General features: G+C 64.9%; 51 protein-coding genes, 4 pseudogenes and 2 other annotated features (1 of these 57 only partly in view). Of the genes and pseudogenes, 39 read left to right on the top strand and 16 right to left on the bottom strand.

Translation table 11 applies throughout. The features are described from left to right. The 5 genes and pseudogenes from ACZ1JS_RS19375 to mqo all read left to right on the top strand — a co-directional run. Positions 1-1,194 carry the 3' portion of a hypothetical protein gene (locus ACZ1JS_RS19375; protein WP_465168949.1) on the top strand. Its footprint begins 42 nt before the window's first position, so only the last 1,194 of its 1,236 coding nucleotides appear in the window; the start codon falls outside the window, past its left edge; the stop codon is at positions 1,192-1,194. A 32-nt stretch (positions 1,195-1,226) separates the two neighbouring features. Continuing rightward, positions 1,227-1,598 (top strand): hypothetical protein, encoded by a 372-nt coding sequence (locus ACZ1JS_RS19370; protein ID WP_465168948.1) that lies wholly within the window; start codon positions 1,227-1,229, stop codon positions 1,596-1,598. 136 nt (positions 1,599-1,734) lie between these two features. Beyond that, positions 1,735-2,679, top strand: a complete 945-nt coding sequence (locus ACZ1JS_RS19365; RefSeq protein WP_465168947.1) for a replication initiator protein A — start codon at positions 1,735-1,737, stop codon at positions 2,677-2,679. Positions 2,680-3,094: 415 nt separating this feature from the next. Continuing rightward, positions 3,095-3,916 carry a helix-turn-helix domain-containing protein gene (locus ACZ1JS_RS19360; RefSeq protein WP_465168946.1) on the top strand — a complete coding sequence of 274 codons (822 nt, stop codon included), beginning with the start codon at positions 3,095-3,097 and terminating at the stop codon, positions 3,914-3,916. A gap of 266 nt (positions 3,917-4,182) precedes the next feature. Next, a pseudogene (gene mqo / locus ACZ1JS_RS19355) lies at positions 4,183-5,736 on the top strand (malate dehydrogenase (quinone)); the annotation flags it as partial. Between the two features lie 64 nt (positions 5,737-5,800). On the opposite strand, the gene ACZ1JS_RS19350 reads toward mqo, so the two are convergent. Together ACZ1JS_RS19350 and ACZ1JS_RS19345 are read right to left on the bottom strand one after the other, a co-directional pair. Continuing rightward, a complete protein-coding gene (locus ACZ1JS_RS19350; protein ID WP_465168945.1) occupies positions 5,801-6,331 on the bottom strand; it encodes a P-loop nucleotide/nucleoside kinase family protein in 531 nt (176 codons plus the stop codon). 45 nt (positions 6,332-6,376) lie between these two features. After that, positions 6,377-7,003 carry a recombinase family protein gene (locus ACZ1JS_RS19345; RefSeq protein ID WP_465168944.1) on the bottom strand — a complete coding sequence of 209 codons (627 nt, stop codon included), beginning with the start codon at positions 7,001-7,003 and terminating at the stop codon, positions 6,377-6,379. Positions 7,004-7,132: 129 nt separating this feature from the next. Here ACZ1JS_RS19345 and ACZ1JS_RS19340 point away from each other — a divergent pair. Both ACZ1JS_RS19340 and ACZ1JS_RS19335 read left to right on the top strand, forming a co-directional pair. Continuing rightward, positions 7,133-7,849, top strand: a pseudogene (locus tag ACZ1JS_RS19340) (DUF4158 domain-containing protein); the annotation flags it as partial. A gap of 56 nt (positions 7,850-7,905) precedes the next feature. Then, positions 7,906-8,037: a hypothetical protein gene (locus ACZ1JS_RS19335; protein ID WP_465168943.1), complete on the top strand. Its 132-nt coding sequence runs from the start codon at positions 7,906-7,908 to the stop codon at positions 8,035-8,037. 37 nt (positions 8,038-8,074) lie between these two features. Here ACZ1JS_RS19335 and ACZ1JS_RS19330 read toward each other — a convergent pair whose 3' ends face one another. Further along, entirely contained in the window at positions 8,075-9,562 is a 1,488-nt protein-coding gene (locus tag ACZ1JS_RS19330) for a SulP family inorganic anion transporter (protein WP_465168942.1), read from the bottom strand. A 62-nt stretch (positions 9,563-9,624) separates the two neighbouring features. Beyond that, positions 9,625-9,680, bottom strand: a sequence feature (sul1 is cis-regulatory element that is thought to sense ions involved in sulfur or methionine metabolism; They are found in Alphaproteobacteria). Between the two features lie 143 nt (positions 9,681-9,823). Here ACZ1JS_RS19330 and ACZ1JS_RS19325 point away from each other — a divergent pair. From ACZ1JS_RS19325 to ACZ1JS_RS19300, 6 genes are all read left to right on the top strand, one after another. Then, positions 9,824-10,096: a helix-turn-helix transcriptional regulator gene (locus ACZ1JS_RS19325; RefSeq protein WP_082458207.1), complete on the top strand. Its 273-nt coding sequence runs from the start codon at positions 9,824-9,826 to the stop codon at positions 10,094-10,096. Further along, positions 10,093-10,728 (top strand): hypothetical protein, encoded by a 636-nt coding sequence (locus ACZ1JS_RS19320; RefSeq protein WP_465168941.1) that lies wholly within the window; start codon positions 10,093-10,095, stop codon positions 10,726-10,728. The genes ACZ1JS_RS19325 and ACZ1JS_RS19320 overlap by 4 nt, the downstream gene beginning before the upstream one ends. A gap of 90 nt (positions 10,729-10,818) precedes the next feature. Then, positions 10,819-11,340, top strand: coding sequence for a hypothetical protein (locus ACZ1JS_RS19315; RefSeq protein WP_465168940.1), 522 nt, complete (start codon positions 10,819-10,821; stop codon positions 11,338-11,340). A gap of 206 nt (positions 11,341-11,546) precedes the next feature. Then, positions 11,547-12,299, top strand: coding sequence for a hypothetical protein (locus ACZ1JS_RS19310; RefSeq protein WP_465168939.1), 753 nt, complete (start codon positions 11,547-11,549; stop codon positions 12,297-12,299). A 71-nt stretch (positions 12,300-12,370) separates the two neighbouring features. Continuing rightward, a complete protein-coding gene (locus ACZ1JS_RS19305) occupies positions 12,371-13,063 on the top strand; it encodes a hypothetical protein (protein ID WP_465168938.1) in 693 nt (230 codons plus the stop codon). Further along, a complete protein-coding gene (locus tag ACZ1JS_RS19300; protein WP_465168937.1) occupies positions 13,048-13,221 on the top strand; it encodes a hypothetical protein in 174 nt (57 codons plus the stop codon). Before ACZ1JS_RS19305 ends, ACZ1JS_RS19300 begins: the two co-directional genes overlap by 16 nt. A gap of 13 nt (positions 13,222-13,234) precedes the next feature. Here ACZ1JS_RS19300 and ACZ1JS_RS19295 read toward each other — a convergent pair whose 3' ends face one another. Then, positions 13,235-13,486, bottom strand: a complete 252-nt coding sequence (locus ACZ1JS_RS19295; protein WP_465168936.1) for a SpoIIAA family protein — start codon at positions 13,484-13,486, stop codon at positions 13,235-13,237. Between the two features lie 510 nt (positions 13,487-13,996). On the opposite strand from ACZ1JS_RS19295, the gene ACZ1JS_RS19290 reads away from it, so the two are divergent. The 6 genes from ACZ1JS_RS19290 (at position 13,997) to ACZ1JS_RS19265 (ending at position 19,132) form a co-directional block, all read left to right on the top strand. Continuing rightward, entirely contained in the window at positions 13,997-15,790 is a 1,794-nt protein-coding gene (locus ACZ1JS_RS19290; protein WP_465168935.1) for an ABC transporter ATP-binding protein, read from the top strand. A gap of 106 nt (positions 15,791-15,896) precedes the next feature. Beyond that, entirely contained in the window at positions 15,897-16,106 is a 210-nt protein-coding gene (locus ACZ1JS_RS19285; protein ID WP_465168934.1) for a hypothetical protein, read from the top strand. 124 nt (positions 16,107-16,230) lie between these two features. Next, positions 16,231-17,949, top strand: coding sequence for a ubiquinone-dependent pyruvate dehydrogenase (gene poxB / locus ACZ1JS_RS19280; protein WP_465168933.1), 1,719 nt, complete (start codon positions 16,231-16,233; stop codon positions 17,947-17,949). Next, positions 17,949-18,428, top strand: a complete 480-nt coding sequence (locus tag ACZ1JS_RS19275) for an FUSC family protein (RefSeq protein WP_465168932.1) — start codon at positions 17,949-17,951, stop codon at positions 18,426-18,428. The genes poxB and ACZ1JS_RS19275 overlap by 1 nt, the downstream gene beginning before the upstream one ends. 102 nt (positions 18,429-18,530) lie before the next feature. Then, the gene (locus tag ACZ1JS_RS19270) at positions 18,531-18,770 is read left to right on the top strand and encodes a hypothetical protein (protein ID WP_465168931.1); all 240 of its coding nucleotides are present in this window, start codon (positions 18,531-18,533) and stop codon (positions 18,768-18,770) included. Further along, positions 18,767-19,132, top strand: coding sequence for a hypothetical protein (locus tag ACZ1JS_RS19265; protein WP_465168930.1), 366 nt, complete (start codon positions 18,767-18,769; stop codon positions 19,130-19,132). Before ACZ1JS_RS19270 ends, ACZ1JS_RS19265 begins: the two co-directional genes overlap by 4 nt. Positions 19,133-19,165: 33 nt before the next feature. Here ACZ1JS_RS19265 and ACZ1JS_RS19260 read toward each other — a convergent pair whose 3' ends face one another. Continuing rightward, positions 19,166-19,318 carry a hypothetical protein gene (locus ACZ1JS_RS19260; RefSeq protein ID WP_440491986.1) on the bottom strand — a complete coding sequence of 51 codons (153 nt, stop codon included), beginning with the start codon at positions 19,316-19,318 and terminating at the stop codon, positions 19,166-19,168. A gap of 365 nt (positions 19,319-19,683) precedes the next feature. On the opposite strand from ACZ1JS_RS19260, the gene parA reads away from it, so the two are divergent. From parA to ACZ1JS_RS19245, 3 genes are all read left to right on the top strand, one after another. Continuing rightward, on the top strand, positions 19,684-20,337 hold the full coding sequence (parA, locus tag ACZ1JS_RS19255) for a ParA family partition ATPase (protein WP_465168929.1): 654 nt from the start codon (positions 19,684-19,686) through the stop codon (positions 20,335-20,337). Then, the gene (locus ACZ1JS_RS19250; RefSeq protein WP_465168928.1) at positions 20,334-20,615 is read left to right on the top strand and encodes a ribbon-helix-helix domain-containing protein; all 282 of its coding nucleotides are present in this window, start codon (positions 20,334-20,336) and stop codon (positions 20,613-20,615) included. Before parA ends, ACZ1JS_RS19250 begins: the two co-directional genes overlap by 4 nt. Before the next feature lie 87 nt (positions 20,616-20,702). Continuing rightward, entirely contained in the window at positions 20,703-20,879 is a 177-nt protein-coding gene (locus ACZ1JS_RS19245) for a hypothetical protein (RefSeq protein WP_465168927.1), read from the top strand. Between the two features lie 30 nt (positions 20,880-20,909). On the opposite strand, the gene ACZ1JS_RS19240 is transcribed toward ACZ1JS_RS19245, so the two are convergent. From ACZ1JS_RS19240 to ACZ1JS_RS19225, 4 genes are all read right to left on the bottom strand, one after another. Further along, positions 20,910-21,401, bottom strand: coding sequence for a GFA family protein (locus ACZ1JS_RS19240; RefSeq protein WP_465168926.1), 492 nt, complete (start codon positions 21,399-21,401; stop codon positions 20,910-20,912). A 116-nt stretch (positions 21,402-21,517) separates the two neighbouring features. Further along, on the bottom strand, positions 21,518-22,105 hold the full coding sequence (locus tag ACZ1JS_RS19235; RefSeq protein ID WP_465168925.1) for a class I SAM-dependent methyltransferase: 588 nt from the start codon (positions 22,103-22,105) through the stop codon (positions 21,518-21,520). Further along, a complete protein-coding gene (locus tag ACZ1JS_RS19230; RefSeq protein ID WP_465168924.1) occupies positions 22,102-23,247 on the bottom strand; it encodes a sensor histidine kinase in 1,146 nt (381 codons plus the stop codon). Before ACZ1JS_RS19230 ends, ACZ1JS_RS19235 begins: the two co-directional genes overlap by 4 nt. Positions 23,248-23,427: 180 nt before the next feature. After that, positions 23,428-24,612: a sigma-54-dependent transcriptional regulator gene (locus ACZ1JS_RS19225; protein WP_465168923.1), complete on the bottom strand. Its 1,185-nt coding sequence runs from the start codon at positions 24,610-24,612 to the stop codon at positions 23,428-23,430. A gap of 144 nt (positions 24,613-24,756) precedes the next feature. On the opposite strand from ACZ1JS_RS19225, the gene ACZ1JS_RS19220 reads away from it, so the two are divergent. From ACZ1JS_RS19220 to ACZ1JS_RS19205, 4 genes are all read left to right on the top strand, one after another. Beyond that, positions 24,757-26,064: an efflux RND transporter periplasmic adaptor subunit gene (locus tag ACZ1JS_RS19220; protein ID WP_465168922.1), complete on the top strand. Its 1,308-nt coding sequence runs from the start codon at positions 24,757-24,759 to the stop codon at positions 26,062-26,064. A 10-nt stretch (positions 26,065-26,074) separates the two neighbouring features. Continuing rightward, positions 26,075-26,752: an ABC transporter ATP-binding protein gene (locus ACZ1JS_RS19215; protein ID WP_465168921.1), complete on the top strand. Its 678-nt coding sequence runs from the start codon at positions 26,075-26,077 to the stop codon at positions 26,750-26,752. A gap of 161 nt (positions 26,753-26,913) precedes the next feature. After that, on the top strand, positions 26,914-27,666 hold the full coding sequence (locus ACZ1JS_RS19210; RefSeq protein WP_465168920.1) for a GIN domain-containing protein: 753 nt from the start codon (positions 26,914-26,916) through the stop codon (positions 27,664-27,666). 22 nt (positions 27,667-27,688) lie between these two features. Next, a complete protein-coding gene (locus tag ACZ1JS_RS19205) occupies positions 27,689-30,118 on the top strand; it encodes an ABC transporter permease (RefSeq protein ID WP_465168919.1) in 2,430 nt (809 codons plus the stop codon). 43 nt (positions 30,119-30,161) lie between these two features. Here ACZ1JS_RS19205 and ACZ1JS_RS19200 read toward each other — a convergent pair whose 3' ends face one another. After that, complete coding sequence (locus tag ACZ1JS_RS19200; RefSeq protein WP_465168918.1) at positions 30,162-36,698, bottom strand: autotransporter outer membrane beta-barrel domain-containing protein; 6,537 nt, start codon at positions 36,696-36,698, stop codon at positions 30,162-30,164. A gap of 58 nt (positions 36,699-36,756) precedes the next feature. Here ACZ1JS_RS19200 and ACZ1JS_RS19195 point away from each other — a divergent pair, with 58 nt between their 5' ends. Next, positions 36,757-37,020: a hypothetical protein gene (locus tag ACZ1JS_RS19195; RefSeq protein ID WP_440491998.1), complete on the top strand. Its 264-nt coding sequence runs from the start codon at positions 36,757-36,759 to the stop codon at positions 37,018-37,020. A 279-nt stretch (positions 37,021-37,299) separates the two neighbouring features. On the opposite strand, the gene ACZ1JS_RS19190 is transcribed toward ACZ1JS_RS19195, so the two are convergent. After that, positions 37,300-37,983, bottom strand: a complete 684-nt coding sequence (locus ACZ1JS_RS19190; RefSeq protein WP_465168917.1) for an anti-sigma factor — start codon at positions 37,981-37,983, stop codon at positions 37,300-37,302. Continuing rightward, a complete protein-coding gene (locus ACZ1JS_RS19185; RefSeq protein WP_465168916.1) occupies positions 37,976-38,536 on the bottom strand; it encodes a sigma-70 family RNA polymerase sigma factor in 561 nt (186 codons plus the stop codon). Before ACZ1JS_RS19185 ends, ACZ1JS_RS19190 begins: the two co-directional genes overlap by 8 nt. Positions 38,537-39,138: 602 nt before the next feature. Here ACZ1JS_RS19185 and ACZ1JS_RS19180 point away from each other — a divergent pair. From ACZ1JS_RS19180 to ACZ1JS_RS19145, 8 genes and pseudogenes are all read left to right on the top strand, one after another. After that, positions 39,139-40,369: pseudogene (locus tag ACZ1JS_RS19180) on the top strand (IS3 family transposase). Next, positions 39,423-39,539: a sequence feature (AL1L pseudoknot), on the top strand. It overlaps the preceding pseudogene by 117 nt. Positions 40,370-40,661: 292 nt before the next feature. Next, on the top strand, positions 40,662-40,850 hold the full coding sequence (locus tag ACZ1JS_RS19175) for a hypothetical protein (RefSeq protein WP_465168915.1): 189 nt from the start codon (positions 40,662-40,664) through the stop codon (positions 40,848-40,850). A 340-nt stretch (positions 40,851-41,190) separates the two neighbouring features. Further along, positions 41,191-41,541, top strand: a complete 351-nt coding sequence (locus tag ACZ1JS_RS19170) for a hypothetical protein (protein ID WP_465168914.1) — start codon at positions 41,191-41,193, stop codon at positions 41,539-41,541. Then, a complete protein-coding gene (locus ACZ1JS_RS19165; RefSeq protein WP_465168913.1) occupies positions 41,538-42,395 on the top strand; it encodes a hypothetical protein in 858 nt (285 codons plus the stop codon). The genes ACZ1JS_RS19170 and ACZ1JS_RS19165 overlap by 4 nt, the downstream gene beginning before the upstream one ends. Continuing rightward, positions 42,392-45,433, top strand: coding sequence for a MobF family relaxase (gene mobF / locus ACZ1JS_RS19160; RefSeq protein ID WP_465168912.1), 3,042 nt, complete (start codon positions 42,392-42,394; stop codon positions 45,431-45,433). Before ACZ1JS_RS19165 ends, mobF begins: the two co-directional genes overlap by 4 nt. A 111-nt stretch (positions 45,434-45,544) precedes the next feature. Beyond that, entirely contained in the window at positions 45,545-45,820 is a 276-nt protein-coding gene (locus ACZ1JS_RS19155; RefSeq protein ID WP_465168911.1) for a DUF3253 domain-containing protein, read from the top strand. A 133-nt stretch (positions 45,821-45,953) separates the two neighbouring features. Next, the gene (locus tag ACZ1JS_RS19150; RefSeq protein ID WP_465168910.1) at positions 45,954-48,026 is read left to right on the top strand and encodes a TonB-dependent siderophore receptor; all 2,073 of its coding nucleotides are present in this window, start codon (positions 45,954-45,956) and stop codon (positions 48,024-48,026) included. A gap of 60 nt (positions 48,027-48,086) precedes the next feature. Further along, positions 48,087-48,491, top strand: a complete 405-nt coding sequence (locus tag ACZ1JS_RS19145) for a Dabb family protein (RefSeq protein WP_465168909.1) — start codon at positions 48,087-48,089, stop codon at positions 48,489-48,491. Between the two features lie 42 nt (positions 48,492-48,533). Here ACZ1JS_RS19145 and ACZ1JS_RS19140 read toward each other — a convergent pair whose 3' ends face one another. Both ACZ1JS_RS19140 and ACZ1JS_RS19135 read right to left on the bottom strand, forming a co-directional pair. Continuing rightward, positions 48,534-48,923, bottom strand: a complete 390-nt coding sequence (locus ACZ1JS_RS19140) for a type II toxin-antitoxin system VapC family toxin (RefSeq protein ID WP_465168908.1) — start codon at positions 48,921-48,923, stop codon at positions 48,534-48,536. Beyond that, a complete protein-coding gene (locus tag ACZ1JS_RS19135; protein WP_056455846.1) occupies positions 48,920-49,162 on the bottom strand; it encodes an AbrB/MazE/SpoVT family DNA-binding domain-containing protein in 243 nt (80 codons plus the stop codon). Before ACZ1JS_RS19135 ends, ACZ1JS_RS19140 begins: the two co-directional genes overlap by 4 nt. Positions 49,163-49,404: 242 nt before the next feature. Between ACZ1JS_RS19135 and ACZ1JS_RS19130 the strand changes: the two genes are divergently transcribed. From ACZ1JS_RS19130 to ACZ1JS_RS19115, 4 genes are all read left to right on the top strand, one after another. Continuing rightward, positions 49,405-50,004 carry a recombinase family protein gene (locus tag ACZ1JS_RS19130; RefSeq protein WP_465168907.1) on the top strand — a complete coding sequence of 200 codons (600 nt, stop codon included), beginning with the start codon at positions 49,405-49,407 and terminating at the stop codon, positions 50,002-50,004. A 264-nt stretch (positions 50,005-50,268) separates the two neighbouring features. Beyond that, entirely contained in the window at positions 50,269-52,068 is a 1,800-nt protein-coding gene (locus ACZ1JS_RS19125) for a TadE/TadG family type IV pilus assembly protein (RefSeq protein ID WP_440492261.1), read from the top strand. 65 nt (positions 52,069-52,133) lie between these two features. Beyond that, positions 52,134-52,640, top strand: a complete 507-nt coding sequence (locus ACZ1JS_RS19120) for a TadE/TadG family type IV pilus assembly protein (protein ID WP_465168906.1) — start codon at positions 52,134-52,136, stop codon at positions 52,638-52,640. Then, positions 52,637-53,287 (top strand): pilus assembly protein, encoded by a 651-nt coding sequence (locus ACZ1JS_RS19115; RefSeq protein ID WP_465168905.1) that lies wholly within the window; start codon positions 52,637-52,639, stop codon positions 53,285-53,287. The genes ACZ1JS_RS19120 and ACZ1JS_RS19115 overlap by 4 nt, the downstream gene beginning before the upstream one ends. On the opposite strand, the gene ACZ1JS_RS19110 is transcribed toward ACZ1JS_RS19115, so the two are convergent. Both ACZ1JS_RS19110 and ACZ1JS_RS19105 read right to left on the bottom strand, forming a co-directional pair. Then, positions 53,284-54,524, bottom strand: a protein-coding gene (locus ACZ1JS_RS19110; RefSeq protein WP_465168988.1) for an IS3 family transposase whose coding sequence is annotated in 2 segments (ribosomal slippage) — positions 53,284-54,170 and positions 54,170-54,524 — 1,242 coding nt in all. Because the reading frame shifts where the segments join, the coding sequence is not laid out codon by codon here. The two genes, ACZ1JS_RS19115 and ACZ1JS_RS19110, sit on opposite strands and share 4 nt — an antisense overlap. Positions 54,525-55,650: 1,126 nt before the next feature. Next, a pseudogene (locus ACZ1JS_RS19105) lies at positions 55,651-56,417 on the bottom strand (IS5 family transposase). Positions 56,418-56,435: the final 18 nt, after the last annotated feature.

The following is a 56,435-nucleotide window of genomic DNA, read 5'->3' as shown; positions in this document are numbered from 1 at the left end:
GAATGGGGGGTGCGTGGCGCGCTAGCGGTTGCGGCGGCGGGGCTTGGCACTGTTTCGGTCACCCATTCGCTGGCCTATATGATCCGCGGCAGCGCGCCGGCGCGGGCCCATGCGCTGGCGCCGTGGGACGGGCGGATCACGGCGTTGCTGTCCGAGCAACTGTCCGGACCCGACGCCGCGCCGGCGGATCGCAGGCGCGCCGACGACTTGGCGCGGCTCGCGCTGCGGCAGGACCCGACGGCAGTGCCAGCGGTCGCGACGCTGGGGATCAATGCACAGGTGCGCGGCGACACCGCGGCCGCGCGGCGCATTTTTGCGTATTCGGAAAAGCTGTCGCGGCGCGACCTGCGCACCCGGTTATGGGCGATCGAGGATGCGGTCGGGCGCGGCGATATCCCGGGGGCGTTGCGCAACTATGATATCGCGCTGCGCACGTCGCGCATCGCCCCCGACTTGCTGTTCCCGGTGCTGGCATCGGCGATCAGCGATAGCGACATCCGGCGGGCGCTGATCGCGACGCTGGTGCAGCGACCCGCATGGAGCGAACAATTTCTGGGCTTCGTCGCCGGAACCGGTCCCGACGCCCAGGCGACCGCCAGCCTGTTCGAAGCGCTGCCAAGCCGCGGCATCGCGCTGCCGGTCGGAGCTGCCCCGGCGCTGGTCGGTCGCCTGCTGGCCGAGAATCACGTCGACGACGCATGGCGCTTCTATGCGGCGCTGACCCCCGATGCCGACCGACGGGTCGCGCGCGATCCGGACTTTACCGCCAATCTGCAATCGCCGACGCCGTTCGACTGGATTCCGATCACCGATAGCGGGGTGTCGGCAACGCTCCAGCGCGGCGAGCGCGGCGGAATTTTCGATTTCGCGGTGCCGTCCAACCTGGGCGGTCCGATCCTGCGCCAAACGCAGCTGCTGCCGCCCGGCGAATATGCGATCGAGGGACGCAGCATCGGGATCGAACAGGCCGGCAATGCCCTGCCCTATTGGACGCTGACCTGTCCAGACGGACGCGAACTGGGCCGGGTGGTGGTGCCTAATTCGACGCAGGCGAACGGCCGCTTTGCCGGGCGGCTGACCGTGCCGGCGGGGTGCCCGGTCCAGCAGCTGGCGCTGGTCGCGCGACCGTCCGAACAATTGTCGGGCCTAACCGGTCAGATCGACGATATCCGGCTGCGGCCGGCGGCACGCTGAACCGGCCTATGCGACGCAGGGCGGATCGGGCTATGAACGACGCGATGCGGATCGCTTCCCTGCTGCTGGCCTTGTGCCTGTCCACGCCTGTCATGGCGCAAGATCGCTATCCGGACGACGCGCAGGATCAGGTCGCGCCGGTCCAGCAACCTCTGCCGGAAACCCGTCAGGGCGAGACCGCGCGGTCGGCGGCCGGCCAGACCGGGCGGCGCCAGACGCGCGAGGACGTCGCCGTCGAGGCCGGGATCGAGCCGATGGGACGTATCAACGGCCGGATACAGAACCGGGTCCAGTCGCGCATCCGCAACCGCATTGACCGCTATTACGACCCGCAGGCCAATGCGACCTCGCCCTTTGCCGTTGCCGGCGATCAGGCGCGTACCGCCGGGCGTCCGCGCCGGTGATCCCGGTCGGGCGGGCGACGTGCCGTCCGACCATTTTCTACTCGAAAGCACGAATGGCCGCGATCACCGCCAGTGTCGGCGTTCAGGTAGGGCCAGTTTCCCGTCGCATCTTCGTGCTTTCGAGTAGAATAGGCCCATGACCCGCAAGCCCCCCGCCCCGCGTACGCCCGCCAAGCCGCCTGCCCGTCCGCAAGGAGATCTGTTCCGGCTCGACAGTCCGCTGACCGCCGAAATCCGGGGTGAGCGGTCGTTGATGGCGTTTCCGTTCTTCGCGCTCGCCAAGAATGCGTGGATGAAGCCGCTGACCTATCAGGCAAATGCGGTGTCGATCGAAGTACGACCGTCGGCCAGCGGCGTCGCCACAATCTATGACAAGGAAATCGTCCTGTATATCGCCAGCCTAATGCTGGCGAAGATCGAGATCGGCGAGACGGTGACGCAGGATTTCGTCTTTACCGCGCACGATCTGTTCACGGTGACCGGGGCCAATCATTCGGCGCGGTCGTACGGGCGACTGTCGGAGGCGCTGGAGCGACTACAGGGTACGCAGATCAAGACCAATATCGAGGCAGGCGGCGAAGGCGAGGAAGGCTTCTTCTCGTGGTTGTCCGAGGCCAAGCTGCACTACTCGCGCACCCGCGGCGGCGAGCGGCGGCTGAAGGCGGTCAAGGTGCGCCTGTGCGACTGGCTGTTCCGCGCGATCCTGCTCGACCGACACGTGCTCGATTATGCTGCCGCCTATTTCCAACTCGGGCCGATCGAGCGGCGCATCTACGAGGTGGCCCGCTCGAGCGGTGAGGAGCGGTTGGAAACCGACCTCGCCACCTTTCGCCTGCAAATCGGCTATCAAAACCCGCTTGCCAATTTTCGCAATGCTTTGAAGCAGATAGCGGCAGCGGACAGCATTCCCGACTATCGGTTGGAGCTGATCGAGCAGGAAGCGCCCGAGGGCGGGACGCCCAGGCGGGGGCGGCGGGCGACGCCGGTGCAGGTGGTGCTGACCCGGCGCGCGCGTGCGCTCGGCAGCGATGCGGCGGGTGATTCGGACGATACCGAATCGGCGGACGGCAACGCCGCCTAATTCCTATTCGAAAGCACGAATAGGACGGGGTATTTCCTACCCGAAAGCACGAACGTATCGGCATATTGCTATTCGAAAGCACGAATGGCGCGCGGCAATTTGCGCCGAATCGAACGTAATTCCCGCTTTCCTACCCGAAAGCACGAACCGGGAACGCTTCCGATGTTGGATTTGATCTGCAAAGGTCCCCGAAACCGGCAGCAGGGCCGGCGGAACAGGGAATTGGCCGTGACCACATAAAGGAAAGCCCGGCACGAAGGCCGGGCGTCCCAGGGTTTTGGAGCGACGTCGCCAAACGTCGAACCGGCTTTGACAGGCTCTCCAAATACTCTTGATCGCTTGTCGGTTCAAGGACGCGCGTTTCGCGCCACGCCCCTTTTTTGCATGTTTGTCACGGCCCCGGACAAAGGGGACGATGATGGCGCTCATCCTGGCGCAGGCGATCGCGCGCATGGCCGATCCGGACCATGGCACACGACCACGCAGTGGCGGCGTGCACCGCACCGGTGCGCCCGTCCGGCGCGGCAGCGTCGAGGCGGGGACTGTCGAGGAGAGCTTCTTCGCGGTGCCGGCCAAGGGCGAGACCGACCGGCTGCTGCGCATGGCGCGCGCCGCGCTCGATGCAGGCCGCGCCCGGCGCCGCGCGGCACGCGCTGAGGGGCGCGCGCTGACTGCGGCCGAGACGGTGCTGTGCCGCCTGACCGCAGGGGCGGTGCGGGTGTTCGAGGAGATCTGCACCCTCGCCCGGCTGAACGGCGGGCGGGTGTTCCCGACCTATGACCATCTGGCCAAGGCGACCGCGCTCGGCCGGGCGACGGTCGCGCGCGCGCTGGCGGCGCTGGAGGCGGCGGGGTTCCTCGTCCGCCAGCGGCGCTTCTGCCGCAACCAGGGCGCGGGGCCGCGCTATCGCCAGACCTCCAACATCTATCGCGCGCTGCTGCCGGGCGCCCTGCTGCGCTTCCTGCCGCGCCGCTTCCGCCCCGCGCCGCTGCCCGACGACATGGCGGCACATCAGGTGCAGGCGGCGGCCGAGCTGGCGGCGATGCGTGCGACGCTCAGTTGCAGGGAACTGGCCGAGGTGACGCTGGGCGGTGCGCTCGGCCGGGTACTCGCCTCGCTCGGTGCGGCGATCGATCGCGCCGCATGCGAGTCTCATTGTGATCCGCAACCGCTCCTAAAGTCATTTAACCAGCCGACAGATGTCATCGGCCTTGCCGGCCGACGGCGTCCGGCCTGACGGCCTAGCAGCACGGCAATGTCGAAAACCCAATCAAACACCACCGAATATGGAAACCAAAGGACGCACCGGCTACGCCGGCGCGATGCTCTCCGGCGAGAGCAGGCGGAACCGTGGGTGGCCCAATGTTACATACTATTGCGTGGGACCGGCGGATTTGCGTCGCACCGAGCGATCGTATAACGCGTTCAACAAGAGGATTTTCCGGCGCGGTTCGTACCGAACACGGGCGTTTCCGCGCGCTCATCTTCCAACGGATCCGTTCCATGCAAGCATCCTCCGCCCCGGCGCCGCGCCGGCCCCGCTGGCGCAAGACCAAGATCGCGCTCGGCATTCTCGTCGTGCTGCTGCTCGCCGCGATCGCCTTCCTGTTCCGGCCGATGGCCTCGCCCGCCGGCCCCGCGCCGGACGATGACCGCCCGCTCGACATGGTGGTGATCGGCGGCGGGGTGATGAGCGTGACGCTCGCCACCTATCTCCAGGAGCTCGAACCCGATTGGCGGGTGGCGATGTTCGAACGGCTCGGCAATGTCGCCGAGGAAAGCTCGAACGGGTGGAACAATGCCGGCACCGGCCATTCGGGCTTTGCCGAGCTGAACTATACCCCCGAAAACCCCGATGGCAGCATCGACACGACCAAGGCGGTAGCGATCGCCGAACAGTTCGAGGTCGCCCGCCAATTCTGGGCGCATGAGGTGAAGACCGGGCGTCTCGGCGCGCCGAACGGCTTCATCAACCCGACGCCGCATATGAGCTTCGTATGGGGCGACGCCAATATCGACTATCTGCGCAAGCGGCAGGCGGCGCTGGTCAAGAACCCGCTCTTCTATGGCATGGAATATACCCAGGACCCGGCGAAAATCCGTGGCTGGGCGCCGCTGGTGATGGAAGGCCGTGACCCGAACCAGAAGGTCGCCGCGACCTATATGCCGATCGGCACCGACGTGAACTGGGGCGTCATCACCCGCCAACTGGCCGCGGCACTGACCAAGAACCCCAATTTCGACCTCGAACTGCGCCATGAGGTTCGCGGGCTCAACCGCGGGGCCGACGGCATCTGGAATGTGACGGTGCGCGATCTCGCCACCAACAAGGACCGCACCGTCCGCGCGCGTTTCGTGTTCATCGGCGCGGGCGGCGCGTCGCTGAAGCTGCTCCAGATGTCGGGCATCCCCGAGGCGAAGGATTATGGCGGCTTCCCCGTCGGCGGCCAGTTCCTCGCCTTCGAAACGCCGGCGCTGACCGCGCGCCACGACGTCAAGGTCTATGGCAAGGCGGAGGCCGGATCGCCGCCGATGTCGGTGCCGCACCTCGACGCGCGCAAACTGGACGGGAAATCGGTGATCCTGTTCGGCCCGTTCGCACTGCAAAGCACCAAGTTCCTGAAGAACGGATCGTGGCGCGACCTGTTCAACAGCGTCTACAAGGACAATGTCGGACCGATGATGGCGGTCGGCGCCGAAAATGCCGAACTGGTCGAATATCTGGTCAAACAGGCGATGCTGACCGACAAGGATCGCCAGGCCGAGCTGGTCAAATATTTCCCGAACGCCAAGCAGGGCGACTGGAAGCTCATCACCGCCGGACAGCGGGTGCAGGTCATCAAGCGTGACCCGAAAAAGGGCCCGGTGCTGCAGTTCGGGACCGAGATCGTGACCGACCAGCAGGGGACGATCGCCGCGCTGCTCGGCGCGTCGCCGGGTGCCTCGACTTCGCCGGCGATCATGCTCGAGGTGCTGAAAAAGGCGTTCCCGCAACGGCTTGCCAGCATCTGGACGCCCAAGATCGAGGCGATGATCCCGGGGACCGGTGAGAGTGTGTTCGAAAACGTACGCTAAGCCGAGCTTGTGGAGTTTCGCTGCGGGGTATTGAGCAGTCTGCTGCCTATTGCGACGGCGAGCGGATTACGGCCACCATTTCCAGCTGCGTTTCAATCGTCGAAACGGCAGCTGAAATACTGAGAATTGCCGTGTCTACTATGAGGCGGGGTTCTACCCACGGCACGTAATCGTGCGAGACGACTGACGACCATGTGGGAAGTGTGAAGCCATGAATGTCTGGCGCACGCCCCTCGACCCGACGCCTATGTTCGTTTTCATCGCTACATATAACTTCCACTTCAATGAGATGTGATCCTTCAATAGCGCGAACCACATCTCGCCAGCCTTGCCGGCTTTCCGGGACGGGGTTGACGCTATCGGCGACAACCAAGTTCCCGAGCTTCAGGTTTGACGATGCTATAGCAAAGGCGACCACGTAACCCGCGGCGCCGATATCGTGGTCAAATCCCGAATGTTGCCTCAGCGCGTGCTCGATCTCGTCAACACGAACATAAGCTGCTGATAGTTTGGCAGATAATGCCTTTCCAATGGTCGTCTTGCCAGTGCCAGGCAGGCCACTGAGAACAATGAGCATAAAGTCTCCGCTGCCGACCTAGGACGGCTTATGAACAGAATGGATTTACCGGGCACGTTGGGCGAGTAGCTTCTCGCCATCCGGCCTGATCTCGCCCTTGGGTGTGACGTGTCGGTAGAGGGTCTGACGGGTGACACCCAGTTCGGCACACAGCTCCGCGACTTTCGTCTCCGGTTTGCCCATCGCGGCCTGGGCAAGACGCAGCTTGGCGGGGGTCATCTTGAACGGGCGACCGCCATGCCGACCGCGTGCACGCGCGGACGCCAGGCCGGCGCGGGTGCGCTCGACGATCAGCTCGCGCTCGAACTCGGCAAGGCCGGCAAAGATCGCAAAGATCAGCCGACCGTTGGCGGTGGTGGTGTCAATCGACGCGCCTTCGCCCGCCAGCACCTTGAGGCCGATGCCGCGTTTCGTCAGGTCGCCGACCGTGTTGACGAGGTGGCGCAGATCGCGACCGAGCCGGTCGAGCTTCCATATGACCAACGTGTCGTTGCGGCGTAGCGCCTTCAGGCAAGCATCGAGACCCGGCCGCTTGTCGAGCCGGCCCGATGCGGCATCCTCATAGATATGCTCGGGATCGACGCCCGCCGCGACCAGTGCATCGCGCTGGAGGTCATGGACTTGGCTGCCATCCGCCTTGGACACCCGCGCGTAACCGATTTGCGTTGTCACATATACGTCCGTCTGCGTGACGGAGCGGTATTGCCCGTCGATTGATCGCCATAATGTCACATAACCCGTATTGTGGTCTACGCTCCGTGAACAGGGTCGCTTCCCTGTTGCGTGACGAACAGGAAGCCGATGCCGTCCAGGACCATATTGTCGCCCGCGCAGCGCAGTGCGATCTTCGATCCGCCTGCCGACCGGGCGACGATTGAACGACTCTATACGCTCGGCCCCGATGACCTCGGACAGGTGTCGCGGCGCCGGCGCGGACCGAACCGGCTCGGCTATGCGGTGCAGCTCTGCTACCTGCGCCATCCGGGGCGTGCGCTGCTGCCGGGTGAGGCGGTGCCTGCCGCCATGCTGTCGCTGCTCGCCGACCAGATCGGTTGCCGAACCGACGACTTCGCCGACTATTCTGCTCGCGCGACGACGCTGCGCGAGCATCGCGCGGAGATCGAAGCGTATCTCGGTCTGCGCGCCTTCGACCGAACCGACGTGCGATCGATGCTGGCGCTGGGATCGGAGATCGCCACTTCGACCGATCGGGGCGAGGCGATTGTCGCAGGTATGGTCGATCGCCTACGGCTCGACCGGATCGTGCTGCCTGCGGCATCGACGCTGGAACGTCTCGCCCTCATCGTGCGGGCGCAGGCACGCAAGGCCGCGCATACCGGACTGATCCGCGACTGCTCGGCCGATCAGGAAGCGGCGCTCGAACGCCTGATCGCATCCGACGACAATGGCCGGACCCGCCTTGGTTGGATACGCGAATGGCCGGAAGCCCCATCGGCCGCAAACCTGAAGGGGATCATCGAACGGCTCGACACGGTGCGCGGCATCGGGATCACATCCCGTCCTATGGCCGCATGCTCAACGACGATCCGGCCTTCACCAACCAGATTCGGCGGATGACCAGCGCGACGCTGAACCTGCCCTTCGTCGAGGTGCCGGCGGGTGTCCGTCCGGGTGCCGCCGCCGCCCCGGCCCCGGTCGCGACCCCGCCGGCGCGCAGCCTGAACCGCGAGCAGCAGGCGATGTGAGCGACGCGCAGGGGGAGTATTCTCCCCCCTGCGCGCATCAATGCGGCACGACGCCTAGCTCGACCCCGGTCTTGTCGTGCAGCGCGAAGCGGTCGACCAGATCGGCGCTGGCGCGGTTATAGCCGGCCACCGTCACCTCGGCGCCGTTCTGGCGCAGCCGGGCGACGATCTTGTCGAGCGCGTCGACGCCCGAAATATCCCAGAAATGCGCCGCCGATACGTCGATCGTCACCGGCACCGCCCCCTCCACGGCAAAGGCGCGGCGGAAGCGGTCGACCGAGGCGAAGAAAATCTGTCCGCTCACCCGGTAGGTGACGCCGGCTTCGCCCACGACCCGCTCGACCGCGAACATCCGCTGGACCTTGCCGGCGAAGAACACCCCCGACAGCAACACCCCGGCGAGCACGCCCAGCGACAGGTCGCGCGTCGCGACGACGACCGCGACCGTGACCAGCATCACGATCGACGAGGTCGGCGGATGGCGCCGGAGATTGGCGATCGAATTCCAGCTGAACGTGCCGATCGACACCATGATCATCACCGCGACCAGCGCCGGCATCGGTACCCGCCCGACCCATGGTCCCAGAACGGCGAGCAGGAACAACAGGAACGCCCCGGCGACGAAGGTCGACAGCCGCCCGCGACCCCCTGAGGTCACGTTGATGACCGACTGCCCGATCATCGCGCAACCGCCCATCCCGCCGAACAAAGCGGCGACGATGTTGGCACCGCCCTGGCCCGCACATTCCTGCCGCTTATCGCTGTCGCTATCGGTCATGTCATCGACGATCTGCGCGGTGAGCAGCGATTCGAGCAGCCCGACCGCCGCCATGGTGAGGGCATAGGGCAGGATGATCCGCAGCGTATCGAGCGTCAGCGGCACCTGCGGCCATGCGAAGCTCGGCAACCCTTCAGGCAGCTTCCCCATGTCGCCGACGGTATGGACCGGCAGGTTCAGCGCGATGCTGATAACGCTCAGCACCAATATCGCGACCAGCGGCGACGGCACCGCCTGCGTCACCCGCGGCAACAGGTAGATGATGGCAAGGCCCCCCGCGATCAGCGCATAGCTGTGCCACGTCACCCCGGTCAGCTGCGGCAGCTGCGCCAGGAAGATCAGGATGGCGAGCGCGTTGACGAAGCCGGTGATGACCGACCGCGACACGAACTGCATCACCCGGTCGAGCCGCAGCAGCCCGGCGGCGATCTGGATCAGCCCCATCAGGATAGTGGCCGCGAAGAGATATTCGACGCCATGGTCGCGGACCAGCGGCCCGACCAGCACCGCGACCGCTGCGGTCGCCGCCGAGATCATCCCCGGCCGCCCGCCGATACAGGCGATGGTGATCGCGATCGCGACCGAAGCATAGAGGCCGATGCGCGGGTCGACCCCGGCGATGATCGAAAAGCCGATCGCCTCGGGGATCAGCGCCAGCGCGACGACGATGCCGGCGAGAATGTCGCGGCGGATCTGCGCCGCTCCGCCAAACCATTGGCGGCGATAGGAAATGGAATCGAAAGTCATGGAAAATCCACATCAAGCCACATGGCGCCACCGTCGGGCGCAGGCGTTCAGGTCATGTGCGATGTTGTCCGGCGGATCGGCGGCCGGAATAGCCACCCGGAATTGCACCGGGTCCTTGCGAATGAGGCGCCCATAGCGGCGATCGGCGATGTGGGGCAAGGGGTGACGGCACGCCGGACCCGCCGATCCCGGCCGGTTGACTATTAAATCTACATATGTTGTTCTTCGTCCATGGTACGGAACCGGCAACCCTCGAAACAGATGCGGCGCGTGCTGGCGGCGCTGGCGCAGCAGCGCGGCGAAGGGCGGCATGGCTATGACCTGCTGAAGGAAACCGGCCTGTCGTCGGGCACGCTCTATCCGTTGCTGATGCGCATGACCGACCAGCATCTGGTCGAGGCGCAGTGGTGCGCGCCGGCCCAGCCCGGACGCCCGCCGCGCCATGTCTATCGCCTGACCGCAAGCGGTTTCGCGCTGGCGATGGAGCTGGCCGATACGGATGACGCGCCATCGGGCACGGAGGCGATGGCATGACGACCTTCCTGGCCCGCGCGATGCTGGCGCTGGCGGCGGCGACGATGGGCGAACAGCGCGAAGTCTGGGCGCGGGCGATGGCCGGCGAAGTCGCGGCCGCGGCGGCGGAGGGCAAGGCGCTGTCCTTCGCCTTTGGCTGCCTGATCGCGGCATGGCGGACGGCGCTGACCAGCAGCCATGGCCGCTTCCTGCTCACCAGCTATGTGGTCGCGATCGGCATCCTGCTGCCGATGGCCGCGCTCCAGATCGCGTGCGTCGGCTTCGGCCTGTCCTATCTCTATCCCGGCGATCACGGCCTTGCCGGCGCGCTGCTCGACGGCATGGCGACCAAATGGCTGTGGCCCTTCTACCAGTCGGCGGGGCCGGTGCTGGCGCTGCTGCAACTGGCGATCGGCATCGGCCATGTCCGGCTCGCCTGGGTGATGCTGGAGCGCGACTGGACGCGGGCGCTGCGCTGGTCGGCACGGACGCTGGCGGCGTCGACCACGCTGATCGTGTTCATGGGCGCGCTGTTCCTGAATGTCCGCCAGTCGCTCATCATGGGCGCGGTCGTCGGCGTCGAGCTGGCGATCCTGCTGATCGTGTCGAGCTGGCACGCCGACCTGTCGCGCGAGGTCGAGCGGACCGCCTGAAGCTTTCGAAGGCCGCTCGCCCACCACCCTGCGCCGTCCGCGTGGGGGACGGACGGTCGCGCCCTGTCGCTACCCCGAAGGAGACGCCGCATGTCGTATCACCGCCGAACGATCCTGTTGCCGCTCGCGCTGCTGGCCGCCGGCCCCGGTAGCGCCATCGCCCGGCCTGCCCCTGTCCCCGCATCCGCCCCCATCGCCGCCCGATCGCCGTTCCTCGGCCGCTGGGAACTCGATCTGACGCGGATGCCCGCCACCTATGGCACCCCGCCCAGGCGCGTCGTCTATATGTTCGAGGATATCGGCGGGGGGCGGTCGCGGCTGACCGTCGACATCACCGCGCAGGACGACAGCGTCCGCCACATGACCACCGCCTATCGCCCCGACGGCCGCGCCGCGCGCAGCGAGGGCGAGACGAGCGAGGCCGACAGCGCCGCCTTCCTGCTGCCCGCGCCGAACGTGCTGGTGATGAACCTCGCGCGCAACCGGATGCCGGCATCGGTCCGGGTCTATACCATCGCCCCCGACGGCCGCGAAATGACCGAATCGGCCGCCGATGTCGACGACAAGGGCGATCCCTTCGTCCGTAAATTCCATTTCCGGCGGGTGGGATAGCCACGCGCAATTGCGCCCGGTCCTTTGCGAAATTCGTGCTGACAGCAGCCGCAAGGGCGGACAGGGTCAACGGCGTACCGAAACGGGACGCGGTCGTGACGCTCTCATTTTGGGTATGCACTTTGTTGCGACCGGTATCGGTCGCGGCCTACGCCCCCCTCACGAACATCGTATTCGATATCGATTGACAGGGGGCTTACATGGTAATGAGCAAGGACACGTTGATTAAGTCGGCATATCAAATCGATGTCGTCGCCAATAATCGGAACGACACCCATTATGCCGATGGCGACGGCTTCAAGCTCAACGCCGCGTTCGTGATCGCCGATGGCGATGTCGGTGACGATACGTTCCTGTTTTTCGAACATGACGACAGCATCATCACCGGCAAGAAGATTTTCGACGGCAACAATGATGGCTTTGTCGGCTTCGGAAAGAACGGCCTGCTCGATATCGATCGGGTCAACAGCAAGAAGGCCGGCAACGACCAGCTGTCGTTGAGCAATGGTAACGAGAAGATCACCGAGCTGCGCTATCTGGGCGAAATGAACGGGCAATATGCCTATGCCGACGCCGAGACGTTCCACGATTTCAGTAAACTTTTTTCCAGCAAGACCGAAAGCAAGATCGGGGCGGACACGTTCGACGGCGGCACGATCCTGTACGACAACCAACTCGGCCTGAACCTGGGCGACGATACGATCCTGTCGGCCAAGGACCTGAAGATCGTCACCACGGTGGCGTTGCGTGACGAAAATGGCGACGGTTTTGTCGACAGCCATTTCGGCATGGTGGACGGCAAATTCTTTTCGGTAATGGCCATCACCGGCGACGGCAGAACCGCCGACGATTGCGGATCGATCAGGATCATGGACGGCGGCACGCTGCATCTCGACCAAACCGTGATAGACCTGGTGACCGGCCAGACCTTCTACGTCTATGTCCCCAGTCTGAACTGATCGGCATCGTCGGTGGAATTGGCGGGCGTTGGCGGATATCTGCCAACGCCCGCCAGGCATGAAGAAAGCGGATGGAGCGGATCGGTTCGGCCTTTCCCGTGCGCCACGCGACACGGGTCATCAACGCATTCCAGCTGCGCGCCCAGTCGGCGGCGTTCGTCGCCGCCGGGCGCGATTTTCATCGCTCGGCGGTGCTGATGCTGATGCTGCGCGCGGCGTTGAAGGGCGATAGCCGCAAATTCAGCCTGCAGGCGATGTCGGCATCGCTGCATCGTCCGCGCGAAACCGTGCGCCGCGCCGGCCGTGCGCTGATCGCCGCCGGTTTCTGCGAGGCGGACGGCAACAGCTTCTATCTGGTGCCCGGGTTCGACACGCTGCCGGCGATAACCCGGCTGTCGGACACGCTGGCCGCGATTTTCGACGCGCTGATCGCCGGGTTCGAGGTGAGCGGCATCCATCCGCCGGCCGGCAGCGCCGACCGCCCTCCACGCGAACGGGTCGCGGCCGCGCTCGACATCTATCTGTCGGTGTTCGAATTGAGCGAGGTGCAGCCCGCCGCGCTGATGACGTTGTACCTGATCGGCGCAGTCACCGTGCTGAATGCCGCGCGGTTGACCGACGATCCCGTGCTGGGTGCCGATATGGCGGGGCGGACGACGTGCCGCCCGACGATCTGCGCTGCCCAGCGACGCTGCGCGAGGTCGAGGCGCTGGACGGCTTCCCCTATCCGACGCTGTGGCGCCATGCGGTGCTCGCCGAACTGATCGGCGTGCTGGAAAAGACGCCCGACGGCTATCTGCTGGCGCGCAAATATCTGACCTATTCGGCGCTGTCGCGCGAACCGCTGGAAAAGGTCCGCTATATCCGGCGGGTGCTCCACGACCTTGCCGCCGGCCGCTATGCCCGGACAGGTGCGGAATAGGCGCGAAGCCCCGTCAGCCTTGCTCCAACCATGCGCGGGCGTCCTCGACCTTTTCGAAAACCTCCGTCTCGGCGGGCAGCGTCAGGCGTTTCTTCTGCATCCGCAGCAGCGCGACCCCGCCGGCAAAGGCGATCCGGTCGGCGGGTGCGAGGATGCCGGCCAGGTCGGACTGGACATAGGAAAACGCCTCCTGCGGCTGAACGAGTGTCCCCGACAGGTCGACCAGCACGCGTCCTTTGCCGTGGATCCGGCGACTTTTCGTCAACCGTTGCCCGAGATCGGAAAAATGCCGCCGGCATGCGTCGCGGTTCCACAGTCCTTCCGGTCGATCGACAAGGATCTTTTCGATATTCACCGTCAACCACGCCTCTTGGGAAGGTCTTTCGTTCCGGGATAATGGCCGAACGTCCGTGCGTATTCAACGCAGATCACAATGCCCATGGCGTGCATTGCGCCAATATTGTGAAAAACTATCTGAAATATTGATATTACAATATAAATAAAGAATCGGTTGGAAACGTGCCGGATTTGGCAGGGATCGATACGTGCAACCTTCGTCACCTTTCGCAGCGTTACCCGCCGCCTACCAATTCCCCGTCCGATCGGTTATGGAATCGGCGTCCAGCACGCACGACAGGGAGGGCGACATGACCAATTGCACCATGCCCGCCCACGGCGATCTTCGGGTCGGTGGCATCCACCACTGACGCCCACGGTCTCCGACCGACCTGCCCCTGCTGATTACAAGGACCGCGCATCTGCCGCGGAAACTGCCATGACCGACGACGATACCGAGGATCTGTTTCCGCGCGCCTCCGTGCTGCGCGCGGTGCTTACCTTTACCTTTCGCCACTGGGCGCGCACGCCGTGGCTGGCGGTCGCGTGCGCGGCGGTGATGCTGCTGGCGACGCTGACCGAGGTGTTCGTGCCGCTCTATGCCGGGCGGATGATCGACGCGGTCGGCAGCGGCGCGTCGGCGGCGGCATGGCGCGCCTTCGCGGCCATCACCCTGCTCGGCGGAGCGATGGTCGTGCTGCGCCATCTGGGCTGGTGGACGATCACCCCGCTGACGCTGGGTATGATGCGCGACGTGACGCAGGAAGCGTTCGCCCGCGTCCAGCGGCTGTCGACCGACTGGCACGCCAATGCCTTTTCGGGGTCGACGGTCAGGCGGATCACGCGCGGCATGTGGGCGCTCGATACGCTGAACGACGTGTTGCTGCTGTCGCTGCTCCCCTCGCTGACGGTGCTGGTCGGCACGGTCGCGCTGCTGGCGCTGCACTGGCCGTTGCTGGGGCTGGTAATGGGGATCGGCGCGGTCGGTTATATCGCGCTGACCGTGTGGCTGGCGACGCGGGTGCTGGCGCCGATCGCGCGGCTGTCGAACCAGTGGGATACCCGGATGGGCGGGGTGCTGGCCGATGCGATCGGCACCAATGCGGTGGTGAAGGCGTTCGGCGGCGAGGCGCGCGAAGAGGCGTTGCTGGCCAGGACCGTCGCCAAATGGCGGCGGCGGACGCTGCGCACCTGGCTGGCCTTTACCTGGGCGGGATCGGGACAGCTGGCGCTGCTCTGGCTGATCCGCATCGCCGCGACCGGCACCGCGCTATGGCTCTGGGCGCAGGGTCGGGCGAGTGCCGGGGACATGGCCTATGTCGTCACCAGCTATCTGGTATTGAACGGCTATCTGCGCGACATCGGCCAATATGTGCACCAGCTGCAGCGCGCGGTGAACGAAATGGAGGAGCTGGTCGCGCTCCACGACGAACCGCTGGGCGTCGCCGACCGAGCCGATGCGCGGCCGATCGCGATTCAGGGCGGCGCGATCGCGTTTCGCGACGTGACCTTCCGCTATGCCGGGCAGGACCGGCCGCTGTACGAGCGGCTGTCGGTGACGATCGCGGCGGGGCAGCGCGTCGGGCTGGTCGGACCGTCGGGATCGGGCAAGACCAGCTTCGTGAAGCTCATCCAGCGGCTCTACGACGTCGATGCCGGGCGGGTGACGATCGACGGGCAGGACGTGGCGCAGGCGACGCAGGCGTCGCTCCGCCGACAGGTCGCGATCGTGCCGCAGGAACCGGTGCTGTTCCACCGCACGCTGGCCGAGAATATCGGCTATGGCCGGCCCGATGCGACCCAGGCGCAGATCGAACAGGCGGCGCGGCTCGCTAACGCGCACGACTTCATCATGGCCCTGCCCAAGGGCTATCGCACGCTGGTCGGCGAACGTGGCGTCAAGCTGTCGGGTGGCGAGCGTCAACGGGTGGCGATCGCGCGGGCGTTCCTGGCGGATGCGCCGATCCTGATCCTCGACGAAGCGACTTCCAGCCTCGATTCCGAAAGCGAGGCGGCGATCCAGCAGGCGATGGAGCGGTTGATGATCGGCCGCACCGCGATCGTCATCGCCCACCGCCTGTCGACCGTCCGCGCGCTCGACCGCATCCTGGTGTTCGCCGGCGGGCGGATCGTCGAGGACGGCACCCACGACGCGCTGCTCGCGGCGGAGGAGGGCCAGTATCGGCGGCTGTTCGAGCGACAGGCGGGGACGGCGGTGGCGGAGATCGCCTGATCGCCCAAGATCGAAAGGTACGCTTCAGACCGAACGGGATGGCAGGGACCCAAAGCCGGCAATGCCTGTTTTCAGGGGGATTTTCGCTAGTATCGGGATGAACCCTATGACGAAGCGCAACGGATATCTGACCGCCGGTGCCTTTGGTGCTGCCGTACTCGGGACCATGATGGCCCTTGGCTATGTCGAGGACAGGATCGATACGCGATCGGCGGACAGGGCGGCGATCGGCAATTCGCTGTCCGAACGCCAGATGCTGGAGCGGCGTCGCGGGCGGGTGGCCGAGGTCGCGATCGCCGGCACGACCGTGCAATAGGATGATGGCGGCATCGTAGGCTGCCGTCCTCCAGAAATCCGGCTTGCCGTCATTGCAACCACGCTCACGAAGCCAAACCGCCCGCCCCTCGTTTCGCCCTCGACCATTATTCGAGGGAAACACCATGAAGATCGCCGATCTCATCACCGACACGCTGATCGCGGCGGGTGTCGAGCGGATCTGGGGCGTGACGGGCGACAGCCTGAACGCGATCAACGACAGCCTGCGCCGGTCGGGCGCGATCGAATGGATGCATGTCCGCCACGAGGAGGTCGCGGCCTTTTCCGCCGGGGCCGAGGCGGCCGCGACCGGAAAACTGGCGGTGTGTGCGGGCAGCTGCGGGCCGGGCAATCTCCACCTCATCAACGGGCTGTTCGATTGCCAGCGCAACCGCGTGCCCGTCCTCGCCATCGCCGCGCATATTCCGTCGAGCGAGATCGGGCTGAACTATTTCCAGGAGACGCACCCAACCGAGCTGTTCCGCGAATGCAGCCATTTCTGCGAGATGGTGCAGACCCCCGAACAAATGCCCGAACTGCTCCACCGCGCGCTGCGCACCGCGATCGGCAAGCAGGGCGTCGCGGTGCTGGTGATCCCCGGCGACGTCGCGCTCAAGGACGCGCCGGACAATGCCCGTGCCGACTTCGCGACCCCCCTGCCCCCGCGCGTCGTGCCACAGGTGCAGGAAATCGCCCGGCTCGCCGAACTGCTCAACGGGTCGGAGGCGGTGACCTTGCTCTGCGGGGCGGGTGTTGCCGGCGCGCATAACGAAGTCGTGGCGCTGGCGGCGGCGCTGAACGCCCCGATCGTCCATGCCTATCGCGGCAAGGAATGGATTGAATGGGATAACCCGTACGACGTCGGCATGACCGGGCTGATCGGCTTTTCGTCGGGCTATCATGCGATGATGGAGTGCGACACGCTGCTGATGCTCGGCACCGATTTCCCCTATCGCAACTTCTATCCCGAGAAGGCGAAGATCGCGCAGATCGACCGCGATCCTTCGGCACTGGGGCGGCGGGCGCAGATCGAGATCGGTATCGTCGGCGATGTGCGCGAGGCGGTGGCGCTGCTGACCCCGCAGATCGCGCCCGATCGCTCCGACGCCTTTCTGACGAAAGCGCGGGCACATTATGCGAAAGCGCGCGAGGGGCTGGACGATCTCGCAACGGCACGCGACGGCGACAAGCCGTTGCACCCACAGTTCGTGGCGAAGGTCGTCGACCGGCTCGCGAGTGAGGATGCGGTGTTCACGGCCGACGTCGGCACGCCGGCGGTGTGGGCGGCGCGCTATCTGACGATGAACGGGCGGCGGCGACTGATCGGATCGTTCAATCATGGGTCGATGGCCAATGCGATGCCGCAGGCGTTGGGCGTGCAGGCTGCCTATCCGGGGCGGCAAATCGTGTCGCTGTCGGGCGATGGTGGCCTGACCATGCTGATGGGCGACATGCTGACCGCGGTGCAGATGAACCTGCCGATCAAGATTATCGTCTTCAACAATTCGACGCTCGGTTTCGTCGAGATGGAGCAGAAGGCGGCGGGCTATGTCGACACCAACGTCGCGCTGAAGAACCCCGATTTCGGCGCGGTCGCGGCGCAGATGGGCTTTTTCGGCGCACGGGTGACGCGATCGGACGAGTTGGAAAGCGTGCTGCGCGCCGCCTTCGCGCATGACGGCCCGGCGCTGGTCGATGTGGTGACCGAGACGCTCGAACTCGCCATGCCGCCCAAGATACAGGCGGAGCAGGTGAAGGGGTTCAGCCTCTACACGTTGCGCGCGATCATGAGCGGGCGCGGCGACGAGGTGCTGGAACTGGCTAAGGCCAATCTGCTGCGGTGATGCCGGGGCGGTTGGCGGCGGCGGCGTTCGTGCTGCGCTGTGCCGGTGCGGCGGTGCTGGCGCTGCTGATCGCGTCGTGGGCGGGGCTCGATCATCCGGTCTGGGCGACGGTATCGGCGCTGGTCGTGTCGCAGGACCGGTTGGGCGATACCCGGCGGACGCTGGGCTGGCGGCTCGTGGCGACGGCGGTCGGGATCGGGGTGGCGATCGCGGTCGGCATTCTATTGGCCGGGGCCGGGCCAGGCATGACGCTGGGCGTGGCCGTCGCGATCTGCGCCGCGCTGGTCCGCTGGCGGAGCGACCTGCGGCTGTCTATGTGGACCGCGGCGATCGTGCTGCTGACGGTGGCACCGGGCCAGGGTATCGCGCAAGCCGGCTTCGCACGCGGGGTCGAGGTGCTGATCGGTTGCCTGGTCGGCGCAGCGCTGCATCAATTGGCGGAGATGGCAGTGTTTCCGCAGCGCCGATCCGGAGGTTGACATGTCGGGGTGTCAACATGTCGGTTCATCGTAAGCGGTCGAAACCGTTTGGCTTCCCATAGCGTGCATTATCGTTCGTGGAGGTTTCGGTAAAGGTTGGCTATGTTCCTGGCCGCATTCTTTCTGATCGCGTCGGTCGAGCAGACCCCGACTAAGGCTGCATTCCGGCGCGGTATCGCCGAGAACGCAGCGTTTCGTCGCCAACAGTTCATCGCCGCCGGCCTGATGCCAATCGAGGAGGCCGCGAGAAGCGGCCGGAATGTTCGCCGTTTGCAGGTCTCGGTCTGGCTTCCGGGCCGTCCGCCGACCATGAGATCGAGCGCCATCGCGACGATTAGGTGACGCTGCTTCTGACGTGGAACGACAAACCCGCCGAGCGTCATGTCATCGCCGCTTCGATCTGGCAGGAACTCACCGCTCTGGACGCGGCGGTCTACGCGCCCGAAACCTATGATCCGAAACGTATCGGAAAGGTCCCGAACGGTTCCGCCGGCTGCCATGGCGACACGGCCAGCTTCGAGGCGAATGTCGACGGGCAGGTGCGCACGGCGGGCGCCGCGCGATGTTTTCCACGGCTCGAATCCTTCAATCCGGCAAAGCTCGCCGTCATCAGGCTGTTCACGCAAGCGGCGGTGAAGACGCGGAATGATTGTGTCTTCGACGAAACCAAGCCGGCAGACTCGTTCGTGCAGTGCTTCCGATAACGAAGCGGGGAAAGGACCGGTAACCGGGCTACGCTAGCCGCAGCCGTGATCGCAGAAGCGGAAGGCGATGTAAAAGGCAGCGGCTAACGGCAGGGCGAGCAGCAACAGGCACCCCCAGCCCAGCAGCTTATATTCGAGTTCGGGCTCGTCGCTCCACCGGAATGGCTCTGGATCCTCCTCGTCCACGGCGACATCCTATCCAGATGGCGGACGCTGCCAAGGTTCGCAGGGGCTTTTGCAGGGAAGCGATGCAGCCGGCCCACCAACGCCCTTCCGTGCCGCAACACGCCTCATACCCCCATGGTATCGACCAATCGGCTTCGGCCGCATCGGCAACCAAGTCGGCGGCAAGCCGACCGGAAACGGGAAGGCGGCGATCGTCATCAGTAGGGTGAGGAACGACCCTGCCTTATCCAGCGTCCCGATCGCTATCGCTTCGACGAACGCCTTTGTCGCGGCAGCATAACACATGGGATGGATCGACCGGCAATACCCGTTCCGACACCTCGACAGCTTGACGTGTCGGCATGTCGACAGGTAGAAGCGACGACATGCCGACAATAGCCATCATCAGCCAGAAGGGCGGCGCGGGGAAGACGACGCTGGCGCTGCACCTTGCCGCCGCCGCTCAGGCGTCGGGCCGGGTCGCACTGGTCGTCGATACCGATCCGCAGGCGACCGCCAGCCAATGGGCGTCGTGGCGCGGCGAAGCACCGCCCGAGGTGATCGACAGCCCTCCGCCCCGCCTGGCCGCCAAGATCGCCGCCGCGACCGCGCAGGGTGCAGAGGTGATCGTGATCGACACCCCGCCGCATGCCGACAGCGCGGCGCGCGCCGCAGTCGAGGCGGCGGACTTGGTGCTGATCCCGTGCCGGCCGAGCGCGTTCGACCTGTCGGCGATCCAGACCACCGCCAAGCTGGTGCAGCTGCTGCGCCGTCCGGCGTTCGTCGTGTTCACCGCCGGCCCGCCCAATGCGCCGCGCGTGTATCAGGAGGCGGGCGAGCTGGTCGACGGCTTCGGCACACCGCCCTGCCCCGTGCTGCTGCCCGATCGCGCCGCATACCGCCATGCCAGTGCCGAGGGGCGCACGGTCATGGAAAGCGAACCCGCCGGCAAGGCGGCCGAAGAGGTTCGCGAACTCTACAAGTGGACATGTCGACAGCTCGACATGCCGGCCCCTCGTTTCCGGAAAGTCATGGCATGAGCCGCAAGCCGTCCTTCGCCAACCTGCGCGACCGCGCGACCCCGCCGCCCCCTGCCCCGGCCGCGGCTCCTGCCGCACCGGCCGCCGCCGCCGCCACCGATGCCAAGGGTCCGGCGAGCCGGCAGGGCCGCAAGCAGATCGCCGGTTTCTTCACGCCCGACATGTCGCTGGCGATGCACATGCTGGCGAGGCGGCAGGACCGCAGCCTGCAGGCGTTGATGGCCGAGGCGTTCAACGACGTGCTGCGCAAATATGGCGAGAGCCCGATCGGCGAATAGGCTGTCGACGGCCCTACCTGTCGACACGTCGAGCGATAACGGACGGCGGGCGGACCCGAATTTAACGTCCTGTCCCTGATCGCAATCATGGACAGGACGGTTGTAAAATTGCAAGAAACCCCGATGGACCTGTCCCGTGAATTCCTGGCCTATGCGATCATCGGCGTCGTTGCGCTGATCGTCATCCCCTGGGCGATCATTGCCTATCGCCGCCGCCAGCGCCGCCGCCTGCGCCAGCGCGGGATCAAGCGCTACGGCCACTGACGTCGACCTGTCGACAGGTCGATGGCGGCGTCAGTCGCGGTGCTCGACCGCGTCGCCGGTGATTGCGGCCCATGGCTGGCGGGTCTGTTCCCAGTCCGACACCGTGGGTGGCGGAAATGCCGGATCGGCAAAGGCGCCGACGGGAATCGCGACCTCGCCCGGCCGGGCATCGTTGGTATAGGCGAGCGTCGATCCGCAGGTCGCGCAGAAACGATAGGTCGTGCGGGTGCCGTCGCCCTCCAGCGCCGACCAGCGACTGGTCGGCCCGTCGAGCGACACGCGATCCTGGGCGAAGCGGGCGTCGACCGCGAACGCGCTGCCGCTGCGGCGCTGGCTGTCGGGGGAATGGTTGGCCAGCACGCGTAGCGGCGCGCCGGTGCAGATGGCGCGGACCGAGCCGCAGCGACAGGTGGCGAGCCGCCGGGTGGTGTCGACCGGTGCGGCGACCGGTTTGGCGATGAGGGTGCGGCGCAGCGGCTTGCCGCGCATCGCATCGATATCGCCGGGGGGTAGCGCGCTCATCGACGGTCACCGCGCGACGCGATGCGCCGATGCGTGGCGGGACGATCGCGACGGTGCTGCGCTGGTTGCCGGCCGTCCACGGACAATCACGATCCTCGTTACCAATTCGTCCGACCTTAGGCCCGGTCCGTCGACCCGGCAACTGCCGTAAACCAGTCATTTCCGCCGCTATCGGCAATAATTCGAGGGGGATGGAAGCCGGCACCGGCCAATAGCGTACGATAGGCGCCCTCGCCCAGCGACCGCGATACCCGTCCGGTCAGCATGTCGCGCCACGTCGCGGGGATCCGCGGGGCGGTGAACAGGAAGCCGCCGCCGGGGTGGAGCGCCCGTCCGACGCGCGCGATCAGCGCCGCCTGTGCCGCCTCGGGCAGCAGGAACAACAGCCCGACCGCGACCGCGCCGTCGAAGCGGCGGCCGAAGAAGCGACTGTCCTCGGCGGCTTCGAAGGCGGTATCGGCATCGGGCACGGCGCGGCGGAAGGCGGCAAGCAGGGTCGGGGAGGGATCGATCCCAGCGAGGCGGTGGCCCGCTTCGGCTAGTGTCGTCGCGACCGGCCAGCCACTGCCGCAACCGATGTCGAGGATCGAGCTACCCAAGGGCAGGGCGCGGGCCCAGTCGCGCACGACCCCGACGCCGATGTCCGAGCGTGCGGCAAGGAAGCGGTCGGCGATCAAATCATAGCCGTTCGACCTGTCGGTCATTCGACAATTCGACCTGTCGACATGTCGGACAGGGTCAGGCGGAAGCAGGTCGCGTGTGTGTCGCTGAGCGTCAGCTCGCCGCCATGGGCGCGGGCGATGCGGCGTGCGAGCGTCAGGCCGATGCCCGAGCCACCCGCCTTGTCGGTGTGGAACGGGCGGAAGATGCGCACGCGATCGGCGGCGGCGATGCCGGGGCCGCTGTCCTGCACCTCCGCCACGAAACCATGGTCGGCGCGTAGGGTCAGCGCGACCCGTGCCGGCGCGTCCGCAGCGAGCGCGGCTTCGGCGCCGTTCTGGAGCAATGCCCAGAGTGCCTGCACCATCTGGTCATGGTCGATCTGGGCGGTCCCTTCGGCTTGGACGGTCAGCGTCACCGCTTCGCCGAACCGCCCGCGGAACAGTCGCGCTAGATCGTCGGCCAGTTCGCCGAGCGCGACCGGGCCGGGCACCGGATCGGGCAGGCGGGCGAGTTCGCGATAGGCGCGGGTGAACCCCTCCAGCCCCTCGACACGGCGGGCAAGGGTGGAAAGGATATCGCCGAGCATCGCGTCGCCGCGGGCGGCGGCGGTCATTGCGCTGTCGGCCAGCGACACGATCGGCGACAAGCCGTTGAGCAGTTCGTGGCCGAGAATGTCGATCATCTCGTCGCTGGCGCGTTCCTGCGCGGCATGTTCCTCCGCCGCGATGTCGATCAGCGCGGCGAGGCGGGTGTCGGGGCCGAGCGTCACGGCATCGATCCGCCAGCGCCGCCCGGCATGGCGCAGATGCCGTGCGGCGGGATCGGTGAGCGCGGGTGGTGGCGCGGTCAGCCGGTCGTCGGCGACGAACAGCGCGCGTGCGGCGCGGTTGATCGCGCGGACCTGCGCCGCGTCGATGCGCAGCAATGGGACGGGCACCTGATCGAGCAGCGCCGCGATCGGCAGCGTGTCGTGCGCCGTCGCGAGCGGGGCGGGGCTGGCCGCGGCGCGGCGCAGTGCGATCCAGCAGCCGAGCGCCAGCGCCCAGGCGATGATGCCGAGCGTGCCGAGCAGCGACCCCCACACGCCCGCCTGCCACGCCAGTACCAGCCCCGCGCCGCCAAGGGTGAGGGTGATGCCCGATCCGAGCGCGGCGAGGGTGCGGCGGCGTTCGGGGGTCAGCATGGGCGGTATATCGCGATGCGCCGGCGGTCGCCGACCTTTGCCCGGATACGGGGGTGGGGGTGCAAGCGGTCCGTACCCCCGCGCAGGCGGGGGCCCAGGGTGATGAAGCGCGACCGTGGTTCCGCGTGGCTCTGGACCGCCGCCTGCGCGGGGGTACGACAGAAGGTAGAAGGGCAGGGCCTACAACCCATGGCGCGCCATCCGCCGGTACAGTGCGCCGCGGCTCAGCCCGAGTGCTGCCGCGGCATGGCTGACATTGTGGCGATGTTCGCGCAGTGCCGCTTCGATCACCGCGCGTTCGTTTTCGTCGAGGTCGAAGCGCACCGGCGCATCCGCCGCGACGACCGCCACCGGCTCGGGTGCGAGCAGCGCGGTGTCGATCGTGCCGTCGCCGAGCAGGACCGCGCGCTCGATCGCCACCGCCAGTCCGCGCACCTCGTCGGGCCAGGGGCCGCGCAGGATCCGCGCCTCGGCAGCGGGGGTGAAGGCGGGGACCGCCCGCCCATGCCGCGCCGCCGCCATCCGCAGGAAATGGCGCGCGAGCAGCAGCGCATCGTCGCCACGTGTGGTGAGTGGCGGCACCGCGATCTCGACCGTGGCGATGCGGCGGGCGAGTGCTGGCAGGATGCCGCTCGCGCTGTCGGCGATGGCGATGCAGCGCGTGTCGGCGGGCAGCCGCGCCAGCAGCCGCGCCTGCCCGACCTCGCCCAGACGGTCGGGATGGCGGAGTAGGATCATCGACGTGTCGACAATCTGACTCCATGCTGTATCGTCGCGCAGGTCGATGACCGGCATCGCCACCCCGGCATCGGCGGAGGCAGCGTGAAGCGCGGCGGCGGTCAGGCCGCGTCCCGATCCGGCGGGACCGGTCACCACCACCCCGGCGCTGGTCGGGCCAATGCGCCGGACCAGATCGCGCAAAGTCGCCATCGCCGCACTGTCGCCCAGCAGCCGCGCCGGTTCGGTCGTCATCGGCTGCGGTGTTGCCGCGACCGGCACCTGCGCGCGTGCGGCGGTGGCGATGCGGGCGAGCAGGTCGGCATTGCGCCACGGCTTCATGATGAAATCGCGTGCCCCCGCGCGCATCGCCTCCACCGCGATACGCACGCCGCTATGCGCGGTGATGACGACGATGGCTGCTGCCGGATCGTCGGACAGGATGCGCGCCAGCAGCTTCAGCCCCTCCGCGCCATCGGTGCGCCCGGCGGCATAGTTCATGTCGAGCAGGATCACGTCGTAGCGGGCGGCGGCGAGCCGGGAGAGTGCCTCCTCGGGCGTTGCGGCGGCATCGATGCGGTGTCCGCCGAGGCGCACCGCGAGTGCGATCGATTCGGCGATGCTGGCATTGTCGTCGATCAGCAGCACGTTCAGCCCGCTTGACGGGCCCGGCTCCTGTCCATTTTCGGACAGTGCGTCCGGACATGGACGGTCACTTGTCCGTCCATCGGATGAATATCGTTCGGTTATAGTCACTTAGGATTTTCCGCCCGGATCGGTGACACTGTGTCCATGATGACCGAACCGACACAGGGCGCAAGCAGCACGACGACCGGGCAGGGGACGGCCCCCGGTGCCGCCATGGACCGCCGCGTGGAGCGCCCCCGCGCCCGCTGGTGGCGCAAGCGTCCGTTGTGGATCGCGGTGGCGGTGGTGCTGGCGGCGGTCGCGCTGTGGCGCTTCCTGCCCGCCGCCGGATCGACCGATATCGATGCCGACCGGATCGAGACCGGCGAAGTGACCCGCGCCGCGTTCGACGATTACCTGCCGGTGCGTGGGGTCGTAGCACCCCGGCTGACCACGCTGGTCGGGGTGCTGTCAGGCGGGCAGGTCGAGACCTTGCTGGTGCAGGACGGGGCGATGGTCGCCGCCGGACAGCCGCTGGCGAGGCTCGCCAATCCCGAACTGCGCCTCGAGGTGCTGACCCGCGAGGCGGCGATCGCCAGCCAGTTGGGCGCGGTCGCGGGTGAGGGGCTGGGGATCGAGCGCAGCCGGCTCGACCGGTCGGCGCAGGTGGCACAGGCCGAATACGACCTCATCAAGGCGCGCCGCGACCTCGCCATCCGCCAGCAGCTGTTCGACAAGGGCATCGTGTCGGAGGCGGGCGTCGCCGGCTATCGCGCCGAGGCCGACTATCAGGCCCGCCGCCTTGCGCAACTGCGCGCCGGCAGCAGCACCGAGGCGCGGATCACCGCGACGCAGGGCGCACGGCTTGCCGATACGCAGGCGCGGCTCGCCGGCAATCTCGCGGCGGTACGCGGCGGCCTCTCGGCGCTGACCATCCGCGCCCCCGCCGCCGGGCGGCTGACCAACTTCACGCTGCAACCGGGTCAGACGCTGAAGCCCGGCGACCCGGCGGGACAGGTCGACAGCGAGGGATCGTGGAAGCTGGAGGCCGATGTCGACGAATTCTACCTCGGCCGCGTCGCGGTGGGGCAGAAGGCGCGAGCCGATGGAGCGACGCTGACCGTCTCCAAGGTGTTGCCCGCGGTAAAGGACGGGCGGTTTCGGGTCGAGCTGACGTTCGATCAGACCCCGCCGAACCTCAATCGCGGCCAGACCATCGACATCCGCATCACGCTGGGCGCTGCATCGAAGGCGGTGGTGGCCCCGGTCGGTGGGTGGCTGGCGGTGGAAAATGGCGCCTTCGCCTTCGCCTTCGTCCTCGACGCCGACGGCACCCATGCCATCCGCCGCGCGGTCCGGATCGGCCGCCGCAATCCGGAAGTGGTCGAGATCCTGTCGGGGCTGAACCCCGGCGACCGCATCGTCACCAGCAATCTGTCGACCGTGAAGGGCGACACCATCAACATACACTAAGGGGGGACCGATGATCCGTCTCGAGAATATCCAGCGCCGCTATGTCTCCGACGAGGTCGAGACGACCGCGCTGGCCGATATCAACCTCCATGTCGAAGCCGGCGAGTTCGTCGCGATCATGGGCCCGTCCGGCTGCGGCAAGTCGACCTTGCTCAACACGCTGGGCACGGTCGATCGCCCGACCGGCGGCAAATATCTGTTCGGTGAGCGCGATCTTGCCGCGCTCGATGAAAAGGACCTCGCCAAGTTCCGGGGATCGACGCTCGGCTTCGTGTTCCAAAGCTTCAACCTGATCGACGAGCTGACGATCGAGGAGAATGTGGCGCTCGGCCTCGCCTATCGCAGCGACGCCGGCGACCGGAAGGGGCGGGTGGCCGCCGCCATGGACAAGGTCGGCATCGCCCACCGCGCCCGTCATTTCCCGCATCAGCTCTCGGGCGGGCAGCAGCAGCGCGCGGCCATCGCCCGCGCGATCGTCGGCGATCCGAAGCTGATCCTGGCGGACGAACCGACCGGCAATCTCGACACCGCCAATGGCGAGCAGGTGATGAACATCCTCACCGCACTCAACGACGACGGCGCGACGATCGTGATGGTCACCCACTCGCCGGCGCACGCCGACATGGCCAGGCGGCGCATCGACATGCTCGACGGGCGCATCGTCGCCAGCGCGATGCGGGCGATGTGATGCGGCCGGGCCGACCCCTGCGTACCCCCGCGCAGGCGGGGAGCCAGGGCCACACGAACCAACCTTCGCGTTTGCCGCTCTGGATCCCCGCCTGCGCGGGGATACGGCCCCGGGCCGGTGGCGGCGCATTCCCCCTTTCCTCCCGACCGGAGACCTGCCCCATGAAACCGTTCCTCACCCTCGCGCTGTTCGCCTCCGCCGTGCCGACCCCGGCGCTGGCGCAGGTCACCACGCGCAGCTTCGCCGCCGCCGATTTCGACCGCATCGACGTGCGCGGCTGCGACCATGTCGCCATCACCTTCGGCGCGCGCTTCGCGGTCAGCGCACAGGGGCAGGCGGGGTCGCTGGCGGCGATCGGTGTCGCGGTGCGCGGCCGCGTGCTGACGCTGCTGCGTGCCAAGGGCAGCTGTGACAGCCGCCAGAACAAGCCTGCCGCAACGATCAACATCACCCTGCCGCGCCTGACCGCGATCGATGCCAGCGGCACCGGGTCGGTCCGCATCGCCGCGTTCGAGACGCCGAGTTTCGAGGCGCGGATGAGCGGCACCGGCGCCCTCGCCATCGACGGCCTGCGCGCCACCCGCGCGACGATCGACGTATCGGGCACCAGCACCGCGACGCTGCGCGGAGTGCGGGCATCGCGGTTGTCGCTGGACCTCAGCGGCACCGGCCGCATCGTCGCCGATGGCCGCACCGATGTACTGGCAATCGACGCCAGCGGGACTGGACATGTCGACACCTCGACACTCACCACCGCCGCATTGTCGGTCGATGCCAGCGGCACCGGATCGGTCCGCGCGCAGGTGAACGGCCCGGCGGGGATCGACGCCAGCGGCATCACCCGCGTGACCGTCACCGGCCGCCCGCAATGCGCGGTGTCCAAGAGCGGTATGGCCCGCGTCACCTGCGGCTGATCCAGGAAACAGGGGGAAGGCCATGAACCGCTTCACGTTGCTGTCGCTCTATCGCTCGCTTGTGCGCCACAAGCTCTATGCCGCGCTCAACATCGGTGGCCTTGCGGTCGGGATCGCGGTGTTCCTGATCCTCGGCCTCTATGTCCGGTTCGAGACCAGCTATGAGAAATGGCTGCCGGATCACGACAAGGTCTATGTCGTGCAGACGACCTGGACGCTGGCCAACAGTCCAATCAATGGCACCTTTGCCTGGACGATGGGCGGGCTGATCGACCAGATGCGCGAGGATTTCCCGGGCGTCGTCGGCACGCGGATCAATGGTGGTGGCAATGCCGGATCGATCCTGGCCGATGGACGCGCGACACCAGTAGATGCGGCACAGGTGGATGCCAATTTCTTCGGGATGTTCCCGTTGCCGCTGGTCGCGGGCGACGCTGCGACCGCACTGGCGCAGCCGGGCAATGCCGCGATCGACGAACAGACCGCGCGCGCCTATTTCGGCAACCGCGATCCGATCGGGCAGACGCTGGTCCTGTCGATGGACAAGGTGCGGACGTATCGTGTGGCGGCGGTATTCCGCGACCTGCCCAAGAATACCGATTTGAAGCTGTCGGTACTGGTGCCGCTCACCCGCGAGATGGGAACCGAAAACTGGTATCATTGGGGCAGCACGAACCTGCAGACCTATCTGCGCTTCGATACGCCCGCCGCCGCGCGCGCGTTCGAAGGCAAGCTGACCGCGTTCGTCGACCGGCGCGGCAAGGAACTGGCCGATGTCGGTGAAAAACCGTCGTCGGTGCAGCAACTGAGCCTGTTGCCGCTTGCGGACCTGCATCTCGAACCGCAGGGGAACGACAGCAGCAGCGCCAAGACGACCGTTGTCACGTTGGGGCTGGTCGGCGTGCTGACGCTGCTGATCGCGGTGGTCAATTACATCAACCTCGCCACCGCCCGCGCAGGGCTTCGCGCACGCGAAGTGGCGATGCGCAAGGTACTGGGCGCCGATCGCGGTACGCTGGTCCGCCAGTTTCTGGGTGAAGCGGTGCTGACCGTCGCGATCGCCGCGCTAGGCGGACTGATCCTTGCCGAGCTGGGCCTGCCGCTGGTCAATGCGGCAGGTGGACTGTCTCTGACCATGCCGTACGAGGTGGTGGTACCGGCGTTGGTGGTGCTGACGGCAGTCGTCGGCGTACTGGCGGGGGTCTACCCTGCCATCCTGCTGTCGCGCTTTCCAGCTGCGTCGGTGCTGGCATCGGCGCGGTCGCCCGGCGGCGGGCGGGCGGGCACGCGCATTCGCGAACTGCTGGTGATCGGGCAGTTCGGCCTCGCCATCGCCTTCATGATCGGCACCGCCGTGCTGGTCGCGCAGACCCGCCATGTCCGCGCAACCGATGTCGGTTTTCAGCGTGAAGCGCTGATCGTGCTGCAATCGACCGCGGATTCGGCGGTGCCCAAGGATCGCCTGCCCTCGATCCTGACCGCGCTCCGCGCATTGCCGCAAGTCAAGGACGTGACGGTGTCAAATGCGGCGGCCGGGGGTAGCGGCGATTACAACAGCGACAACGTGCCGCTGCCCGGTGTCGCCGGACCGGGACCGTCACTCAAATGGGAACTGGTCAGCCCGCGCTTCTTCGAAACCCATGGTACGCGGCTGTTGGCCGGGCGCTGGTTCGGTGATGCCTATGGCAAGGACGATGTGTATTTGCTGGATCAGTCAAAGGGGTTCAATATAGTCATCAATCGCCGCGCGCTATCGACGCTGGGCTTCGCCAGTCCCGAGGCCGCGATCGGCAAGACGGTCGGCGGCGATCGCCCGCGCACCATTGTCGGCGTGGTCGAAAACATGCGTTTCGACACCCCGCGCAAGGCACTGCCGCCGACCTATTATCTCTATTACCGCCTGCCCGAGAAGATCGGCACCTCGGTCGTGACGATCCGGACGACCGGTGATCCGCGCAGCGCGATGCGGGCGGTGCAAGCGCTGTGGCAGCGGATGATGCCGCAGGTGCCGTTTAACGCCAAGACCGCTGACGACCGCCTCGCCGACTTCTACGAAGCCGACGACCGTGCCACGCGGCTGTTCGGGATCGGGGCGGGCTTGGCCGTGCTGATCGGTTGCGTCGGGCTATGGGGCCTTGCCTCGTTCAACACGCAGCGGCGGGTGAAGGAGATCGGCATCCGCAAGACGCTGGGCGCGTCGTCGCTCGACATCGTCAAGCTGCTGGTCGGGCAGTTCCTACGCCCCGTCCTGATCGCGAACCTCGTCGCATGGCCGCTCGCTTATTTTGCGATGCGGACGTGGCTGGCGGGGTTCGAGGACGCGATCCCGCTGTCGCCACTGTTCTTCGCCGGCGCGACCGCGGTGGCGCTGCTGGTTGCGGTGCTGACCGTGCTCGGCCAGTCGCTCCGCGCAAGCCGTGCCGCGCCAGCCTGGGCGCTGCGGCACGATTGAGGAAGTGGGCTCCGACCTTGCGCGAGGTCGGAGCCGGTCTGGTTCAGAAGCGCAGCCGTACGCCGGTGCTGATCGTCTCCTGATGATCGTCCCGCCCGGTCTGAGCCGAGGCGGAGGCGAAGATGTCGAGACCGCTAGGCAGGCGATAGGCGACACCGCCGGCGGCGGTGCCGACCAGTTCGGTACGGCCTGCGCCGACTGCGACCAGCCCCAGGCCGTTGCCGGCATAGCCCGCCAATGCCGTCGCCCGCTGCCCCTCGAGTTGATAGCGGGCGCCGAGCGACACGAACGGCCGGAACGGTGCGTCCGAGGCATCGCTGCGCGCCAGCGTCAGCCCGGCATCGGCAAAGCCCGATACGTGCCGGTTGCCCGCAACAGTCAGGGCGAACGGGCTGGCCCCGGTTTCGCGCAACCCCTCACGCGAGGTGCGGATGTACGTCACGCCGACCCGCGGGCGGAGCGACCAGCCATCGCCAACGTCGATGCCATAGGATGCGGCGACGTCGCTGGCCCAGCTATGCAGATCGTAGCTGCCGGTCCCGTTACGCCCGGTCGGCAGTGCCCGCACCGTATCCGCCGTACCGCCATCGTACAGCAGCGACGCGCTGAAGCCCCATCCGCTGTCAGCCCCGTAACGGCCGTGGATGCCGGCGACGACGCCATCGGCCCGCGTGCGCGCGCCCAGCGCGCCGATCTGCTGCCGGCCGTTCAGATACCCCGCGAACGCGCCGATCATCCAGCTGCGGTCGCCATAGCCGACCCCGCCCAGGAAGCCGTAGCTTTGCGCGCGAGCGGTGTTGCTACCCTCTGCGGCATCGCCCTGCAGCGTGTGCCATTGGCCGATCGTCTGCGCGAAGGTGAAGGCGCCGGCATCCTGCCGGTCGGTCGCAAAGGCATTGCCACGTGCGACCTGGGTCAGCGACAGCGCATGATCGACACCCAGCTGCGTCGCCGAGGCATAGGCCTCCGGCGTCAGCTGTGCAAAGCCACGCGCATTCGATGCTCCCGACGTTTCGACCAGCGCCGGCAGGCTGTCGAACAGCGTGCTGGTCGCGGGCTGCACCGCCAGCGTGGCGTTCGCATAGGCGATGCTGCGCGCCACCTGCGGCGAGAAGCGAGCGTTGGTCAGGAACTGGCCGAGCAGCTGGATGCGGTCGGTGCGCTGTACGATCACCCCGAACAGGCTCGACGGCTTGTTGACAGTCGTGAACCCGCCGGTGATCCCGCCGCTGGCGGTGATCAGGTCATAGCTGGTGCCAGCGCGGAGCGTGCCCACCGGCACGATCTGCAACGTCGCACCGCTGGCGATCGAGAGCGCGCCGTTGACGACGAGCTTGTCGGAGACGGTCGGGGTCAGTTCGAACACCGACAGCGAACCGCTGGCCAGTGCGACATTGCCGTTGACGGTCATCACACCCGGTGACGCACCGGGGCTGAGCGTACCTGCGACATTGACGTTGCCGTTGACGGTGCCGGCCGAACCGAAGGTCGCACCCGTGCCGACGTCGATACGGTTTGCGGCGATCGTCGAATTGGCAAGTCCAACCAGACGCCCGCCGGTCAGCGCTGCGTTGCCGAGTGCCGCATTGCCCGAGACGGTCGCATAGCCGCCGGTCATCCCGAACGTCTCGACATTGCTGACGTTCGTGAACGCGACCGGCGCACTGGCGCTGCCGCCCGATACCGTGATCGTGTCGCTGCCCGCGCCGCCATCGACCGTGCCGGCAAAGCCGCCGGCGATCGTCAGCCGTTCGTTGCCACCGGCGAAGCGTATGGTGCCGGTGGTCAGCGACGCGCCGCTGGCGATCGTCAGGTCGGTACCTGCGGTCACCTGTCCATAGCTTTGCGCGCCGGTCAGGGTCAGCATGCCGGTGCCGGTGCTCGCCAGCGTCTCGAAGCCGGTCAGCGCGGCGGCGTCGAGCGTGCGTGTCCCGGCCAGCGTGATGGTGGCGACGTCATCCCCTGCGCCCCCTGCGACGGTGCCGTTGAGCATGCCGCCGGGAGCAAGGCTGAAGCTGTCATTGCCAGCGCCCAGATCGAGCGTGCCGTTGATCGTGCCGCCACTGGTGAGCGCCACCGTCTGCGCGCTATCGCCCAACGTCGTCAGATCGCCGGCCATGCCGAGCGTCCCGCCGATGTTCAGCGTGGTACCGGTGAGCGCAATCGTTTCGAACCCGCTGGCGCTTCCCGCCAGCGTGATCGGTGCGTTGGTCGAGAAGCGCAGCGTGTCATTACCCGCCCCGCCGGTATAAGTGCCGTTGGCGATCACGGTACCCAGCATCAGCATGTCGTCGCCACCGCCCAGTGCAGCGCGGCCGATATCGCCATCGACCCGCAGCATTTCGGCCGCGTCGCTGCCGGTGATGGTGCCGACGGCGTTGCCGTTCAGCGCGAGCGTGAGGCCTGTGCCGGACAGGGCGATGCTGTCGAAGCTCTGGTCGAGGGTCAGCGCCAGCGTGCCGTTGCCGGCGACCGCGAGTTGCTCGAAGCCGCTGCGCATGCCGATCCCGCTGCGGTCGCCCGAAAGGGCGACGCGGTACAGGTCGACCCCCGTACCGCCATCGACGCCACCGACGACGCTGCTGCCCGCGCGATCGACGAAGATATCGTTGCCAGCACCCAGTGCCACCGCACCGGTGATCGTCCCCGCATTGTCGACGGTTTCCGCCGCATCGCTGCCGGTGATCGTGACCGGACCGGTGCTGCTGAGCGTTTGGCCCGCACCGACCGCCAAGGTGCCGCCGCTGACGTCGAGCGTCGTGGTCTGGAACGCGCCGATATAATCGACCGTGCCGCTGCCGATCTGGCTGAAGCGTTCGAAATTGACGAACTGGCTGGCGCGGACGGTACCGCCCCCGGCCGCGTCGACGATCAGGCTGTCGGTACCGATCCCGCCATCGACGGTGCCGGTCAGCACGGCCGAGGCACGATGGAGGAAGGTGTCGTCACCCTCGCCGAGGAAGACGTCGCCCTGAAGCGTGCCGAAATTCTCGACGCGGTCGTCACCCGCGCCGGTGTCGATCGATCCGGTGATCGTGCCGGTGTTGACGATCCGGTCGTTGGCATCGAACGACTGGATCGCTCCGGCATAGGTTTCGCCGTTCGCGGCGAAGCTGGCACCGCCCCGGATCGTACCGGCATTGGTGAGATCCAGCGTACCGACCGCAGCCACGGCGGTCGACAAGGCACCCGTCGCCTCGATCGTGCCGGTCGCGCTGTTGTTCAGCGTTATGGAATGCGCTGCGCTGGTCGGCAGGGCCAGCATCGTCAATGCCGTTGCAACGCTGGTGTAGGTATCGGTCCGCTGCTCGATCTGACCGGTCGACGGATTGTAGCTCCAATAGGAGTAGGTGACATCCTCGCCGCCGGCATTGGCCCGGATCGTGCCGCTGTTGGTCACGGTGACCTGTCGCGTACCGCCCGTGGAGCTGCCGGACCAGAACGAGCCCCGCGTCTCCAGATAGGCGGCAGTTGTGCCCCTGCCCGTCGTCTCGATCGTGCCGCGATTGTCGAGCGTCATCGACGATACGCCGTCAGCCGCATCGATCATCGTCATCTCGATCGCGTTGCGATCACCGGTGATCGTGCCACGGTTGACCAGCGATGCCGTCAGCGGCGCAGCAGCGATCACGTCGGTAAAGTTCTGCACCGACATGCCGAGCTTGCCATTGATCGATCCGTCATTCGCCGCGGTCACCGCGCTGTTCGAAGAGAGCGAAACGGCGAGGCTGCCTGCACCGATGTCGATCGTGCCAGCGTTCGCAAAATCGATCGCGCCGGTCTGGCGGATCTGTACCCCCGACCGATCCGGGTTCCCGGTCGTCACGATGCCCGTGGCGGCATTGACGAAGCGGCCGACGCCGCCGTCGAAGCCACCGTTCATCCGCCCCTGATTGGTGAACGACGCGAGCAGTGGCTCCGCCACCATCATCCCGTTTTCCCAACGATAGGTATCGGTGTATACCAGACCGTCGATCGTCGCGGTGTTGACGATATTGCCGTTGCCCGACAGCTTCAGGTCGTTCGTGGCGGGTGCCGCAGCCGCGATGGTTACTTGCGTATCCGGTCCGGCGGCACGTACGCCTTCGACGCTGAAACCGGTCGGCAGGTCCCGGCCCAGGGTTACCGTGCCGTTGGTGGAACGGGCATGGATATAGGTGTTGGTACCACCGCCGGCATCGATCATGCCGCTGACGCCGGTCACGTCGTCATAGACGATCAGCGTGTCGTCGCCGTTGCCGAACCGCAGGTCACCGGTGATCGTACCACCCAACCCGTCATAGGTCGCGTTGCCATAGGATCGGTTGTTGTAGTTATAGCTGCTGTAGCCGAGATCGACGGTGCCGATGATGGTACCGGCATTGATCAGCGTCCCGCCGCTGACCCGGATCGCGGTGCCGTTGCCAGCGATCGTGGCACCGGTGCGATTGGTGATGAACGCTTGCGGATTATACTGGCCTCCCCCGATCGCGGCGTCGTTCGTGCTGGCGATGCGGCCGGCATTGTCGACAGTCACCGACGACGAACTGCCGACAGTGTTTCCGGCGACCTCGATCGAACCGTAATTGGTGAGGTTGACGCCGCTCCAGGAAAAGATGCCGTTCGATACACGACCGCCAGCGACCTGGCTGATCGTGCCGTTGTTAGTGACCTTCAAGGCTTCCGAGATGCCGGTTGCGCCATCGAGCGAAATCGTCCCGTCGTTCACGACGGTTCCCTGGCTGGAGGCGTAGATACCGATTGCAGCCTGCGACCTGTCTCCACCGCGCACAATGATCGTGCCAGCGTTGGTAAAGCTATGTTCGCGTCCGGTCTGCACCGCGGCGAAGGCAAGACCGTCGCTGCCACTCGATCTGTCGAGGGTAATGGTTCCGCGGCTGATGATGGCGAGACCGGCCTGATCGCTCCGGGTCTCGCCAGGCGCCATCAGGACCTCCGACACCGAAATAGCCGAGCGGGTGGTGGCGACGATATCGCCGGTGACGTCGACGCTGCCCTTGCCCGCTACGATCAGCGGGGTGCCGACGCTGGTCAGCGTCAGTTTGGCGCCATCGTACAGGTCATAGCCGATCTCGGCGAAGCCCGGACGCGCCATTGCCGCCGTGGTCGTGTCGGCGTTGACGCGATAGCGCAGCAACGCATCCGTCGCGATGACCGTCCCGTTGATGCCGGCAAAGCCGCTGCTGCCCGCATCGCCCAGATAGGTGACGAGCGTCTCGTTGCGGCCCAGCGTCAGGTTTCCGTTCAGCACGCCGCCCGACAGTGCGAAATAGCGGTTGGCGCCATAGCTGTATTCTTGGCCGATACCACCGAACGAGACGTTGCCGTCGATCGTCCCGGCATTGGCGACGGCCGCGTTGGACAAGCGGCTACCGGCGGTCTGCGGACGAATGTCGCCGACGATCCGGCCTCCCGCACGATTGTCCAGGATACCGTAATAGCCGAGATCGACCGCCAGCACCGGCGAGGTGATCAGGCCAGTGTTGGTCAGATTGCTGGTGAGCCGAACCCCGGTCACGGCCCCTTCGATGGTGCCGCTGTTGCTCCAGTTCATGCCCGACGAACCGCGCATGATGGCGCCGATGCCGGCGGTCGAGCGGATCGTGCCGCTATTGGCGAAGCCGGTATCCGACAGCTCCAGCGCCGTTCCGTTCGCCTGCAGCGTCCCGTTGTTGACGAACATGCCCTGCGACAGGATCGAAACGCCGTTGCCGGCAGCATCGATGACGCCATCATTCTGAAAACGTTTTGCTGCGTAGACGTGCGCCAGATAGCCGTTGCCGGCGCTGGCCGTATTTCGCATCGTGCCAGCATTGACGACCGTGGCCGCACCATCGGACGATCCTACGCCCAGAAGCTGACCAGTCCCACTCAGCGTTCCATTGATCGTAACGTTACCGTTGCCGCCCAGCATCAGCAGCCCGGTGACGACACTGTCCGCCGCTCCGATCGTAACGGTCGGTGTATTTTCCATCCGCAGGTTCAGCACTTCGAATCCGGATAGCAGCGGCAGCGAGGTGAAACTGGCGTCGCCTGACAGGCGCAAGTCGAGCGTATCGAGACCCGCGCCACCATCGATCGTTCCGGTGACGCCGGTAACGATCTGTCCGGCAACATAGCGTGCGGCCAGCGTGTCGTTGCTGGCACCCAGCATCAGGTCGCCACGGATCGTACCGGCAAGGGTGTTGATGTTGCTGCCATTTTCGTTGCCAAGCACCGCACGCGAAATGACCGATCCATCGATCGTCCCGGCATTGGTCAGCAGCAGAGCGCCATCGGTATCGATCGCGTAGCCGATGCCGCGGATCGTTGCGCCGGCGTTGTTGTCGACGCTGAGAAGCCTGCTCGCATCCTGGATTGCAGTGCCGCTGGTACCTTCAATCAGGCCTTCATTGGTAACGCTGACGGAGATTCGGCCAACATTGTTGTTGGGCGAACGGCGGCTGACTAGTGCCTGTGCACCGGATATGGTTCCTTCCGCGCCGATCCTGATGGTAGCGGTTGCCCATGGATAATAGGTTTGCAGCCCCGGCGGGCAGACGATGGGCGTTACACCTGCATAGGGATCGCACGGACCCAAATACGGTTCGCCGTTGGTGACAAGGAAGCCAATCCGGTTTTCGCCATCAACTCGGCCATTGATCGTGAATGTGGTGGTGGACGATTGGGTACTAATGGCTGCGTCGGAGCTGCCACGTACGGTTGCGCCTTCGGCCACGAGCACGCGTCCGTTGAAGACATCGGCGATTAAACCATCATTATCCGTGCCGGTGCAGGTGGTAAGGGTCGAGGAGATCATCGGATCGGGCGAGCATTGCGCATGTGCCGCCGACGATGCCGCCATCGCAACGATGCTCGTACCGATCGCTAACGACCACCGGCGCAGACGCGCCGAACCCTGACCTGCCATCTAAACATTCCCCCCATGCGGCCCCCGGGCCGGACATCCTGCTTATGGGATGCCAGGGAAAGCGTCCAGTGAGGTCATGCGTACCGGTACGGTCAGGACCCGACGGATCGAAAGCCGTTTCTATCCGCTGCGCGGTAACGTTAATAGGAACGGAGCGACCGCTTATCGCGATCCGGACGCGTCAAAGATTTATTCGCAACTATCGAGCGTTTCTTGATAATCCTTCACTGCTTGGCGGCAACTCCAGTGACGGCGGCAACCGTCGGCAACTTTACGTCCGCGCCAGCGCCCCGCTGGCGACGACAGGACCGGTCGGGGTCGGCTCGGGCGAACCGCCCAGCGGTTCGATCGATACCGCCAGCACCGCATCAGCGTTCAGCAAGGCGCGCTCGGCTGTCGGTAGCGGCAGGCGCGTCGCGCCGGTGCGGGCGAGCAGGCCGATTGCGTGCGGCACGCCGTCGCGGAGGATCCACAGTTGCGCCTCCTTGCCCGCCGGGGCCAGACCGGGGGCGACGACGCGCACCTCGTTCCGGGCGAGGTCGATCGAGGCGGCGATCGGCGTGCCGCGCTGGTCGGTGGGGGTCAGCGCCGCGAGCAGCGTGGGTTGCGGCTGCGCGACGGGCGGCGGGGGAGCCACCGGCCTTGGCTGCGACAGCAACAGCGTGACCGAGGCGGCGATCGCACCGGCCAGGGGCACATATGCCCAGCGTAATCCTGATCGCGGGGTGGAGGGGGTAGCGACAGGCGCGGCGATGATGCGGTCGATCTGCAATTCCGGTGCCGTTACCGGTCGATATTCGTCGAACATCGCCGCGAACCGATGCCGCCACCAGTCGACCTCGCGCGCGAAATCGGGATCGCTCAGCAAGCGCCGCATCGCCGCGGCACGCTCGGCACCTTCCAGCAGGCCCAGCGCGTACTCGGCCGCCATCATGTCGGGGTCGGGATCAGTCATCGCCGACACACCCGCGCAACTGCAACAATCCGCGCCGCACCCAACTCTTCATCGTTCCCAACGGCACGCCGCGGGCATCGGCGATCTCGGCATAGGTCATGCCATCGACGAAGGCGGTGCGGATAGCGTCGCGCTGTGGCGCATGCAGTTCCACGAGACACTCGTACAGCCGTCGCGCGGTTTCGGCCTGTTCCGCGGCCACCGTCTGGTTCGGCGTATCGTCGGCCACGTCCAGCGCGTCCTCGATCGGGCGCATCGTCCGCCGGCCATGCGCCCGGACCCAGTCGATCGACCGGTTGCGCGCGATCGTCGCCAGCCACGCGATCGGACTGGCCGGACCCGCTTCGAACCCGCCGGCCCGTTTCCAGACGATCGTGTACACCTCGTGTAGCACATCCTCCGCCGAACTGCGATCGCCACAGATGCGCAGGCAGATGCCGAACAGCCTGGCCGATGTCATGCGATACAGATCGCCGAGCGCGTCGCGGTCCTCCGCCCCGACCCGTTCGAGCATTTCGTACAATCGGACGCGTTCTTCGAGAGCGTTCGTCATCACGTCCCGCACCGCTGCCTGGTTCAGGCGAATGGGCAATCGACGGGGTGCCGGCATGACACGGCCCGTCTTGCATCGACCCACGCCTACACGCCCCCATGCGTGCCAACAACGCCCGTTGTGGGCGCCCCGGCTTTGGTACGGTCCATCCTTCGACACATTCCGGCATCACTCTTCCTAATTGAGCCGATGTCATGATAGCGAACCGCTGCCTTCCGGTCCGTCCCGGGGGGTGAGGCGTAGGAACCTCTAGGCATATCAGCAGGTCGACAACAGGTGTCGGCCGGGTGGCCGTCACGCATGTCCAAGGCACCGCCTAAAGTCTCTAGCTGCTGCCCCTCGGTGTGAGGGATATCGGTCACTGCGCAAACTAAGGCGAGGCTACGAAACTCACCGCTAAAGCGTCGCTCGACAAAGCCTCAAACGGGTTTAGCAGCATCCGTTGGTTGTCCACAGCCGAACGCGAAATCATCGATCCATTTGTGGCCAAATGCAGGGCGTACCGAGCGGCTGCCAAAGCGGGCATGGGAACCCGAACGGGACACCAATGACTGAACCGCGCCGGGTTTGTCGGAGGCTTCAACTCCTGAGAGGAAGGGGCTATGACGAGCAAGACCACGAACAAGTTTTCACCTGAGGTGCGCGCGCGGGCGGTGCGGATGGTGCTGGACCACGAGAAGGACCACCCGTCGCGTTGGGCAGCGGTGGTGTCGATCGCGGCGAAGATGGGGTGCGCGGGTCAGACGCTGCACGAGTGGGTAAAGAAGGCCGAGGTCGACAGCGGCACGCGCGCTGGTGTTCCGGGCGACGTCGCCGACCGGATGAAGGCGCTGGAGCGGGAGAACCGCGAACTGCGCCAGGCCAACGAGATCCTGCGCAAGGCGTCGGCGTATTTTGCGATGGCGGAGCTCGACCGCCCAGCGAGGTGATGGTGTCGTTCATCGACGCGCATCGCAAGGTGTACGGGGTCGAGCCGATCTGCCGGGTTCTGCCGATCGCCCCGTCGACCTACCATGCTCATGCAGCCAGAAGAATTGAGCCGACCAGGAGGTCGGCTTGGGCTCGGCGTGATGACGCGCTCGGACCGGAGGTGCGCCGCGTGTTCGAGGAGAACTTCCGCGTCTACGGCGTGCGCAAGTCTGGCGGCAACTGCGGCGCGAAGGGTTCGACGTCGCCCGCTGCACCGTTGCCCGCCTGATGCGGGCGATGGGCTTGGCCGGGGTGGTCCGCGGCAAGCCAGTGCGCACCACTGTCAGTAACAAGGGCGCGCCATACCCGCTCGACCGGGTCAACCGGCAGTTCCGTGCGCCGGCGCCGAACATGCTCTGGGTATCGGACTTCACCTATGTCGCGACTTGGGCGGGGTTCGTCTACGTGGCGTTCGTCGTCGACACCTACGCTCGCCGGATCGTTGGCTGGCGAGCCAGCAGGACGGCGCATGCCAGCTTCGTTCTGGATGCGCTCGAGCAGGCGCTTCACGACCGACGATCGATGCGGGGTGGCGGCCTCGTCCACCACTCCGATCGCGGCAGCCAATACGTGTCGATCAAATACACCGAGCGCCTTGCCGAAGCCGGGATCGAACCGTCGGTCGGCAGCGTCGGCGACAGCTATGACAACGCTTTGGCTGAAACCATCAATGGCCTCTACAAGGCCGAGGTGATCCACCGGCGCGGGCCGTGGCGAAGCTTTGAGGCGGTCGAGTACGCCACGCTGGAATGGGTGGACTGGTTCAATCAGCGCCGGCTGCTCGAGCCTATCGGCAACATTCCGCCCGCCGAGGCCGAAGAGCAATACTATGCTGCCGCGGACATCATTGATATGGCGGCGTGACTCACATCCAACCGCCTCCGACAAACCCGGGGTGGTTCAGACCGACACCGTAGAAGCACTGGTGGGCAACCTGATCGGCCTGTCTTGAGGGAGTCTGATCGGGAATGATCCTAGCCTTGCCAACGAACGCGTAGGGACGTTCCGCGACATGGAACCGAGATGGTGCGACGAGTTGCTGGCAGCGGTCGACGGGGTGGATTTAGCGGTGCCCGATCAGCCATCTGTAGTGGTCCGATCGTTCGACAATCCGACATGGCATCTACGACTGCAGATCGGCGACAGAACGACCCGGATGAAGCTGATCGAACCGAGCAAGGATACAGGGATGGCAACATTGCTGCATGCGGTTTGGAACAGCTTGCCCGTGCCATTGCGCTGCCGGTCCAAAACTCCGCGGTGGCTGATTGACCTTCACAGCGACGATCCAGCTGTTCGCGAAGGTGCCACAGCAAAAAGTCATCTCGGTCATAGTATCGAATGACGCCGGCTGCCGATCGCCTGCGTAGATGCAACCGAACCCATCTCTGCTGGCCGGCTATCACGCCGGCCCTGCACCTTGCCGGAGTGCAAGGATGATGCCCAAGCCTACCATGTGCGCATTCCTGGTATCTAAGGCAGCAGAAGGTAAGGTGTGCGCACACCCGATGCACCCTGACAGGTGCTGGGAAAGGCCGGAAAACCGCCACTTCTGGTTACTGGTCCATAGGCTGCTCTGTGCGTGGACCAGATGGACCACAGTATACGAGGAGCAGAAAAGCCCGCTAATGTGCCAATTTTGACCAGTACGCTCTGCCCAATCGCTTGTCGGTCAAACGCGAAGGATGCACGCTGAACATCAAGAAAAGGGGGCATTCATGGCGCGCGTACCGATCACGGTTTATCTGTTACCCGAGCAGCTAGCAGGCATTGAGCGGCGCGCAGCACAGGTTGGCAAACAGCGCAGCGCTTGGGTTGCTGATACGCTGGTACGGGCTCTCAACGACGAACTTCTACCGCTCGACGAGATCTTGCTCGACCAGCTGACCAAGGTTCGCGCCGGGTTGGAGACCATCGTTGAGGCACAAGCTGGTCGAGGACCAGAGGCCAAGACGAGGCTTGCCGACATGCGGCAACGTGGGCGCGATCTTGCGGCGCGGATGCAGTCTGAAGCGCGCGAGCGGTTGCGGAAATGAGCGCCCCGGCACGCCGCCGCATTGATGTGTCAGACGAGACCCATGCCTGGCTCGAAAACGAAGCGCGTCGACGTGGTTTAGTGGTTCGCGAACTGGTCGAGGAGATCGTGCGAAAACAGGTCGCAGGCGAAGGCTTTAAAAAGGGCGCCGACGGTCACGCCAAGACCGCTGCGGAAAGTGTTGCAACAGAGCCATTGATGACTCGATTAAAGGGACTGGTCGAGCGCTTCGAAACGGTTCTCGAAGATATCTCCGTTACCCTACCTAAGTCGATCTCCGAGGGCTTTGCGGCAATCAAAGAGACGATTACGAAAACCGGTGGAACCGGGCATCTCAGGGACATGCTGACCGAGCACCATCGGGATCATATGGGGCGGCTCAATCAGATTGAATCAAGCAATAAAATAGCATGGGAGACCACGCGGACGACCCAGACGTCCTTGCACGCAAGCTACCGGGACGACTTGGGCAATATGGTGGGTGACGTAAGGCACGAGCTGAGACTGCTGCGTAGCGAGCGAAAGAGTCATCGAAAGCTTATCACGCAAGGTGCCGCGATGGGTGCGGGCGGCCTGCTGTTACTGGAACTTACGCTGGCATTTTTGCTGATCGATACGCCACTGAGACGATCATTCGCACGTGCCTCAACTGGATCTGCAGAAACGGTCGACGCGGCGTTCACCCCTGCTGCTGACGGCCGTGCAATGGGCGCATTGATGGCCGAGACAAAAGCGATGCTCAGCGATCGCAAATTCCGTGAAAGCTATACCCGCTGTCTGTCTCGTGCGCGCAAGGCTACCAAGCGTTCAGCCTGTGAAATCCGGATGCCCCCGGCCGGACCAGCTTCAACGTGACGGCACGTCCGGGAAAGCTCGCCGGCGGCAGTAATCCGGCGTCCTATTATGCGGCTGACAACTACTATACCGGCCAGCAGGAAGGGCCGTCAGCATGGGGCGGGGAGGGTGCTGCCGCGCTAGGTCTGTCAGGCCATGTTGATGCTGACGTCTTTACCGCCGTACTCGATGGCAAACTGCCGGGCGGAATGATTATTGCGGAGGGTGGAAACGGAACGCGGCTCAAGGGCTTCGAAATCACCTTCAACGCACCCAAATCGGTCTCCCTGGTTGCGATGATCGGAAGCGACGCGCGGGTCTCCGCCGCGCATGCCAAAGCAGTGTCGACGGCAATGGCATGGGCAGAGGCCCGTTTCGGTCAAGCGCGCTTGGGCAAAGGTGGTGCCGTCATCGAACCCGGTCGGATGGTCTATGCAACCTTCCAGCATGACCTCAGTCGCAAGCTCGATCCACATCTGCATACGCATGTCGCCATCGTGAATGCTGCGCAGCGCCAGGATGGATCGTGGGTGGCGTTGCATAACCGTGCGTTGTGGAAGCAATCCTCGTTGATTGGGGCTGCCTATCATGCCGAGATGCGTGCTGAGCTCGGCAAGCTCGGTTATCGTACCGAGATCAACGGAAAGCACGGGCAGTTCGACATCGTCGGCGTACCGCGCGATGTGATCGAGGCGTTCAGTGCGAGGCGAGGAGAGATCCTGCGCAAGGCGCAGGAACTGGGTCTTTCGTCGCCGCGTGCTATGGAGGCAATCGCGGTACGTACGCGCGACGCCAAGCAGCCAGGCGATGCAGAGGCGGCCCGCGCCCTGTGGGCGCAAAAGGCGCTGGTTCATGGTGATGTGATCCGTGGGGTTGTCGATGCCGCAAGGAACAGGGCCGTGCCACGCTCAGTGCTGGCTACGGTTCGCGAATGGGGAACGGCGCTTGTCGACCGGGTAACGCAGGCGTTCGGACCAAGGCCTGAACCCTTACTGCGTGGTCTCGACGATGTTCGTCGGGGCGGCGACCTTGCCAGTGCCTACGCAGTCGCAGCAGGTGTGCGCCATCTTGGCGAACGCGCAGCCAGCTTCCGACATGGTGACCTTATCTCGGCCAGCCTCGACATGGCGGAACAGGGGGCGACAGTACGTGCAATCGAGGCACGGATCGACGCGCTGCAAGCCGCGGGTATTCTGATCGCGGGACGGCATGGCGGCGCGCATGCCCATCGGCTGACGACACGCGACATGCAGGCAACCGAAAAGACCATTCTGAAGGCCGTACGTGACGGGGTTGGGACGGCAACACCGGTCTTGGATATGGCAGCCGCACAGGCCGCATTGACACGCGTTGCCGACGCGCGGGGCGTAACGCTGGCAGACGAGCAGCGTGAGGCGGCGCTCGCAATGCTCGCAGGCGAAAACCGTATCCAGCTCGTGCAAGGCGATGCAGGTAGCGGCAAGTCGTTTCTCTTCGAGATCGTCGCTGCCGTCTGTGCGGAAGCCGGTGTCGGCATGCTGGTGCTGGTACCGCAGAACAAGCTGATGGAGGAGATGGCTGGGCGAGGGTTCGAGATGCGCTCCTTGGCGTCGGTATTACAGGCGCATGGCGATCGTGGCGGACGGGTACGTCCCAGCGATGCATTGGGGACACTGGTGCAGGGTAAGCTAGTGGTGCTGGAAGAAGCGTCGATGGTGTCATCGCACCAGTTCGCTGCCCTCACGCGCATCATGGCGGCGGGGGAAGCTGCCAAGTTAGTGCCGGTGGGAGACTTGAAGCAGATATCGGCGCCCGGTGCCGGTCGACCGTTCGCATTGTTGCAGGAAGCTGGCATGCCGACCGTGCGTCTCGCGGAGAACCGTCGCCAGCAAAGCGATATGCTTCGTGAAGCGGCCGCGTTGGCTCGGGAGGGCAGGGTGGGTGATGCCTTCACTCTGCTCGGTGACCGGGTATGCGAGAAACCCGATCAGGCGTCAGCGGCGGTCGCCCATTATATCGCTCTTACGCCTGACGAGCGCGCTCGTACCACGCTACTGACGTCGGGCCATGCCTTGCGCAAGGAAGTACTGGAAGCGGTGCGACATGAGTTGCTGTCGGAAGGCTCGCTTGGAGCGCAAGCGGTTACCTTGAAGGTCTGGGATAACCTGAACCTTACCCGTGAAGAGCTTCGGCAGGCGCGGCATTGGGCGCCGGGCATGCAATTCGATATCTACCGGCATCAAGCAGGGCTCGTGCCCGGTTCGTATGCCGTGGCGCGCGTCGATGTAGCTGCCGGCAGGGTTGAGTTGACACGGAACGGCGAGGCGCACCGGTTCGCGCCGGCCCGGCTCCATCACGCCGGCGAAGGCGCCGCACTGTCTGTGCCTGACACCATCGAAGTCCGCGAAGGCGATCGCTTGCTCTTCACCGCGCGAGACTCCGCGCGCGGGATCGTCAACGGCACCGCCGTTACGGTCGAACGTATTGATGACGATAGCCTGCAGCTTTCCGGCCGGGCACGCGACTATGTAATCGGACTGGACGATCCAATGCGCGAGCGGCTCGGACATGGTGCGGTAATGAACATGCACCGGGCGCAAGGCATCACCGTCGACCGCGCGATTACGGTGATGGACAGCAAAGATCGGCTGCTCAACAGCCAGAGCCTCTACTACGTCCTCCAGACCCGCGCGCGGGAAGATATGGTGCTGTACACCAACGATAGGACAGCGCTGGTTGGGGCAATCGAGTCCCATGGAGGCGACGTGCCCCATGCATTGGACCTGACACGAGAATTGGATGTTTCCTGCGACAGGCGGTCCGATGCGACAGGTGTTGAGCCATCGCAACTTGGAGATGCCAGGACCCGGGATGCGGAATTCCTCGACGGCTTGAGTTCCGCCTTGACGGCGATCGTCGAACATCTGCGCCAGCCTCAACCAGAACAGCCGGACGCACGTGTGGCTGCAGCTAGCGATCGGCAGCCGGGACTGACCCAAGGCTCAAAGCACGAACGGATGGTGCCTGCACGCAAGGAGCCGGAATTGGAGATCAGCTACGATTACGATATGGACATGTAGCACGACGAAGCGGCCCAAAGTCGTCTGATTGCTGCAGGCGTAGCAAGTGTCTTCAGTGCCGCGCCATCAATTAGCAATTTTCCAAAGCGCCGGGGCAGGGAAGGGCAACGAATGGTGGAACCGATATCCGATCCGGTCGCGACCGCGTGCGCCACGACGTTGACGCTGCTTGCCGCCCGCGCCGCCGATGCGACGGTCTGCCCCAGCGAAGTCGCCCGCGCGATGGCTGCTTCCGATCCGGGTGCGCCGGCATGGCGTGACCTGATGCCGGTCGTCCATCGTGGCGTCGACCGGTTACTGGCCGATGATCGCGTGCGATTGCGCTGGAAAGGGCAGGCGCTGGCAACGCGGACCGGCCCGTACCGGATCGCAAGGACGGTGAGGTAAGCGGGCCCGGCCGATAACCCCTCGACCTGTGTTTGCCGGCAGAACCGGGATATCCTGGCGTTGCACTGCAGCAGCAACCTTCTATGAGACGTTGCAACATTACAAAAGCGAACACGCGTAATCCGGAGCAGCAATGTCCTTATCCCTTCGTCCCGATCTGCGTCCATGCCTGTCGATTCATGCGCTGGCGATCGGCCTGCTTCCCCTGCCTGCGACGGCACAGGACCAGTCACCGGACGCGGATGCGGGAGAGATCGTGGTGCTGGGCACCCGCAATACCACCGATCGTACGCTGTCGTCCGATCGCGTCACCGAACGCATGTCGCAGTCGAGCCGATCGATCGAGCGCGACCTGCTCGACGCAGCAGGAACCGCTCGGCTGAGCGATGCGCTCGAACTGGTCAGCGGCTTCAGCCAGCAGAATAATCGCGGCGGCATGATCGACAATTTCGCGGTCCGCGGCTTTCTGGGCACGCCGGACGGCGGAGCCGAATATTATCTGAACGGCTTTCTTGCCAATCGCGGCATGGCGCCGCCCCGCGATCCCGCCACGACCGAACGGATCGAGGTTCTGAAGGGGCCGGCGGGCGCCTTGTTCGGCGATGTCGATCCCGGCGGACGGGTCAATATCGTGACGAAGGTGCCGCGCTTCGTACCGCATGCGAATGCCATGGTCAGCTATGGATCGTTCGACACCCGTCGCGTCGAGGTGGACGCGACCGGACCGTTGTCGCGCACGCTGGCGGCGCGGATCGTGGTGGCCGGCGAAGACAGCGAGGGATGGCGCGACACCGTCACGCTTCGGCGCCGCATCGTTTCACCGTCGCTGACCTGGCGACCGAATGATGCGTTCCGGCTCACTTATACCGGCGAGTTCAGCCAGTTCGACACGCCGTTCGACCGCGGCATACCGGCGGTGAATGGCGATGCGAACGCATTGCCGCGATCGAACTATTATGGTGAACCGGCGAACGGCATCACCCGATCGCGCAACGACCAGCACCAGATCACTGGGTTGGCGGAACTGGGCGGAAGCTGGACGCTCAACGGCGGCGTGGTCTGGCGCAAGGGGAGCTTGCGGGGGCTGTCGGCCGATCAGTCGCGGATCGTCGGCACGGCGCTCTGGCGGCAACGCCGCTCGCGCGATTTCAGCGTCGATGACCTGTCGGCACGGTTGGAACTGGCCGGACAGATCGGACGGCACCGGGTCAGCGCCGGATGGAAGGGCTATCGCTTCTTCTATGGCGAGCGATGGATGCGCATTAATCCGTCGGCGGCCGCACCCTATGCGATCGACCTGTACGATCCGGTCTATGGGGCGGTGGCCGCGGCGCTGCGACCGTTCACCAACAACGACGAAAGCCGTTGGGCAGGAACCTTCTACGTGCAGGACATGTGGGACGTCACCGACCGGTTGACCCTGGTCGGCGGGGCGAGGATCGACCCCTATCGGCAGAAGATCGTGAACAACAATACCGGCGGCACCGGGCGCAACATCGACGCGCCGGTGAACTTCCGCGTCGGCGGGCGCTATCGCCTGACCGACATGCTCGCGGTGCACGCCAATTGGGGCCAGAATTTTTCGCTGAACACAGGCACCGACCGCAACGGTGCCGGGTTCGGACCGGAAACCGGGCGTGGGTACGAAGTCGGGATCGCCGCCAATCTGCCGGGCGTCGATCTGGCCGCGACATGGTTCGACATCCGCAAGCGGGACATTCTCACCACCGATCCGGTCGATCCCAATTTCCTGGCACCGGTCGGCAGCATGGTCAGCCGCGGGATCGAACTCGACGCGTCGGCACGGCTCGGTGCACGGTGGCAAGTGGTTGCGAACTATGCATGGGTGGATGCGAAGGCGGACGACACGGCATTCGCGACGCCAAGGGTCCTCAACGTGCCGGCGCATTCGGCGACCCTGCTGGTCGTGCACCGGATTGCGACGTCGCGGGGCGATTGGCAACTGAGCGGCGGTGTCGCCTATGTCGGCGACCGGGCCGGATCACTGACCGCGCAGCCGCTGGTGCTGCCCGAATATTGGAAGGTGAAAATGGGCGTGGAGGCGCCGTTGACGGAAGGGCTGCGCTTCCGCCTCGACGCCGACAATCTGTTCGACCGGCGTTACGCGGCAAGCTCGTACAGCGCCTTGTGGGTCTATCCCGGCGCACCGCGAAGCGTGCGCGCCTCGTTGCGGCTAGACATCTGAAACGAAAGGGGTTCGACGTACAGCCGCGCTGGCTTAGGGTATCGTCGATCGGCAGCAAGGATGGGAAGCAAGGTGGACAGGCGAGACATTCTCACAGGGATCGGACTTGCCGCTGCAACGGTGGCCGGCACCGACCCGGCCAGGGCTGAACCCGCTGGCCGGATCCGGCATCAGGTGTTCTTCTGGCTCAAGCGTCCGGGGAATGCCGCGGATCGGGCGAAGCTGATCGCCGGGCTGAAAGCATTGGCGGCGATACCGCAGATACGCGAACTGCATGTCGGCGTGCCCGCCGGAACCGAGCAGCGCGACGTGGTCGATGCCAGCTTCGACGTGTCCGAACTGATGCTGTTCGATACGGTCGCCGATCAGAAGGCCTATCAGGATCATCCGGCGCATCAGGCGTTCGTCGCGGCGTGCGCGCCATTGTGGCGCAAGGTCGTCGTCTATGACAGCGTGCCTGCCTGACCACCCTATGAAGCGGATGGCCGCGACCGGCAGGGCATTCCATTAACGGATAATCACGACCTTCGCTGCGACTTCGGAGGCGATGTCGCGCCAGGCTTTGTCGGCCGTATAGGCGGCAACGCCGAGCCGTTTGGCCAGAGCGAGACAGAAGCGATCGCCCAGCGACAACCCGGCCGACGCCGTCGCCGCGCGCAGGCTGCCGGCCTCCCACGCCAATGCGTCGTCGGCGGGAACGACGGTATAGGGCAAGGCGCCCAGCATGGCGCGGACCTCTTCGAGCGGCGCACCGAGATGGACGAAATGACTGACGACCTCGGCCTGATTGACCGCGCATACCGAAGCGTCCGCGATTACCGCAGTAACCTTGCTGGCCCCGCGCTCACCTTTCAGCAGCGCAAGGATCGCCGAGGCATCGAGGACGACATGGGTCATTCTCCGCTGTCCTCGCGTCGTGCAGCCAGAAACGCATCGACCGACGCGCCAGGCTGTTGGGCATAGCGCTTGGCGATTGCCTGCGCTTTGGCCACCGCCTGCTCTACGGTACGCAGAACGACGCCGTCGGCGGTCTCCTCGACGAGGACCGATCCACCCGATTCAAGGCCTAAACGCTTGCGGATGCCAATGGGTAGGCTCATGCGGCCGTTAGGGGTTATATTAACCTGTAGTGTCACGTGGCATAGCTTTCACAAAATGACATTATTCGTCCTACATACCATATTCGTAGTTTAAGAGACAATAATTGCCTATGCGTCGCTGTGTAGCGCATTGGTCGCAACAATGACCAACTGCCAAGACCTTGTGACTATTTAAACACCGTTTGGTTGGCTAGGCCATGCAGGATCGGCTATGGCAGTTTCGAGCCAGTCGGTAGGCGATAGGCGTATATGGGTATACCCAGTTGAGCCGGGGAATGATGAGCAAGCAGCAAAACATGATCCGGGCGGCGCGGGTATATCTGCGGGTCAGTACCGACGAACAGGATCTGGCCCGGCAGGAGGCGATCGTAGCCGGCGCGCGCGCGGCCGGCTTCTATGTCGCGGCGGTGTACCGGGAGAAGGCATCGGGCGCGCGACCCGACCGGCCCGAACTGTTGCGCATGGTCGACGACCTGCAACCCGGCGAAGTCGTGATCGCTGAAAAGATCGACCGGATCAGCCGTCTGCCGCTTCCCGAAGCCGAACTGCTGGTTGCAACGATCCGGGGGAAGGGGGCCCGATTGGCGGTGCCGGGGATCGTCGACCTGTCCGACCTCGTTGCCGACAGTTCGGGCGTCCCGCGTATCGTGCTGGAAGCGGTGCAGGACATGCTGCTCCGCGTTGCGCTGCAAACCGCCCGTGACGATTACGAAACAAGGCGCGAGCGCCAGCGCGAGGGGATCGAGATCGCCAAGCGGGCAGGGCGCTATACCGGACGGAAACCCGATCTGGCCCACCACCGCCGCATTATTGCGCTGCGCGAAGCCGGCATGAGCATCGCGCGCACGGCTGAACTGGCGGGTTGCAGCATCGCGTAGGTTAAGCGGGTGACTGCGCTACACCGGATGAAGGAAGTAGTATCAACAACCGAGCCGTCGATCGCGCTACCGGGACCGGCCTGAGTATCCGGCGTCCAGTACGAAAGTCCGCATTTTACGCGGTAAAAAGCTCAATTCGTCGTAACCGCGACGAGCCACACCCCCGCATTAAAAAAGTTTTCAGCATAATCAGCACATAAGCGGTCTTCGCTCGTCCGGGGCGGGTAGGGGCTAATGGTGCGTACGACTGCAATGGCTTTGAGAATGCTTCTTGGCCGCCTTTGGTCCGATCAGCGCGGCAATACGCTGGCGATGATGACGCTAGCGCTCATACCGCTGGTCGCGCTCATGGGGTCAGGTTTGGACATGACCCGGGCCTACGTTGCGCAGAACCGTTTCCGCCAAGCATGTGACGCTGGATCGTTGGCTGGTCGACGCATGCTGGCGGGGCTGACCTTACCCCAAGCGGCGCGTGATGAAGCAACCAAGTACTTCATGTTTGATTTCCCCCAAGGGTATCTGCAGTCGGCGCCTTACACCCTGACGATGTCGGTCCCGACTGCAGGCACCCTGCAAATCAGTAGCCAAACCACCGTCCCGACAACGCTGATGGGCCTGTTTGGCTTCGATACCTTGCCAATTTCGACGACCTGCTCGGCAACGCAAGATTTCGTGAACACGGACATCATGTTCGTGTTCGATCTATCGGGGTCGATGAATTGCGCGCCTGGCGTCACTGGCTACTGTGGCGACGTCGAGCAAAGCGGCTCTCGAATGGGTGCCCTGCGGAGTGCGGCAACAAGCTTCTACGACACGTTGGAAACTGCCCAGTCCCAGCTCGCTGCTAACAATCTCCGGCTCCGCTACGGTTTCGTCAACTACAACAGTACGGTCAACGTCGGAAGGATCCTGTACGAAAAGAACCCAGACTGGATGGTTCAAAGCTGGTCGTATCAGTCGCGTACTCCCGACTGGATCGATGCAACAGCATATTTCAACAACAAGTCCGCGTGCAACTCCGCCTACACTTATGACAGCCAGGCGAGCCAAGCGGACGCCAATTACACAGGTGTAATGGGCGGATGGTGGTTAGCTAGTAATCGATGTAGCGTGATTGTTCAAAGCAAGGGCAACCCGGATGGCTATACCTATGGTCGTCGATCGGTCGACGTGCGCCCGTTTTTGGCAAGCAACCTGAAGGCAACCAACGTCCAGTCACCGACGCCAATCTGGCAGATAACCGGCACTAACGATCCTTCTGATGATCGGCCTTACGAGTTCAAATCGGTTTGGAACGGCTGCATCGAGGAGCGTAAGACCAATTCGGCCGCGATCAACGGCGGTTCTTCGACCACCGCGCCAAGCGACGCCTATGATCTCGATGTTGATCTGGTGCCGTATAACGATGACACCCGTTGGCGGCCAATGTGGAACGACGTCAGCTACTACCCCGACTGGTCGTGGTCGTACGGTGTTGGCCGTCAACCAGTTGCTTACTGTCCAACTGAAGCCAAACGGCTACAGAACTACTATAACAATCGGTCCGGTTTTGTGTCCTACCTGAATGGCCTCGTAGCCCGTGGCGGCACCTATCACGATATTGGTATGATCTGGGGCGCACGGTTCCTTTCGACGACAGGTCTGTTCAAGTCAGCAACGCCCGAAACTAACGATGTGACCGACCCTGATAATCCAGCAAAAATTCGTGGCTTCTCTGTAAAGAAGTACATGATATTCATGACAGACGGGGACATGTCTCCTACTTGGAACGACTACTCCGCCTATGGCATCGAATATCTCGATGGAAGGGTGAACGGTTCCCCCACTACCGATAACGCTGCCTTGCTCGCTCGACATCTGCAGCGCTTCCGTATGGCGTGTAACGCTGCGAAAGCGAAGGGCATCGACATATGGGTCATTGCTTTCTCGACTACGTTGACGGCGGACATGACCAACTGTGCGTCGAAACCAGAGCAGGCTGCCGGCCTATCATCCAACGCCGCCTTGATCGCCAAATTCAAAGAGATTGGATCAAAAATTGGTTCACTGAGGCTAAGCCAGTGATAACCAGGTTCCTCACTGCGACACGCGGAGCAACGGTGCTAGAATTCGCACTGATACTACCCGTCTTGTGCGCTCTTCTGGCTGGCGGTTTCGAGCTTGGTTACCGTGCGTATGTCAATGCAATCCTTCAGGGCGCGTTACTTGAAGCGTCGCGGCAGGCAACGGTTGGCGATCGGAGTGGCGCGCAGATCGACAAGACCATAACGGATCGGATGGCAACGCTGTCTGGAAGCATCAGCATCCAGTCGATCAAGAAGGAGAGCTTTTACAACTTTTCGAACGTCGGAAAGCCAGAGAAACTCACCTTCGACCGTAACGGTGACGGTGCCTATGATAGCACCCAAGATTGTTATGAGGATGCGAACAATAACGGCGCATACGACATAAAAACAAATAGCGGCATTGGGACCGCCGATGACATCGTCCGCTACACGGTTAGCCTTCAGTACCCGAGCATCATGCCGGTTGGCAGCCTGTTCGGTTGGGGATCTCAGCAGGAGATCACGACCTCGACCGTGCTGCGCAATCAGCCCTTTACGTCACGCGCAATGCCGACGGTACGTTGCCCATGACAATACGAACGAAATTGTCTTCCTTCGGGAGAGACAGGCAAGGACTGGCTCTGCTCGAGTTCGCCCTTACGCTGCCGTTGGTGCTGACCGTGCTGCTTTTTGGTCTTGAGCTGTGCAATTATGGCATATCCATACTGCGCGTCCATCAGATTGCGGCGACCAGCGCGGACAACGCGGCCCGCGTACGAGATTCGATCAGCGAAGCTGACGTGAACGAAGTGCTTCTCGGCGGCAAGATCGTTGGGGAACCAATGGATTTTGCTGGCAGCGGTCGCATCGTAATGAGTGACGTGACGTCAAATGGCTTTTCAGATGGCCGTAGAGGGCAGCGGATCGTTTGGCAGCGCTGTACCGGTGCGCTGAACGTTCCGGACTCACAGCCGCAATACGGCACGTCTGGGAAGGGGGAGAGTGACGCAACGCTTCAGGCCATGGGCGCCCCCGGCAACCAGATTGCGGCGTCCGACAATGCCGCGATGGTGTTCGTCGAAGTTACGTATCGCTACAAACCGATCGTTTCATCCATGCTGTTCGGCACGCCGATCATCCGCTCCGAAGCCTCGTTCCCCGTCCGGGAACGGACTTCGGAAACGCTGAACCCGACACCCGGCGCCACCGCGAGTGCGTGCTCTGTTGTTGCCCCCTAAATGCCTGACGGGGCCTCGCGGGTTTTCATGATGTACTCGCGGGGTGAGCGGTAGCCCAGCGCCTTGTGCGGGTGGACCTCGTTGTAGTGGGTCAGCCAGGCGGGCAGCTGCTCGATGACGGTGCGTGCGTCGGGCGTCGGGTTCACGCGGAGGTAGTCGCGTTTGAGGGTGCGGACGAAGGCTTCGGCCATGCCGTTCGACTGCGGGCTGCTGACCGGGGTGGTGCGCGGGACCAGGCCGATGTCACGGGCAAAGCGCCTGGTATCGCCGGCGACGTAGGGACTGCCGTTGTCGGTGAGCCACTCGATCGGCTCGGCGAGGCGTTTCACGGGCCCGAAGCGGTGTTCGACGGTGGCGACCATCAGGTCGCGGACGTCCTCGGCTGTGATGCCGCCGGTGGTGGCGACGTGCCCCATCGCTTCCCGGTCACAGCAGTCGAGCGCGAAGGCGACGCGCACCTTCTCGCCATTGTCGCAGCCGATCTCGAGCGCGTCGGAGCACCAGCGGGTGTTGCGCCGGTCGACGGCGACGCGGCCGTCGTGGCGCCGCTCCTCGCCCTTGCCGCTATGGGGTTGGAGCAGCAGCCCATGGACCTTCATGACGCGGTAGACGCGCTTCGGATTGGGCGCTGCGCGCTCGGTCTGCTGGGCCTGGCGGCGCAGCAAGGCGTGCACGCGGCGGTATCCGTAGGTCGGCAGATCGGCGACCAGCACGCGGATGTCCGCGACCAGCTCGGCGTCCGGCAATGGAGGGCGTCCGCGCGGCTTGGGCGGTGGTCGGTTGTGCATCGCGGACAGGTGCTGGCGGCTGATACCGATGGCGTCGGCGACCGCGGTCACTGGCCGCCCCCCGGCAACGAGGTCGAGCGCAAGAGGAGTTTTTTTGGGCCTGCGGCCCGGGACACAGCCTCGCGCAGGATTTCGGCTTCCATGGTCTTCTTGCCGAGCAGGCGTTGAAGCTCGCTCACCTGGGCCTGCAGCGCCCGGTACTCGGACGCGGGCACCACCTCCTCGCCGGCACCCGCCGCGGTCAGCGCCCCCTGCGCCATCAACCGCCGCCAGGTGAAGAGCTGGCCAGCGCCGATGCCGTGGCGGCGGGCGACCAGCGATACGCTCATGCCCGGCAGGTATGTCTCCTCGACGATCCGGACCTTCTCCTCCGGGGTCCAGCGCCTCCGGCGCTGAACCCCGGAGAGGACCTCGCCCTCGTTGTAACGTCTGGTCGTATGCTCAGTCATATGCCTCACTCTTATCCAAGAGCGAGACCCTGTCAGGTCATTTAGGGGGCCACCTCATGCTCAGTCTTCCAGAGTTAGCGACCAATATCCTCCGCCGCGTTTTGAATTAGGGTTATCAAGCAGCGCCACTCGTATGAACTCCAACGTACCTATACCTCTAGGATATAGACCGACATCATAATTCGAGGTGGCTTTCGTTTTAATCGATTTGCTACAGGCGCACTGGGGGTACTGTATGCAAAATCCGTATAACGAAGGGCTGGCGCTTGGCCGCATAGCCGGTTCAACAATCTGCGATTGCCCGTACAAATCGCCATTCATGCATGCGGAACGCAGTCAATGGATTGCGGGATTTAGGGAAACAGCAACCGCTCGGTACAACTATACGAGTAACGTGCAGGTCGAATTCGACACTGTATTAGACCGCAAGGGATGCGAATTAATAGCTGTCTAGCTTGTACGGCTGTTAAGCTACTTGTTCCTTGCAGGAGAGCACGCACCATTTGCGTAGCCGCTTCCTTATACGATTTCGCAGATTGCGATTCGTACGCCTCGCAGCAGTGTGACTTATGATAAGTTGATAAGCCAGTGAGCGTATTAGGGGGTTAAAAGCCCAGCGTCAGCATTCGAGATTGCGCGTCGTACCTGATCGAAGTGAAGTGCGGCCACCACGTCGCCTTTTGCAAGCTGGTCGTTCAGTTTGCTCTCGACGAGACGGAGCGCTCTACCCTCATGCTCAGCAATCAAGCGACGAGCCTCATCCTGAGCAGCAGGATGGTAGACGACAGGAAAAGCCACTGATCGTTCGCGTCGGACAAGAGTCATGCCCGCGTAAATGCCGCGTCGGCCCGACAGGTCCGTTACATTCGATCGTAATGCATACGGACGGGGCCAAGCGGTACTGATTAGCGGCGAACGGTGCCCTTCCCCGAACGTTCGTTGGCAGGATCGATCGAAGCTCCACGATTGGCCTTTATCGCTATGCCTCCTAGCACCAACAATCATTGATACAGATGGAAAGAGGCACTCGCAGCGAAGCGAGCGCCTTTCCAAACCGACTTACCATGCGTGGGACCTATCGGCCTGGCTGGTCTGACGTGACCCCCGTTTCTTCATCCATCTGGAACTAGGCGGCGTGGACAAATGGTATCCAGAGCAGGACTGAAGCGAGGCAGACGAAGCCGATGTAGGATTCGGCAGTTTTGTCGTACCGAGTGGCGACCCGTCGCCAGTTCTTGAGTTTGTTGAACAGGCGTTCGATCTGGTTTCGCCAGCGGTACTTGAGCCGATCATGCGCAGCCGGGTTGCGACGGTTGCGCCGAGCCGGGATCACGGCCTCGACGTCCATGCTGGTCAGGGTGTCGCGAACCGCGTCGCTGTCATAGCCTTTGTCCGCGAGCAACGCGTCGATCCGGTCGGCGATCATGCGCATCAGCGGACCGAAACCTTGCGTGTCATGCGCCTGACCCGGCGTCAGGACAAAGGCGAGCGGGCGACCTCTGACATCGCAGCGGGCGTGAAGTTTGGTGGTGAAGCCGCCGCGCGATCGGCCAAGCGCCTCGGCCGCGCCAGTCCCTTTTTTATGCCCACCGCACAATGGTGTGCCCGGACAATGGTGCTGTCGATCATGTCGGCGCGACCATCGCGTTCCACCGCACCGGCCAGTGTCTCCAGCATGGCATCGAACACACCCGTCGTCACCCAGCGACGGTAGCGGCGGAACACGCTGTTCCACTTGCCATATTCCTCCGGCAGATGCCGCCACTGCGCACCCGTCCGCGCAATCCACATCATGCCTTCGAAGAAGGGGCGGTTGTCACCAGCGGGACGACAGCCACGTCCGCGCTCGGACGGTAGCAGCGGCCCGATCAGCGACCATTCCTCTTCCGACAAACCGATCCGCTCGCCCAA

This window comes from Sphingomonas sp. BL-S-05, assembly GCF_055521695.1.
Note: the sequence above shows the minus strand (reverse complement) of the source record. Positions and strands in the feature narration are given on the sequence as shown.

Excerpts from the sequence above, each read along its gene's own strand:
- ACZ1JS_RS19370 (WP_465168948.1), top strand. The coding sequence starts at position 1,227 with ATGAACGACGCGATGCGGATCGCTTCCCTGCTGCTGGCCTTGTGCCTG.
- ACZ1JS_RS19365 (WP_465168947.1), top strand. The coding sequence starts at position 1,735 with ATGACCCGCAAGCCCCCCGCCCCGCGTACGCCCGCCAAGCCGCCTGCC.
- ACZ1JS_RS19360 (WP_465168946.1), top strand. The coding sequence starts at position 3,095 with ATGATGGCGCTCATCCTGGCGCAGGCGATCGCGCGCATGGCCGATCCG.
- ACZ1JS_RS19350 (WP_465168945.1), bottom strand. The coding sequence starts at position 6,331 with ATGCTCATTGTTCTCAGTGGCCTGCCTGGCACTGGCAAGACGACCATT.
- ACZ1JS_RS19335 (WP_465168943.1), top strand. The coding sequence starts at position 7,906 with ATGACCAGCGCGACGCTGAACCTGCCCTTCGTCGAGGTGCCGGCGGGT.
- ACZ1JS_RS19330 (WP_465168942.1), bottom strand. The coding sequence starts at position 9,562 with ATGACTTTCGATTCCATTTCCTATCGCCGCCAATGGTTTGGCGGAGCG.
- ACZ1JS_RS19325 (WP_082458207.1), top strand. The coding sequence starts at position 9,824 with ATGCGGCGCGTGCTGGCGGCGCTGGCGCAGCAGCGCGGCGAAGGGCGG.
- ACZ1JS_RS19320 (WP_465168941.1), top strand. The coding sequence starts at position 10,093 with ATGACGACCTTCCTGGCCCGCGCGATGCTGGCGCTGGCGGCGGCGACG.
- ACZ1JS_RS19315 (WP_465168940.1), top strand. The coding sequence starts at position 10,819 with ATGTCGTATCACCGCCGAACGATCCTGTTGCCGCTCGCGCTGCTGGCC.
- ACZ1JS_RS19310 (WP_465168939.1), top strand. The coding sequence starts at position 11,547 with ATGAGCAAGGACACGTTGATTAAGTCGGCATATCAAATCGATGTCGTC.
- ACZ1JS_RS19305 (WP_465168938.1), top strand. The coding sequence starts at position 12,371 with ATGGAGCGGATCGGTTCGGCCTTTCCCGTGCGCCACGCGACACGGGTC.
- ACZ1JS_RS19290 (WP_465168935.1), top strand. The coding sequence starts at position 13,997 with ATGACCGACGACGATACCGAGGATCTGTTTCCGCGCGCCTCCGTGCTG.
- ACZ1JS_RS19285 (WP_465168934.1), top strand. The coding sequence starts at position 15,897 with ATGACGAAGCGCAACGGATATCTGACCGCCGGTGCCTTTGGTGCTGCC.
- poxB (WP_465168933.1), top strand. The coding sequence starts at position 16,231 with ATGAAGATCGCCGATCTCATCACCGACACGCTGATCGCGGCGGGTGTC.
- ACZ1JS_RS19275 (WP_465168932.1), top strand. The coding sequence starts at position 17,949 with ATGCCGGGGCGGTTGGCGGCGGCGGCGTTCGTGCTGCGCTGTGCCGGT.
- ACZ1JS_RS19270 (WP_465168931.1), top strand. The coding sequence starts at position 18,531 with ATGTTCCTGGCCGCATTCTTTCTGATCGCGTCGGTCGAGCAGACCCCG.
- parA (WP_465168929.1), top strand. The coding sequence starts at position 19,684 with ATGCCGACAATAGCCATCATCAGCCAGAAGGGCGGCGCGGGGAAGACG.
- ACZ1JS_RS19250 (WP_465168928.1), top strand. The coding sequence starts at position 20,334 with ATGAGCCGCAAGCCGTCCTTCGCCAACCTGCGCGACCGCGCGACCCCG.
- ACZ1JS_RS19245 (WP_465168927.1), top strand. The coding sequence starts at position 20,703 with ATGGACAGGACGGTTGTAAAATTGCAAGAAACCCCGATGGACCTGTCC.
- ACZ1JS_RS19240 (WP_465168926.1), bottom strand. The coding sequence starts at position 21,401 with ATGAGCGCGCTACCCCCCGGCGATATCGATGCGATGCGCGGCAAGCCG.
- ACZ1JS_RS19235 (WP_465168925.1), bottom strand. The coding sequence starts at position 22,105 with ATGACCGACAGGTCGAACGGCTATGATTTGATCGCCGACCGCTTCCTT.
- ACZ1JS_RS19230 (WP_465168924.1), bottom strand. The coding sequence starts at position 23,247 with ATGCTGACCCCCGAACGCCGCCGCACCCTCGCCGCGCTCGGATCGGGC.
- ACZ1JS_RS19220 (WP_465168922.1), top strand. The coding sequence starts at position 24,757 with ATGATGACCGAACCGACACAGGGCGCAAGCAGCACGACGACCGGGCAG.
- ACZ1JS_RS19215 (WP_465168921.1), top strand. The coding sequence starts at position 26,075 with ATGATCCGTCTCGAGAATATCCAGCGCCGCTATGTCTCCGACGAGGTC.
- ACZ1JS_RS19210 (WP_465168920.1), top strand. The coding sequence starts at position 26,914 with ATGAAACCGTTCCTCACCCTCGCGCTGTTCGCCTCCGCCGTGCCGACC.
- ACZ1JS_RS19205 (WP_465168919.1), top strand. The coding sequence starts at position 27,689 with ATGAACCGCTTCACGTTGCTGTCGCTCTATCGCTCGCTTGTGCGCCAC.
- ACZ1JS_RS19190 (WP_465168917.1), bottom strand. The coding sequence starts at position 37,983 with ATGACTGATCCCGACCCCGACATGATGGCGGCCGAGTACGCGCTGGGC.
- ACZ1JS_RS19185 (WP_465168916.1), bottom strand. The coding sequence starts at position 38,536 with ATGACGAACGCTCTCGAAGAACGCGTCCGATTGTACGAAATGCTCGAA.
- ACZ1JS_RS19175 (WP_465168915.1), top strand. The coding sequence starts at position 40,662 with ATGAAGCTGATCGAACCGAGCAAGGATACAGGGATGGCAACATTGCTG.
- ACZ1JS_RS19170 (WP_465168914.1), top strand. The coding sequence starts at position 41,191 with ATGCACGCTGAACATCAAGAAAAGGGGGCATTCATGGCGCGCGTACCG.
- ACZ1JS_RS19165 (WP_465168913.1), top strand. The coding sequence starts at position 41,538 with ATGAGCGCCCCGGCACGCCGCCGCATTGATGTGTCAGACGAGACCCAT.
- ACZ1JS_RS19155 (WP_465168911.1), top strand. The coding sequence starts at position 45,545 with ATGGTGGAACCGATATCCGATCCGGTCGCGACCGCGTGCGCCACGACG.
- ACZ1JS_RS19150 (WP_465168910.1), top strand. The coding sequence starts at position 45,954 with ATGTCCTTATCCCTTCGTCCCGATCTGCGTCCATGCCTGTCGATTCAT.
- ACZ1JS_RS19145 (WP_465168909.1), top strand. The coding sequence starts at position 48,087 with ATGGGAAGCAAGGTGGACAGGCGAGACATTCTCACAGGGATCGGACTT.
- ACZ1JS_RS19140 (WP_465168908.1), bottom strand. The coding sequence starts at position 48,923 with ATGACCCATGTCGTCCTCGATGCCTCGGCGATCCTTGCGCTGCTGAAA.
- ACZ1JS_RS19130 (WP_465168907.1), top strand. The coding sequence starts at position 49,405 with ATGAGCAAGCAGCAAAACATGATCCGGGCGGCGCGGGTATATCTGCGG.
- ACZ1JS_RS19125 (WP_440492261.1), top strand. The coding sequence starts at position 50,269 with ATGCTTCTTGGCCGCCTTTGGTCCGATCAGCGCGGCAATACGCTGGCG.
- ACZ1JS_RS19115 (WP_465168905.1), top strand. The coding sequence starts at position 52,637 with ATGACAATACGAACGAAATTGTCTTCCTTCGGGAGAGACAGGCAAGGA.